This is a genomic window from Pseudomonas karstica, assembly GCF_009707515.1.
GTDB lineage: Bacteria > Pseudomonadota > Gammaproteobacteria > Pseudomonadales > Pseudomonadaceae > Aquipseudomonas > Aquipseudomonas karstica.
Genome location: NZ_WLYI01000021.1, coordinates 1 through 57,671 on the forward strand (window position 1 = coordinate 1; position 57,671 = coordinate 57,671).

52 protein-coding genes (1 of these 52 running past the window's edge) are annotated in these 57,671 nt (G+C 59.9%); 18 read left to right on the forward strand and 34 right to left on the reverse strand.

Annotated features, from left to right (window positions below; genetic code table 11):
* Window positions 1-146 precede the first annotated feature (146 nt).
* Window positions 147-773, reverse strand: coding sequence for a Pr6Pr family membrane protein (locus GIR22_RS15845; protein WP_154744251.1), 627 nt, complete (start codon window positions 771-773; stop codon window positions 147-149).
* 4 nt (window positions 774-777) lie between these two features.
* Window positions 778-1,023, reverse strand: coding sequence for a VF530 family protein (locus tag GIR22_RS15850; RefSeq protein WP_154744252.1), 246 nt, complete (start codon window positions 1,021-1,023; stop codon window positions 778-780).
* Between the two features lie 191 nt (window positions 1,024-1,214).
* Here GIR22_RS15850 and GIR22_RS15855 point away from each other — a divergent pair, with 191 nt between their 5' ends.
* Window positions 1,215-6,995 carry a membrane-targeted effector domain-containing toxin gene (locus tag GIR22_RS15855; RefSeq protein ID WP_154744253.1) on the forward strand — a complete coding sequence of 1,927 codons (5,781 nt, stop codon included), beginning with the start codon at window positions 1,215-1,217 and terminating at the stop codon, window positions 6,993-6,995.
* Window positions 6,996-7,420: 425 nt separating this feature from the next.
* Entirely contained in the window at window positions 7,421-9,832 is a 2,412-nt protein-coding gene (locus tag GIR22_RS15860; RefSeq protein ID WP_154744254.1) for a glucose/quinate/shikimate family membrane-bound PQQ-dependent dehydrogenase, read from the forward strand.
* Between the two features lie 72 nt (window positions 9,833-9,904).
* On the opposite strand, the gene GIR22_RS15865 is transcribed toward GIR22_RS15860, so the two are convergent.
* From GIR22_RS15865 to GIR22_RS15900, 8 genes are all read right to left on the reverse strand, one after another.
* Window positions 9,905-11,077, reverse strand: coding sequence for an ABC transporter substrate-binding protein (locus GIR22_RS15865; protein ID WP_154744255.1), 1,173 nt, complete (start codon window positions 11,075-11,077; stop codon window positions 9,905-9,907).
* Window positions 11,074-12,054, reverse strand: coding sequence for a CobW family GTP-binding protein (locus GIR22_RS15870; RefSeq protein WP_154744256.1), 981 nt, complete (start codon window positions 12,052-12,054; stop codon window positions 11,074-11,076). Before GIR22_RS15870 ends, GIR22_RS15865 begins: the two co-directional genes overlap by 4 nt.
* 117 nt (window positions 12,055-12,171) lie before the next feature.
* Entirely contained in the window at window positions 12,172-12,474 is a 303-nt protein-coding gene (locus tag GIR22_RS15875) for a hypothetical protein (RefSeq protein WP_154744257.1), read from the reverse strand.
* A 13-nt stretch (window positions 12,475-12,487) separates the two neighbouring features.
* A complete protein-coding gene (locus GIR22_RS15880) occupies window positions 12,488-13,237 on the reverse strand; it encodes an SDR family NAD(P)-dependent oxidoreductase (protein ID WP_154744258.1) in 750 nt (249 codons plus the stop codon).
* Window positions 13,238-13,290: 53 nt separating this feature from the next.
* The gene (locus tag GIR22_RS15885; protein ID WP_154744259.1) at window positions 13,291-14,052 is read right to left on the reverse strand and encodes an SDR family NAD(P)-dependent oxidoreductase; all 762 of its coding nucleotides are present in this window, start codon (window positions 14,050-14,052) and stop codon (window positions 13,291-13,293) included.
* 10 nt (window positions 14,053-14,062) lie between these two features.
* A complete protein-coding gene (locus GIR22_RS15890; protein ID WP_154744260.1) occupies window positions 14,063-15,403 on the reverse strand; it encodes an MFS transporter in 1,341 nt (446 codons plus the stop codon).
* A 151-nt stretch (window positions 15,404-15,554) separates the two neighbouring features.
* A complete protein-coding gene (locus GIR22_RS15895; RefSeq protein ID WP_003234086.1) occupies window positions 15,555-16,433 on the reverse strand; it encodes a polysaccharide deacetylase family protein in 879 nt (292 codons plus the stop codon).
* 11 nt (window positions 16,434-16,444) lie between these two features.
* The gene (locus GIR22_RS15900) at window positions 16,445-17,788 is read right to left on the reverse strand and encodes an amidase (protein ID WP_154744261.1); all 1,344 of its coding nucleotides are present in this window, start codon (window positions 17,786-17,788) and stop codon (window positions 16,445-16,447) included.
* Window positions 17,789-18,122: 334 nt separating this feature from the next.
* Here GIR22_RS15900 and GIR22_RS15905 point away from each other — a divergent pair, with 334 nt between their 5' ends.
* From GIR22_RS15905 to cmoB, 6 genes are all read left to right on the forward strand, one after another.
* Window positions 18,123-19,112, forward strand: a complete 990-nt coding sequence (locus GIR22_RS15905; protein WP_154744336.1) for a GntR family transcriptional regulator — start codon at window positions 18,123-18,125, stop codon at window positions 19,110-19,112.
* 139 nt (window positions 19,113-19,251) lie between these two features.
* Entirely contained in the window at window positions 19,252-21,672 is a 2,421-nt protein-coding gene (lon, locus tag GIR22_RS15910; RefSeq protein WP_154744262.1) for an endopeptidase La, read from the forward strand.
* 106 nt (window positions 21,673-21,778) lie between these two features.
* The gene (locus GIR22_RS15915) at window positions 21,779-22,171 is read left to right on the forward strand and encodes a protease inhibitor I42 family protein (protein WP_154744263.1); all 393 of its coding nucleotides are present in this window, start codon (window positions 21,779-21,781) and stop codon (window positions 22,169-22,171) included.
* A 1-nt stretch (window position 22,172) separates the two neighbouring features.
* Complete coding sequence (locus tag GIR22_RS15920) at window positions 22,173-22,808, forward strand: lysoplasmalogenase (RefSeq protein WP_154744264.1); 636 nt, start codon at window positions 22,173-22,175, stop codon at window positions 22,806-22,808.
* Window positions 22,809-22,881: 73 nt separating this feature from the next.
* Window positions 22,882-23,625, forward strand: a complete 744-nt coding sequence (gene cmoA, locus GIR22_RS15925) for a carboxy-S-adenosyl-L-methionine synthase CmoA (protein ID WP_178122289.1) — start codon at window positions 22,882-22,884, stop codon at window positions 23,623-23,625.
* Window positions 23,622-24,578, forward strand: a complete 957-nt coding sequence (gene cmoB, locus GIR22_RS15930; RefSeq protein WP_154744266.1) for a tRNA 5-methoxyuridine(34)/uridine 5-oxyacetic acid(34) synthase CmoB — start codon at window positions 23,622-23,624, stop codon at window positions 24,576-24,578. The genes cmoA and cmoB overlap by 4 nt, the downstream gene beginning before the upstream one ends.
* A 129-nt stretch (window positions 24,579-24,707) precedes the next feature.
* Here cmoB and tadA read toward each other — a convergent pair whose 3' ends face one another.
* The 10 genes from tadA to lptF all read right to left on the reverse strand — a co-directional run bounded on the left by tadA (window position 24,708) and on the right by lptF (window position 35,000).
* Window positions 24,708-25,196 (reverse strand): tRNA adenosine(34) deaminase TadA, encoded by a 489-nt coding sequence (gene tadA, locus GIR22_RS15935; RefSeq protein WP_154744267.1) that lies wholly within the window; start codon window positions 25,194-25,196, stop codon window positions 24,708-24,710.
* A complete protein-coding gene (locus GIR22_RS15940) occupies window positions 25,196-26,578 on the reverse strand; it encodes a multicopper oxidase domain-containing protein (protein WP_178122290.1) in 1,383 nt (460 codons plus the stop codon). The genes tadA and GIR22_RS15940 overlap by 1 nt, the downstream gene beginning before the upstream one ends.
* A 103-nt stretch (window positions 26,579-26,681) precedes the next feature.
* Window positions 26,682-27,425 carry a pyridoxine 5'-phosphate synthase gene (pdxJ, locus tag GIR22_RS15945; protein WP_178122291.1) on the reverse strand — a complete coding sequence of 248 codons (744 nt, stop codon included), beginning with the start codon at window positions 27,423-27,425 and terminating at the stop codon, window positions 26,682-26,684.
* A gap of 51 nt (window positions 27,426-27,476) precedes the next feature.
* Window positions 27,477-28,166, reverse strand: coding sequence for a DNA repair protein RecO (gene recO, locus GIR22_RS15950; protein ID WP_154744268.1), 690 nt, complete (start codon window positions 28,164-28,166; stop codon window positions 27,477-27,479).
* Between the two features lie 97 nt (window positions 28,167-28,263).
* Entirely contained in the window at window positions 28,264-29,166 is a 903-nt protein-coding gene (era, locus tag GIR22_RS15955; protein ID WP_154744269.1) for a GTPase Era, read from the reverse strand.
* A complete protein-coding gene (gene rnc / locus GIR22_RS15960; RefSeq protein ID WP_178122292.1) occupies window positions 29,159-29,848 on the reverse strand; it encodes a ribonuclease III in 690 nt (229 codons plus the stop codon). The genes era and rnc overlap by 8 nt, the downstream gene beginning before the upstream one ends.
* 149 nt (window positions 29,849-29,997) lie before the next feature.
* Window positions 29,998-30,852 carry a signal peptidase I gene (gene lepB / locus GIR22_RS15965; RefSeq protein ID WP_154744270.1) on the reverse strand — a complete coding sequence of 285 codons (855 nt, stop codon included), beginning with the start codon at window positions 30,850-30,852 and terminating at the stop codon, window positions 29,998-30,000.
* Between the two features lie 5 nt (window positions 30,853-30,857).
* Window positions 30,858-32,657, reverse strand: a complete 1,800-nt coding sequence (lepA, locus tag GIR22_RS15970) for a translation elongation factor 4 (RefSeq protein WP_178122293.1) — start codon at window positions 32,655-32,657, stop codon at window positions 30,858-30,860.
* A 152-nt stretch (window positions 32,658-32,809) separates the two neighbouring features.
* Window positions 32,810-33,889: an LPS export ABC transporter permease LptG gene (lptG, locus tag GIR22_RS15975; protein WP_178122294.1), complete on the reverse strand. Its 1,080-nt coding sequence runs from the start codon at window positions 33,887-33,889 to the stop codon at window positions 32,810-32,812.
* Window positions 33,882-35,000 (reverse strand): LPS export ABC transporter permease LptF, encoded by a 1,119-nt coding sequence (gene lptF / locus GIR22_RS15980; RefSeq protein ID WP_154744271.1) that lies wholly within the window; start codon window positions 34,998-35,000, stop codon window positions 33,882-33,884. The genes lptG and lptF overlap by 8 nt, the downstream gene beginning before the upstream one ends.
* 285 nt (window positions 35,001-35,285) lie before the next feature.
* Between lptF and GIR22_RS15985 the strand changes: the two genes are divergently transcribed.
* From GIR22_RS15985 to rlmF, 5 genes are all read left to right on the forward strand, one after another.
* Window positions 35,286-36,773 (forward strand): leucyl aminopeptidase, encoded by a 1,488-nt coding sequence (locus tag GIR22_RS15985; protein ID WP_154744272.1) that lies wholly within the window; start codon window positions 35,286-35,288, stop codon window positions 36,771-36,773.
* A 162-nt stretch (window positions 36,774-36,935) separates the two neighbouring features.
* Window positions 36,936-37,364 carry a DNA polymerase III subunit chi gene (locus GIR22_RS15990; RefSeq protein ID WP_154744273.1) on the forward strand — a complete coding sequence of 143 codons (429 nt, stop codon included), beginning with the start codon at window positions 36,936-36,938 and terminating at the stop codon, window positions 37,362-37,364.
* 7 nt (window positions 37,365-37,371) lie between these two features.
* The gene (locus GIR22_RS15995; RefSeq protein ID WP_154744274.1) at window positions 37,372-37,800 is read left to right on the forward strand and encodes a DNA polymerase III subunit chi; all 429 of its coding nucleotides are present in this window, start codon (window positions 37,372-37,374) and stop codon (window positions 37,798-37,800) included.
* A gap of 121 nt (window positions 37,801-37,921) precedes the next feature.
* On the forward strand, window positions 37,922-40,768 hold the full coding sequence (locus GIR22_RS16000) for a valine--tRNA ligase (RefSeq protein ID WP_154744275.1): 2,847 nt from the start codon (window positions 37,922-37,924) through the stop codon (window positions 40,766-40,768).
* A gap of 158 nt (window positions 40,769-40,926) precedes the next feature.
* Window positions 40,927-41,949: a 23S rRNA (adenine(1618)-N(6))-methyltransferase RlmF gene (rlmF, locus tag GIR22_RS16005; protein WP_154744276.1), complete on the forward strand. Its 1,023-nt coding sequence runs from the start codon at window positions 40,927-40,929 to the stop codon at window positions 41,947-41,949.
* A gap of 188 nt (window positions 41,950-42,137) precedes the next feature.
* Here the strand turns inward: rlmF and GIR22_RS16010 are convergent, their stop codons facing one another.
* Window positions 42,138-42,419: an HU family DNA-binding protein gene (locus GIR22_RS16010; RefSeq protein ID WP_154744277.1), complete on the reverse strand. Its 282-nt coding sequence runs from the start codon at window positions 42,417-42,419 to the stop codon at window positions 42,138-42,140.
* Between the two features lie 397 nt (window positions 42,420-42,816).
* On the opposite strand from GIR22_RS16010, the gene yejK reads away from it, so the two are divergent.
* Both yejK and GIR22_RS16020 read left to right on the forward strand, forming a co-directional pair.
* Window positions 42,817-43,821 carry a nucleoid-associated protein YejK gene (yejK, locus tag GIR22_RS16015; RefSeq protein ID WP_154744278.1) on the forward strand — a complete coding sequence of 335 codons (1,005 nt, stop codon included), beginning with the start codon at window positions 42,817-42,819 and terminating at the stop codon, window positions 43,819-43,821.
* On the forward strand, window positions 43,821-44,174 hold the full coding sequence (locus tag GIR22_RS16020; protein WP_154744279.1) for a glutaredoxin family protein: 354 nt from the start codon (window positions 43,821-43,823) through the stop codon (window positions 44,172-44,174). Before yejK ends, GIR22_RS16020 begins: the two co-directional genes overlap by 1 nt.
* Window positions 44,175-44,203: 29 nt before the next feature.
* Here GIR22_RS16020 and GIR22_RS16025 read toward each other — a convergent pair whose 3' ends face one another.
* From GIR22_RS16025 to GIR22_RS16065, 9 genes are all read right to left on the reverse strand, one after another.
* Window positions 44,204-45,133, reverse strand: coding sequence for a glutathione S-transferase family protein (locus GIR22_RS16025; RefSeq protein ID WP_154744280.1), 930 nt, complete (start codon window positions 45,131-45,133; stop codon window positions 44,204-44,206).
* Between the two features lie 81 nt (window positions 45,134-45,214).
* The gene (locus tag GIR22_RS16030) at window positions 45,215-45,517 is read right to left on the reverse strand and encodes a GIY-YIG nuclease family protein (protein WP_178122295.1); all 303 of its coding nucleotides are present in this window, start codon (window positions 45,515-45,517) and stop codon (window positions 45,215-45,217) included.
* Window positions 45,518-45,553: 36 nt separating this feature from the next.
* Window positions 45,554-46,024 carry a nuclear transport factor 2 family protein gene (locus GIR22_RS16035; RefSeq protein WP_154744282.1) on the reverse strand — a complete coding sequence of 157 codons (471 nt, stop codon included), beginning with the start codon at window positions 46,022-46,024 and terminating at the stop codon, window positions 45,554-45,556.
* Window positions 46,025-46,176: 152 nt separating this feature from the next.
* Window positions 46,177-47,472, reverse strand: coding sequence for a CynX/NimT family MFS transporter (locus tag GIR22_RS16040; RefSeq protein ID WP_154744283.1), 1,296 nt, complete (start codon window positions 47,470-47,472; stop codon window positions 46,177-46,179).
* Window positions 47,462-48,121, reverse strand: coding sequence for a FadR/GntR family transcriptional regulator (locus GIR22_RS16045; RefSeq protein ID WP_154744284.1), 660 nt, complete (start codon window positions 48,119-48,121; stop codon window positions 47,462-47,464). The genes GIR22_RS16040 and GIR22_RS16045 overlap by 11 nt, the downstream gene beginning before the upstream one ends.
* 232 nt (window positions 48,122-48,353) lie before the next feature.
* Window positions 48,354-49,118 carry an amino acid ABC transporter ATP-binding protein gene (locus tag GIR22_RS16050; RefSeq protein WP_048723765.1) on the reverse strand — a complete coding sequence of 255 codons (765 nt, stop codon included), beginning with the start codon at window positions 49,116-49,118 and terminating at the stop codon, window positions 48,354-48,356.
* 11 nt (window positions 49,119-49,129) lie between these two features.
* Window positions 49,130-50,227, reverse strand: coding sequence for an amino acid ABC transporter permease (locus tag GIR22_RS16055; protein ID WP_154744285.1), 1,098 nt, complete (start codon window positions 50,225-50,227; stop codon window positions 49,130-49,132).
* Between the two features lie 10 nt (window positions 50,228-50,237).
* Window positions 50,238-51,419 carry an amino acid ABC transporter permease gene (locus GIR22_RS16060; protein ID WP_154744286.1) on the reverse strand — a complete coding sequence of 394 codons (1,182 nt, stop codon included), beginning with the start codon at window positions 51,417-51,419 and terminating at the stop codon, window positions 50,238-50,240.
* Between the two features lie 65 nt (window positions 51,420-51,484).
* Window positions 51,485-52,516, reverse strand: a complete 1,032-nt coding sequence (locus GIR22_RS16065) for an amino acid ABC transporter substrate-binding protein (protein ID WP_154744287.1) — start codon at window positions 52,514-52,516, stop codon at window positions 51,485-51,487.
* Window positions 52,517-52,862: 346 nt separating this feature from the next.
* Here GIR22_RS16065 and GIR22_RS16070 point away from each other — a divergent pair, with 346 nt between their 5' ends.
* The 3 genes from GIR22_RS16070 (at window position 52,863) to GIR22_RS16080 (ending at window position 56,243) form a co-directional block, all read left to right on the forward strand.
* Window positions 52,863-53,519, forward strand: coding sequence for an alpha/beta hydrolase (locus GIR22_RS16070; protein WP_154744288.1), 657 nt, complete (start codon window positions 52,863-52,865; stop codon window positions 53,517-53,519).
* A gap of 96 nt (window positions 53,520-53,615) precedes the next feature.
* Window positions 53,616-55,055 (forward strand): ATP-dependent RNA helicase RhlB, encoded by a 1,440-nt coding sequence (gene rhlB / locus GIR22_RS16075; RefSeq protein WP_154744289.1) that lies wholly within the window; start codon window positions 53,616-53,618, stop codon window positions 55,053-55,055.
* A gap of 51 nt (window positions 55,056-55,106) precedes the next feature.
* A complete protein-coding gene (locus GIR22_RS16080; RefSeq protein WP_154744290.1) occupies window positions 55,107-56,243 on the forward strand; it encodes an NAD(P)/FAD-dependent oxidoreductase in 1,137 nt (378 codons plus the stop codon).
* Here GIR22_RS16080 and moaE read toward each other — a convergent pair.
* The 4 genes from moaE to GIR22_RS16100 form a co-directional block, all read right to left on the reverse strand.
* Entirely contained in the window at window positions 56,240-56,689 is a 450-nt protein-coding gene (moaE, locus tag GIR22_RS16085) for a molybdopterin synthase catalytic subunit MoaE (RefSeq protein ID WP_154744291.1), read from the reverse strand. The genes GIR22_RS16080 and moaE overlap by 4 nt on opposite strands.
* 2 nt (window positions 56,690-56,691) lie before the next feature.
* The gene (locus GIR22_RS16090) at window positions 56,692-56,934 is read right to left on the reverse strand and encodes a MoaD/ThiS family protein (RefSeq protein ID WP_154744292.1); all 243 of its coding nucleotides are present in this window, start codon (window positions 56,932-56,934) and stop codon (window positions 56,692-56,694) included.
* Window positions 56,931-57,404 (reverse strand): cyclic pyranopterin monophosphate synthase MoaC, encoded by a 474-nt coding sequence (gene moaC, locus GIR22_RS16095; RefSeq protein ID WP_178122296.1) that lies wholly within the window; start codon window positions 57,402-57,404, stop codon window positions 56,931-56,933. The genes GIR22_RS16090 and moaC overlap by 4 nt, the downstream gene beginning before the upstream one ends.
* Before the next feature lie 141 nt (window positions 57,405-57,545).
* A protein-coding gene (locus GIR22_RS16100; RefSeq protein ID WP_154744293.1) for a PhoH family protein crosses the window boundary here: on the reverse strand, window positions 57,546-57,671 show its 3' end. The gene runs 1,269 nt beyond the window's last position; only the last 126 of its 1,395 coding nucleotides appear in the window; its start codon lies off the right edge, out of view; the stop codon is at window positions 57,546-57,548.

A 57,671-nucleotide genomic window follows, 5' to 3' on the forward strand; every position in this document is an offset into this window, starting at 1 on the left:
CGACGGTTCTTTTTGTAGCCGCTGTAGAGGCACGAGGCTGCGATAAGGGCCGCAGGACCTTCAGCAATCTCAAGGCCCCAAGCGTCTGCTGCGCAGCCGATCGCAGGCTACGCCAGCGGCTACAGGTTTTTTGGCCTGTTCCTGCATTAGCCCTGCGGTGATTTGACGATTTTGTCCAACCCGACGATCACCAAGGCAATCACCACAAACCCCGCCAATATCCCCCCGGCATTCACAAGCACTTGTGGATAACCTAACGTATCAACATCAATGAACGGGTATTGATACTGCCCCAGCCAATCCCCACGCAGCAGCGCATAGGCGAAGTACACCGCTGGGTAAATCAACCACAGGCCGATGTGCTTGAGGCGCAAGGTGCCCTTGGGAACACACCGCCACCAGTAACCGAAAAACAGCAATGGCATCACGTCGTGAAGCAGTTCATCGGTGATGAATTGAAGCCCCTGAGGGCTCCACAAATGCCGCAGCAACAGGTTGTAGGCCAGGCCCACCACCAGGATACTCACAGCAATGCCGCTGCTAACCACAGGTTGCAGGAAAAACCGTCGTCCGGCTGAAGGACGCGTCACCCACGCATAGCTCAGCACCACCACCGCCAGGGTATTGGTGAGCACCGTGAAGAAACTGAAGAAACCCACCAGGCCGCCCAGCAGACTGGCGTCCACACTCCAGCGTGAATAGAAAATCAGGTATTGCTGAATCACCAGCCCCACCCACCCGGCCAGCGCTGCCCCCGCGACATACACCTTCATACCCTCAATCCCGAGGGCGTTTGGTACGCATCAGCTTGACGTACAGCCCTTCGACTTTCTCCCGCGCCCAAGGGGTCTTGCGCAAGAACGTCAGGCTGGACTTGATGCTCGGGTCGCTCTTGAAGCAGCGGATATCGATACGTTCGGCCAACCCTTCCCATTGGTAATGCGCCACCAGTGCGCTGAGCACTTGTTCAAGGGTGACGCCGTGCAGAGGATCCTGTGATCGAGGGGGATGTTGTGCGGTCATGCCAGGCCTTTTTTGCCAAGAGAGAAAGAACAAGCTGCGCACCTTAGCCGAGGGACCCAGCAGGTGGAAGCATTCACTTTAACTGTAGACGCACAAACCATGCAGTTGCTGTCGCTGGCATACACCTGTGTACCACCTGCCCACGGACCCGGCACACACAATCATTCCTTTCACCCAACAAGGAATGTGCCATGACCACTTCAAATAACGTGCCCCTCTCTTTCGACCAGCTCAAGAACAGCCTTAACCAAATAGCCCAATCGACTGGGCTTCTGGAAAACAACGGGCATGCCCTGGAAAGCCTGCCTGCGGAGTTCGGTCGATTGAAAAGGATCAACGAGGAACTGGAGAGAGATAACCGCTCGGTTTCCAGCGCGGCGAAATTGACCTACCAGCATTTGGCCAGCCTTGATTTGAAAGGGGCTGCCGGTAAGTTAAACCGCAGCAGCGCTCGCGATGCGCTGCAAGCCAGGCTGAGTATTCTGGAAGAACAGGTGGGTTCGTACAATAAGTCACGCAAAAACTACCTCATGGACCAAGCCCTTAACGCGCTGCTGGATGAGGTGAAGCTAAAAGTCAAAAACAACCTGCTGGCCCCCAGTGATCAGGACCTGGTCGAACGAGCCACAGGCTTTCTGCCGCCCGAGTCGAGGCCGGGCACCTATGCCCTGTCGTTCGAATACCGCGATGTGAATATCGAGTTCGCCGGGGCCTTCGTGCTGACCACCGGCACCGACACGGTCAGCTCGCTGGACAGCGACATCGATGTTGGGCCGGTCTTGCTGTTTACCCCGAACCGGGGCCTGGAATCATTCACTTCACTCAAACAACTGAACGAGGCACTGCTGCAATGCATGCAGGCCATCTGGTCGCGCAATGAAGTGCTCAATTGTCTGCCGCGCGAATATCAACACCTGGGCACCAGTGCGATCTGGCCGATCGGACTGTCGGCCATCGCGCCGGGCGACGTGATTAAACACACTTACAACGCCTTGAAAGCCAAGCGGACGCAGGACATCAAGCATGTCCTGGATGCTGAGAAGACGCCTGATTTGAGTCCCGCGCAGAGAGTCAATGAACTGAACCAGGCAATGGCCTCCGTCCAACTGGACCTGAAATTGCGCCTGGAGCTGTACACCAAAATGTTACAGGACCGGACCCTGCTCCTCGCAGCCCCGGACTGGTATCGCAGCGCCACGGCTGAACAACGCCAACAGTTGGCCCAGCACCTGAGCAAATACGAAGAGAGTCACCAGCAAACCCTGGGCCTGCTCGGCAAAGGCGCCTCGCAGCAAGCCTGTGCACGCCTTCAACTGATCGAACGCCTGGAGCAAGATCATGATTATGACGACCTGCACCCCGATCAACTGGTGGTCAGTACCCCTCGCCAAGTAGCAGGTGTCGGCACTTATCAGGATTCGCGCACGCTGGTTGAACTGGTGTTGCGAGGCCTGCATGTCGAAGACTACCGACTCGGCTCGAGTTTCCTGGACCGCAGTGTATTGACCTATCAGGGCCAGCCGCTGCCAGAAAAATATGCAGACCTGACACCTCGCTACCTGCTCAGCCTGACCCAATCGCTAAGCCCGCGCCTGGACTTTGCCCAGGAACAGCGCACGGCACACAGTCAACCGACGTTAAAACCGGCCCTGCAAACCGTGCTGGAGCAACGTACCGAGACACTGAACTATCTGGCGCTGTTGCAAGGCCATATCTCGGCGGATGAGCATCAATGGCTGACGGGCCGCCAGGGCGCCGGCCAATCCTTGAGCGCCAAACGGGTGAAAGTCCACGAGACGCAACTCAAGGACATCATGGTGCTCTGCCGCACCGACCAGAATGGCGACGTCAGTCGAGTAGTGCTCTACACACCAGGGGCGCCTCGTCATGAACAACTCAAAGGCTTCAACAGCGAGCAGGCATGTAAAGACCACATTTACGGCTGGTATGCGAACCCGGGGGCAAATGGAAAAGACACCATGAAGGGCTACCTGCTCGCCCAAGTGCTTTCCAGGCTGGCCCCTGCGCTGAAAAAGGCGATGGAGTACTACAGCCATCGACGTGCGCTGCCCGAGGACTTCGTCACATTCGAAACGACGCCAAGTTATGCCGATTGCCTGGAACAAATGGTCGACTTCATGCTGGTCACGCAAGAGGAAGAAGAAAGCCTGACAACCCCGAACTGGTTCCGCAACTGCCCGGAAATAGACCGACACTGGCGTCTGACACTGGCGGACGACGTGCTCGGTGCCGAACGCACCTACCAGGCCGATTTCAAGGAACATACCCAATTCCCCAGCTTTGACGACTTTTTGCAGGAACAGGCCAGTATTCATCTCAATACTTGGCTGGGCGATCCTAAAGGTACGGTCGACCCCCGGGATGTCCGGTTCTACCCCATGCGCAAACCCACTGATCTGTGGAGCCACATCAATAGCTTTTCCTATCTGGAACTGTTTCGAGACGGCCACAACCCATTCGGCCTGAAGGATCTGATTCCGGCTTATCACCTGCTTGCCGCTATCAGCAAAGACTGTGTGGTCAAAGGACCGGCGGATGTGGACCTCAAGGGCCTGACCCTCGCAGACGCAGTGAAGACAGCCGAAGGCATCTGGATCGGCGAACAGTATGTCGCCTCGATCAAGCATCTGTTGATCGACACCACCCAGCCTCGCTACAGCGAACGACGCACCGCGGTGCTGACCATTCATAAATTGCAGATGAAAAGTGCCGCCCTGGAGAGCCGTTTGCTCGGCCATATCGCCACGGCCGAACAGCAATGGTTGGTGCAAAGTATCGACAGCCTGGGAGACAACTCCGAGGCCACGCGTCAGCGCTTCAAAGTGTACCCACTGCAAATCGATAACCATGTGGTCGAAGGCAACTACGTATTCACCTACCCGAATGAACAGACGCTGCTCTACACCCCTAACGCACCGGATGGCATCGCTTTCCGGCAGGCTAGGTTGTTCAACTATGTGCTGAAAAATGTCAGCGACATGATCGATTACTACTGTGCACGTTGCCTGCTTCAGAATCAGTCGACACTGCGTACCTTCCTGGAGTCTTCCAGAGCCAAGCTTCCCGCTCAGGACCGCACCACCCCCGGTCGGCCCTTGTATGACGCGCCGGAACACGCCGGCCCGGCCTTGTCTGTGCTGAAAAACCCGATAAACGCGTTTTATGACGGCAAGCTGCAGTTCATCATCGATAATGTCAAAGCCACGACCACCAGCCGGATCGAAGCGGTGATGAATGTCGTCTGGACCTGTGTCGAAGTGCTGGAAATCGTGCTCGCCGTGGTGACCATGCCCTTCCCGCCACTGAGCCTGGCCGTTGGCGCGGCATTCATGTTCAAGGACGCCATGCTGGCGCTGATGGCCTACGCCGAAGGTGACAAGGAAGCAGCGTTTGGTCATTACCTGGCGGCGCTGGCGAACGCCGCGGGCGGGTTGCTGACCGACCTTACGCCCACCCTGAAGGCGCTGGGGCAGTTCAGCAAATCGCCGGTACGACCGATCTATCGAACCGCGCAAAACAGCCGCCTTATCGAATCCGCCCGGCAGCTTCGACCGCGCAATACCGAAAGCCCGATGCCTGCATTTGCCGTTGCCGACATGCAGCCCGTGGTGCACAACGGTGAGGCGTTCTGGGCCCCGCGCGCAGCCGATCCGCTCGGTCGTTTTCTGTTGTACCGCTACGATGCCACCACCCAGTCACTGCAGTCCACGGCACGCCTGGTGAACAAGAACGCCCAGGGCCAGTGGGTGCGCACCGGCGTCAGAGGCGGGGCCCCCACCCCGCCCGCAGCCGAAAGCACCCCGCTGGGTATTTATGAAATGGCCGAGCAGCACCGAAAAAAAATCACCGAGGTCTTGGATCCCAACCACAAGAGCAAGCTGGTCTCAAGTGCCAACGAATATGGCTTGAACCTCGATACGGTCATCGTCAGGGACGCCATCGAAGAGCTGCGCCCACTTCGTGAGCACTATCTGCTGAGGGTCGACACGCTCACCCGCGATAGCACCAAGTTCTTCAAAGAGCTGCAACCTACCGTGCCACGGGCGGACGTACTGACCCTCGAGCCTTCTGCCTCTCATGCCCACATCATCGAGCAGCTCTTTAAAGAGTCGGACGGCCTGGTGATCGGCGAAGCGCACCGTTCGATCGCCAGCAAGCAATTTTTGATCGACAACATGCAGACCCTAAGCCAACAGGGCGTCAAGACACTCTATCTGGAGCATCTGCCACGGGACGTCTTCCAGGGCAAGCTCACCCAACACCACACCACGGGCTCCTCCGCTAATGTCACCCACCAGCTCAAGCAGGTAGACGAGCGCCTGGGCTTGCACAACAACGCCAAATACAACTATCGCAAACTGGTCGCCGCCGCCCATGCCCAGAAAATCCAGGTCAAGGCCCTGGATGCGTCCACCAGTTATGAACTTGACGGTGCGCTGGAGCTGGTCGACACCCCATCGTTTGCCCATCGTGACAACACCCTCACCAACTACTACTCGCACAAGGTGATCAGCACCGACACCGCGCAAAAAACAGCCGGTGAACGCTGGGTAGCACTGGTGGAGCAACAACGTGCAAGCACTTACAACGGCGTTCCCGGTATCGCTGACCTGGAAAAAACGCCGAGCCTGCGCATCGTTGACGTCCCGGCTGGCCAACCCGTCGACATCAGTGCGGACGTCGCCGGCGATATTGCGGGAGACCCACTGGCCAAGGCCGACTTCCGCTTGAAGCTTGAGACCGACTACAGAGCCGCCGAAGAACCCGGCCCCTCGGCCGCAGCGGCACCGACCACGGCTAGAAGCTACAGCCAGTTTGATGTGCCGGAAAAATACGCGGCCACTTACCGGGAAAAGCTTACTGCACCCAGCGCCAAAAGAAGCTTCTTCGATACCCGGTATGTCTCACCCGATGAGAGCAAAACCCTGGCGCAGCAAGCATTCCGCACAAGCCAGACCAAGCTAGGGCAAGAGTGCGAAGCGTTCTTCAAGGCGTTCACCGCCAAACCACGTGTTGCCCTTCCAACAGCGACAGGCACCGTTACCCAGCCCAACTTCATGGATGCTGTCTTCAACAAAACGAGCGGCCTTATCGTCGGTGAAGCCCATGCAGCAACGTCCAGCAAACGCCTGCTGATGGACAACATGAAGCACCTGAGCAAGGTTTGCGGCGTCAAGACCCTGTATATGGAACACCTGACAACCGATCTCCACCAAGCCGCCCTGGACACGTTCCACCTCACGGGGAAAATGCCGAAGACCTTGAAACAGCGACTCAAGGAGATGGACGTGGGCCATCGCGTGCCAACAGGCAGCCAATACTCCTTCACGACACTGGTGGAGCGCGCCGGCAAGTATCACCTGCGCATCAGGGCGATTGATTGCGTGGCGAGCCTGCGGCTGGACGAGGGACGATTCTCGCGCACCCATATGATGAATTATTTCGCGATGCGCACCATAGAGGCCGATCAGGCGGCGCAAGGTACCCACCGTTGGATCGCCCTGATGGGTAATTCACATACCAACGTGTTTCAGAAAGTGCCAGGCATGGTCGATCTGGTAGACGCCGTCAGCCTGCATGTTGATGATGTCGCACCTGCGCAAGCCACAGCTATTTTACCGGGCGGCCGTATATTGCATCCCCAAGGCGTGGTACTTGATGCCGACTTCCGACTGAACCTGGCCACACCAGGGGTTACACCTGAACCGGCGTTCGTAGCGTTTGACAGAACACGTCTAAGCGCGGTTGGTAGTTACACGGTGGAGCAAGTTTCGCCCTCCAACGTGCGCATCGTGCATCACTCCAACTCCGGGGAAATACTGGAAACTCCTGTTCAGTTCGATGAGCAGGGTTTGTTGTTCATTGAGCGCTGGAATCTCAACGACATGCGTTTCCTCACCTTGGAACTGCTGCGGCACCATCTTCCTAAGGGGATGACGTACTACACCTGATCCTCGCTCACTGCAAAAGCCTCGCTCTGCCGTTGGGCGAGGCTTTGACCGGGAACCCGCTGTGAAGGTGCCGGTCGAACGCGTCAAGAAACACGCCGCATGAGCCATGCCGGCCCCACTGTTACCAAATCCGAAACGCTCCATATTGATAAACGCCCTTTCTCTGGCCGGAAAGTCGCTTTATCCTTGGCGGCAATAATCTGAAACGTTTCACCTTTCGGCCGACCCCATCTTGTTATTAAAAGTGCCCCTCTGCCCAGACAGCGCTGTCTTACACCCGACCGTGCCTGGGGATAAGTCGCTCGTCTCTGGATAACCAATCCGCTCCACGGAAAAACTCAAATAACGCTGAACCAAGCCCGCGTCAAATCGTCATCTACAGTGATAGGCGTGGGACTACATTAAACGTAACGGAGAACAACACTATGAGCACTGATGGCGCTTCAAGCCCAAGCCGCCTGCTCCCCAGGCTGCTAGGCATCTTGCTGCTAATCATGGGCCTGGCCTTGCTGGCCGGCGGTATCAAGCTGAGCTTGCTCGGCGGGTCGCTGTACTACCTGCTGGCCGGTATCGGCATCACCTTGACCGGTGTCCTGCTGCTGGCCACCCGCCGCGCGGCACTGGGCTTGTACGCACTGGTGCTGTTCGCCAGTACCGTGTGGGCACTGTGGGAAGTCGGCCTGGACTGGTGGCAGTTGGTGCCGCGCCTGGCATTGCTGTTCGCCCTGGGCATCGTCATGTTGCTGCCGTGGTTTCGCCGTCCGTTGCTGCGTGGCCAACCCGCGCCGCTGGGCACCGGTGCACTGAGCGTGGCCGTAGTGCTGGCCGGCGCCGCCGCTGTGGCCAGCCAGTTCACCAACCCTGGTGAAATCAAGGGCCAACTGGACCGCGACGCGGTACCCGGCATGACCAACGCAGCTCCAGCCCAGGCTGATGGCGACTGGAACTCCTATGGCCGTTCGGCTTTTGGTGATCGTTACTCGCCACTGGCACAGATCACCCCGGAAAACGCCCACAAGCTGGTGCCGGCGTGGACCTACCGTACCGGTGACATCCCTGGCCCGAACGACCCTGGCGAAACTACCGCGGAAAACACCCCGCTGAAAGTCAATGGCATGCTCTATGTGTGTACCCCGCACAGCCAGGTGATTGCGCTGGACCCGGACACCGGCAAGGAAATCTGGCGTTTCGATCCGAAGATCTCGACGCAAAAAGCCGAGAACTTCAAGGGCTGGGCGCACATGACTTGCCGTGGTGTGTCGTATCACGATGACGCCGCCTACGCCGCTACCGAGCAAAGCCCGGCGACTGACGCCGCAGCACCTGCAGCCAACGTCTGCCCACGCCGGATCTTCCTGCCGACCGCCGACACCCGCCTGATCGCCCTGAACGCCGACACCGGCAAGATGTGCGAAGACTTCGGTGACAAAGGCCAGGTCGACCTTGGCGCCAACATCGGCACCTTCGCCCCGGGTGGTTACTACTCCACCTCGCCGCCAGCCGTCACCAAGAACCTGGTGGTCATCGGCGGCCACGTGACCGATAACGTCTCCGTCGACGAGCCAAGCGGTGTAATCCGTGCGTTCGACGTGCACACCGGCAAGCTGGTGTGGAACTGGGACAGCGGCAATCCGGATGACACCACGCCGATTGCCGAAGGCAAAACCTATACCCGCAACTCGCCCAACATGTGGTCGATGTTCGCGGTAGATGAAAAACTCGGCATGCTTTACCTGCCGATGGGCAACCAGACCCCGGATCAGTTCGGTGGTTACCGTACCCCTGAGTCGGAACTGCACGCCGCCGGCCTGACAGCCCTGGACATCGACACCGGCAAAGTGCGCTGGCACTACCAGTTCACTCACCATGACCTGTGGGACATGGACGTGGGCGGCCAGCCAAGCCTGATCGACATCAAGACCGCCGACGGCGTGAAACAAGCGGTAATGACGTCGACCAAGCAAGGCAGCATCTACGTGCTGGACCGCGCTACCGGCGAACCTGTGGTGCCGATCAACGAAATTCCGGTACCCCAAGGCGCAGTGGCAGGCGATCACACTTCGCCAACCCAGCCAAAATCCGACCTGAACTTCATGCCACCGCCCCTCAAGGAACGTGACATGTGGGGCGTAACCCCATTCGACCAACTGCTGTGCCGGATCGACTTCAAGTCCCTGCGCTACGACGGCCCGTTCACCCCGCCATCGCTGCAAGGCTCGATTGTTTACCCGGGTAACTTCGGCGTGTTCGACTGGGGCGGCATTTCGGTGGACCCAGTGCGCCAGGTCGCCTTCGTCAACCCAAGCTACATGGCGTTCAAGTCGACCATGATCCCGGCGGAAAAAATCGCCGAGCAAGGTCCGCGCGTCAGCGAAACCGAAGGTGTACAGCCAAACAAAGGCACTCCGTACGGTGTTGTCCTGGAAGCGATGCTCTCGCCAATGGGCCTGCCCTGCCAGGCACCGGCCTGGGGTTACGTGGCTGCGGTCGACCTGACCAACCACAAGACCATCTGGATGCACAAAAACGGTACCGTGCGTGACAGCTCGCCGGTTCCAATCCCGCTGTCCATGGGTGTGCCAAGCCTGGGCGGGACCTTCACCACCGCCGGTGGCGTAGCGTTCCTCAGCGGTACCCTCGACCAGTACCTGCGTGCCTATGACGTGAAAAACGGCAAGCAGCTGTGGGAAGGCCGCCTGCCAGCAGGCGCGCAAACCACACCGATGACCTACACCGGCAAGGACGGCAAGCAATACGTGCTGGTCATGGCCGGCGGCCACGGTTCACTGGGCACCAAGCAGGGTGACTATGTGATGGCGTTCAAACTGCCGGATTAATCCACACCGGCGGTAAAACAAAGGCGGCTACCTTATGGGTAGCCGCCTTTTTTGTAGCGCAGTCCAGGCCCGCTAACCTCTTGCCCGCATGAAGTCGCCCCAGCGCCGTACCAGATAGTTGTGCTCATCCATCACCGAGTTCCATACCGCGATATGGCCCATGCGCTGCTCATAGGAGCCGCCGTCACGGACCTCGCCAACCTCGATCAGCGGCAAGCCATCGCTGCCCAGCAGTTCCTCGCGCGCAGGCTTGCCGGCGTACCAGTAGTCCCATTCGGCACTGCTCAAGTGATCGCGGGTACGGGCCGGGTTACCGATGTAGTAACCCTGACGGGCCATCACCGCTCCAGGCCAACCCGACAGCCACCAGTTGAGGTAGGCATAGGCCGCATCCAGCACCGGGCCCTTGGCGTGGCGTGACAAGGACAGCCCACCGAACCAGGCGCGATAACCTTCCCGGGGCACCGCCAGGCGATATTTGACCCCGGCTCGGTGCAGTCGCATCAGGGTCGGCGACCACAGGCTCTGGATGTCGATAGTGGGGCTGAGCATCAATTGCGCAGCTTCTTCGTCATCGGACCAGAACGCCGCGAAGTGCCCTTCTTTCTGTTTGCGCACCAGGATATCGGCCAGTCTATCGATCTCTTCGATGCTCATATTGCCAATATCCTTGAAGCTGGCCAGCCCGGCGCCCTGCACTGCCAGCGCCGCATCAAGCGCACCGATGGCCGCGTCGCTTTGCAGTGCGGTGCGGGCACTCCAGGCGGGATCCAGTAGCCAGCCCCAGCTTTCATTGGCCGGGCTGAACCCCTCTGGCAGGCGTTCGGGGCGATAGGCAAAGCTGTCGACATTGTGGGTCAGGGGCAACATGCTGATGCGGTGGGTGACGGTACTGCCCAGGCTCCCGTCGTGCTGCACAAACAAACGCTCACTGGGCACGCTGCCGCAGCCCAGGCGGTCGTCGGCAGTCAAACGGCCACGCTTGGGCAGATCGTTGATCTCGTGCCACAAGGCGATACGCCGGGTGTCGATAGGCTGGATCGCCCGCGCAGGCCAGACGAAGTCAACGTTGTGAAACCATTGGTCGTACAGGTCATAGCTGTCGGGCTGCATCACCGCGATGCGCTGGGCTTGTTCAACGTCATGTACCTGATATACCAGGCGAATGCCCAGTTCCTGCTCGGCCCGAACGCGCAAGGCTTCAAGCAAGGTCACCGAAGTGCCGAGGACACGCAAAGTGATCATGCGCAGAACCTTCGTGAAAACACTTCAAAGGAGCGGCGCAGCAACGCCGGGTCAAGGCCACGCAGAATAAACACCAGGCGCGATTGCCGATCGGTACCCGGCCAGGCAGGCAAGTGGACCGGGGCATGCAGGCAATGCTGCACGCCATGAATGACGATGGGGGCGTGGCTGGCGTTCACGTTGAGCAATCCTTTGACGCGAAGAATACGTTCGCCGTGGCATCTTAGCAGCATCGACAGCCAGACCCCGAAGCCGACCCAGTCCAGGGGCTGGTCGAAGGTCAGGCAGCAGACTTGCGCCGCACCATGGGTGGAGGGCGTCGAGACCGCCTGGTGCAGTTTCCACCGAGCGACTTCCACCGCGGGTGCGGTGCCACGCAGGCCTTCACCCAATAACAGTTGGTCACCGCTGTCGACCTCATGGGTGTTGAGAATCGGGATGCCTGCGTTCAACGCCCTCAGATGTTCACGCAACGGGTCGCAATCATCCACCAGGTCGGTCTTGCTCAACAGCAACCGATCCGCGGCCGCCACCTGGGCCAGCCATTCCGGGTGCAAGCGCTCCTGCAACGCCGCATGGCTGGCATCCACCAGCGTGACCACCAGGCCGATATGAAAGCGCCCGCGCAATTGCGCGTCATTGTTCAAGGTGGCGAGGATGGGGGCCGGGTCCGCCAGGCCGGTGGTCTCCAGGATGACCCGCTTGAAGGCAGGAACCTCACCTCGTTCACGACGCTGCAACAGGCCGAGCAAGGCGTCTTTCAACTCGCCGCGAATGGAACAGCAGACGCAGCCGCTGGGCAGCAACACCGTGTCCGGCGCCACCTCTTCCACCAACAAATGATCGATGCCGACGTCGCCGAACTCATTGATCAGCAGCGCCGTGTCGCCGAGGCTTTCGCCTTGCAGCAGACGCTGGAGCAAGGTGGTCTTGCCACTGCCAAGGAAACCGGTGATGACGTTAAGGGCAATGCTCATTTTTTCTACCTCCGCCCGTTTCTGTAGGAGCGAGCTTGCTCGCGAAAAACCTGAGAGCGCCACATTAATCCAGACAGCACGCGTTATCGTTGACGGTTTTCGCGGGCAAGCCCGCTCCTACAGTGGGCTGTATTCCAAGTGGTCGAGCAATTTGGGATCTAGGGGATCCAACGGTCGGCCGAGCATGCTTTCGGCCGCTTGCCAAAGTTGATCCAGCCCACTGGCCAATTCCTGCTTGCCGGTGGCGCCCAACAGCAAATAGGAAGCGCCCTGGAAGTCCTCGACCTTGAGCCGGAACACCGCCAACACCTGATTGATCGCGGCGATCCGCCGCAGGCGTTCGCGGCGACGGGGCAGCTCATCGTCCAGGGGGTCGCTCCAGTGCAGGTCTTCGCCCAACAGTCCGCAGAGTCCGCACATGCTCAGCCCTCGTTCATGGCATGACATCGCCGGAGTTGGGCCCTAAGGTCTGGCCGACAAACAGATTGCCACCCGGCTCGCTGGCCAATAGCACGGCCGTGGGCGCCACTTCGTCGGCCACACCGAAACGCCCCAGGGGCAGCTCCGCGGACTTGGCGCGCTTCCAGGTCTCGCTGATGCCACCCACCAAGGGTGTCTCAATCGGGCCTGGGGCGATGGCGTTAACCAACACGTTGTCCTTGGCCACTTCCAGGGCCAGGGACTTGGTGAAGCCGATTACCCCGGCCTTGGCGGCCGCGTAATGGGTCAGCTCAGCACCGCCCTTGATCCCCAGTTGCGAGGCAACGTTGATAATCCGTCCCCAGCGTTGCGCCAACATATGGGGCAAGGCGCGCTGGCTGGCGACGAAGACACTGGTGAGGTCGACGCGCAGCATGTCGTTCCACATCTCGATGCTCAGGTCGACACAGCGGGCCTGGGTCAGCATGCCGGCGTTGTTGACCAGGATGTCGATGCCGCCGTAATGCGCCACGCATGCATCAACGCTGGCTTGGGCGCCTTCGACGGTGCCGACGTCGGCGATGCACTCGAAGACTTCGGCACCGAGGTTACGGCAAGCGATGGCGGTTTCTGCCAAGCGCGTGGCATCACGGTCGGCCAGCAACAGGCGCGCGCCTTCGGCGGCATATGCCCGGGCAATGGCAGCACCGATGCCGCTGCCGGCACCGGTGATCACGGCGCGGCGGTTACTCAATACGTTCATCTTGCTCCCTCATTGATCGTTCCCACGCTCTGCGTGGGAACGAACGTTAGTGTTTAATCCGGCCAGCGCACGGTCAGCCCACCATCAATCACAATGCTTTGGCCCGTCAGGTAACTCGACTCCTCACTGGTCAAGAAACGCACCAGCGACGCCACTTCATCCGCTCGCCCTACCCGGCCCAACGGAATGGCTCGCGCCGCCTTTGCCAGGCCTTCAGGCCCCAGGGAGTTCTTCGCATCCAATGACTGCGGGGTCTCGATCAAGCCCGGAATCACCGCATTGCAACGAATACCCAAAGGCGCCAGCTCCACCGCCAGCGACCGACACAAGCCTGGTACTCCGGCCTTGGCTGCGGCGTAATGGGCATGCTCCTGCCAGCCATACACGCCACCGGCAATCGAGGAAATCGCCACCAGCGCCCCACCCTCGCTCATATGCCGGGTGGCGGCACGGAAGGTGCGCATCACCCCAGTCAGGTCGACATTGAGCATCTCGTTCCACAGCGCATCGGTCATTTCCAGCAGCGGCGCACGGCGCAACAGGCCGGCATTGGCCACGGCGTAATCGAGGCGACCAAAATGCTCAATGGCTTGCTCGGCCAACGCGTCCACCGAGGCGGTATCGCCTACATCCAGCGCCAGCATCAGGCACTCACCACCCGCTTCTTGCGCCAGGGATACGGTGGCTTGCGGGTCATGGGGGTCGGCGGGGTAATACCCGCCCACCACCGCCACGCCGCTGCGGGCATAAGCCACGGCAAGGGCTTGGCCGATGCCGCTGGCGGCACCGGTAATCAAGGCTACTTTACGGCTCATCTGAAACTCCTTACTGAACGGTTTCCGGACGCACATGGCGTGCAGCAAACATCAGGGCGCCGGACAAGAAACACGGCAGCGCACCGAACCACAGCGCGGCGGTCTGCCAGTCACTGCCGGCAGACAACACTTGAGTGGCACCAAACCCTGCGACCACCGCGCCAATCGGCCCCATGGCATGAATGATCGCGCCGCCGGTGGCGCGGATACTGGTGGGGAAACTTTCACTGATGAAAAACAGCGCCGCCGAGTACGGGCCGATCAGGAAGAACAGGCCCAGGCTGTACAAGCCGACGACCATGGGCATATTGCTCGGGCCGTAGAGCATCCCGGCAAACGCCAGGCCGCCGAGCATCCAGCCCAGGCCAATCACGTTACGACGTCCAATCTTGTCACCCATCCAACCGTGGCTCAGGTAACCGCAGTACCCCACCAGGTTCGACAGCACGAGGATGATCAGCGAGTTCTCGAACGAGATGTGATGCACGCTGACGATCACCGAAGTACCAAGCACGCTGAACACCTGTATCGCCGCCCAGTTGAGCAAAATCGCCGCACCGATCACCAGCGTCGCTCGCCGCGCCGGGCCACGGAATGCGGCTTTAAGGCCAGCCTTGCTGTGTTCGTCGTAGTCCACGCCGTAGGTCTGCGCGACGTTTTTCGCCTCGCTCACTGCGCCGCTTTTACGCAGCTGGGTGATACGTTGGTGAATCTGGAACTGCGGGCTTTCCTTGAGCTTGCGCGCCATGATCGCAATCACGACGGCCGGGATCGCCGCGAAAATGAAGCAGCCTTGCCAGCCAATGATCGGCAACAACAGCGCGGTCAAACCCGCTGCGATCAGCGCGCCCACTGGCCAACCGCCTTGCACCAGGCTGTAGATAAATCCACGACGCTTGGCCAGTTTCGGGTCGTCGGAGGCAGCGTACAGCTCGCTCAAGTAAGTGGCGTTGACCGTTTCCTCGGCATAGCCCAACCCGCCCAGGGAGCGGATGAAAATCAACGGTGACTTACCCCACGCTCCGCCAATAGCGGTCAACGCCGAGCACACGGCGGAGCCGGCGACGGTGAAGATAATCCCGGTGCGCCGCCCCAGTTTGTCCACCAGCGGACCAATGGCCAGCGCCACGACGGCGGTGCCCACAGCCACCCAGGTCGCGATCTCGGCTTGCTCCACTTCACCCCAGCCGAAGTGCCGGCCGATTTCCGGCAGCAGGGTGCCAAATAAAATGAAGTCATACACCGCAAACACCCAGGCGAAAAACGCGATCCAGGTGGCGAAGCGCACTTCCTTGGGCGTCAGTTGCCGGGGTTTCCAGCCAGTCAGGTCGATTTTGTTATAGATAGACATGGATCGCGCCTCGATGGGGGCAAAGGTCAGGTACGGGTTGCTCTCACCTGTAGGAGCGGGCTTGCCCGCGAAAAACCTGAGAACGCCGCGTTAAACCAGAAACGCTGCGTCATCGTTGGCGATTTTCGCGGGCAAGCCCGCTCCTGCAGGGTCAGGTACGGGGTTGCCGGCGGATAAAATCATCGGCGATTTCGTCAAAGGTGACGAAGCGCACGCCCGCGTGGCTTTGGATGTGTTCGATCAGCCGCTCAAGCATCAGCAGCACTTGCGGGCGACCGGAAACGTCGGGGTGGATGGTCATGGTGAACACCGCGTGTTCGTGTTCGCGGTAGACCCAGTCGAACTGGTCGCGCCACATTTCTTCCAGGTGGCGCGGGTTGACGAAGCCGTGGCTGTTGGGGGCCTTTTTGATAAACATCATTGGTGGCAAGTCGTCGAGGTACCAGTTGGCCGGGATCTCCACCAGGTCGGTTTCTTCACCGCGCACCAAGGGCTTCATCCAGGTGTCGGGGTGCTGGCTGTAATCGATCTTGGTCCAGCTGTCGCCCTTGCGCACGTAGTACGGGTGGAAGTCGTTGTGCATCAAGCTGTGGTCGTACTTGATGCCTTTTTTCAGCAGCAGTTCGTTGGTGACCTTGCTGAATTCCCACCACGGCGCGACGTAGCCGGTGGGCCGTTTGCCGGTGACCTGGGTGATCAGCTCGATGGACTTGTCGAGGACGATTTCTTCCTGTTCGGCGGTCATGGCGATAGGGTTTTCGTGGCTGTAACCGTGCACGCCGATTTCATGGCCGGCGTCGGCCACCGCCTTCATCTGCTCGGGGAAGGTTTCCATCGAGTGACCGGGAATAAACCAAGTGGTGCGCAGGCCGTAGCGTTCGAACAACTTCAACAGCCGTGGCGCGCCGATTTCACCGGCGAACAGGCCACGGGAAATATCGTCCGGGGAGTCTTCGCCGCCGTAGGAGCCGAGCCAGCCGGCGACGGCGTCAACGTCGACGCCAAATGCACAGAGGATGTCTTTAGCCATGATGTGTCTCCTTATCGAATAAGTACGGTTTCAACGGACAGGGCGGCCCTGAGCAGCCGTGCGTCTTCACCGCTGGGGGCGCTAAGCAATAGGCCAGTGGGCAGGCCCAGGGCGTCACGGCCGCAGGGCAAGCTGACGCCGGGCATGTCCAACAGGCTGCCGGGCATGGTCAGGCGCAAGGTGGCGAGGTTGGTTTTCACGAACAAATCGTCATCGGCCTCCAGCGGTGCCAGCGCGGGGGCAACATGGGCGACGGTCGGCGTGATCAAGATAGCGCCGTCGAGTTCTTCAGCGAGTTGCTGTTGCAGACCACGGCGGGCGTCGTACAGCCTGAGTAACTGACTGGCGGGCAATGTACGGGCGGCTTCGAGACGGCGGCGCACACGTGGATCCAGTTGCCCGGCGTCGGGGCTGTCGAGCAAGGTTTCATGGAGGGCGAAGGCCTCGAAAGAGCCGAGCCAGCCTTGGTGTTGGATCAGGTCGAGAGTGGCTTGGAAGGCGGGCGAAGGCCGCACCTCAATCAATGCACCGGCAGCCCTCATCTGTTCGACCGCACGCAGCACGTTGTCGCGCACGGCGGTTTCGACGCGGGTGTCTTCCAGTACCTGCTGCTCCACCACCAGGCGCTGCCCCTTGAGGCTGCCTGCAATACGTCGCTGGCGCAGGTCGCGACCATTGAGCAACGCGTCGATGGCCAAGGCATCGCGCACGCTACGGGTCAACGGGCCGAGGCTGTCGAGATTGTGGGCCAAGGGAAACACCCCGTCACGGTTGTAGCGCCGACAACTGCTGCGGTACCCCACCAGGCCGTTGAGAGCGGCCGGAATGCGGATCGAACCGGCGGTGTCGGTGCCCATCGCAATCGGCACAATGCCGGCGGCCACGGCCACCGCCGAGCCCGAAGACGAGCCACCGGGAATCCGTGGTTGATCACTGCCGTGGGGATTGTGCGGCGTGCCGAAGTGCGGGTTCAGGCCAAGGCCGGAATACGCCAGCTCACTGAGGTTGGTCTTGCCCAGGCTGACCATTCCAGCACGGCACAACAGGCCAACACTGGGTGCATCCAGCAAGGCGGCAGGCGCCTGGCGGCGGAACGCGGCACCGGCGGTGGTGACGCTGCCTGCAACGTCAAACAAATCTTTCCAGGCCAGCGGGATGCCATCAAACACGCTCAATGGCTGCCCGGCACGCCAGCGGGCGGCTGACGCTTCGGCTTCCCGACGGGCGCGCTCGGCGGTCAGGGAGATGAAAACACCGGGAACGTTACTCGCCTGATCGAGTGCCCGTTCGAGGGCTTGCACCGGATCGCTGCGACCGCTGGCGAAGTCTTCGACCAATGAAGTGGCATCTGACATGGGAACGACCTATAAAAATGTACATATTAATAAAATGTACATTTAATAAAGGCAGGTTTCGTGCCAGTCTTAATCGCAGCCTAACCCTGAAATTTTGGGTGATGCCTAAGATCTAAAGCCTAGAAGGGTTTGATGGATGAAAACAAAGCCCATGAATTTTTTAAGGTAAGCACCAAATGAAATAATGTATCTTTTATTAATAAATACATTTTGGTGCAAAAAGTAACATTCCTACCTTCAGGGCCCCAAATAAGTGCCATCGACGTGGCCCAAAGTGACAGGCGCATCTATGAGAGAATCCCCGGCCACCGACCCGTTTGCTCCAGAGAACCCGATGAAAGCAGTGTCCGCCTCGGCCTCCCGTTACGCGATGATTCACCAGGTATTACGCGACGCCATCGTCAACGGCACTGCCCGTCATGGCCTGGTGCTGCTGGAAGCGCCGCTGGCCGAGCTGTTCGGCACCAGCCGTGTTCCGGTGCGCAAGGCCTTGGACCTGCTGCATGACGCCGGGCTGATCTGTCGTTTCAAGGGTCGTGGCTATTTGATCAACCCCGATGGTCTCGACCTGCAACCGCTGCGCCTGCCCCTGAGTCATGCGCACCTGGGCCTTAACGGCGAGGCTGAACTGGTGGATACCCGCCCCCTGGGCGAGCGCATCGTCGAGGAAATCGGCGCAGCGCTGTCCACCTGTATCGCCTTTGGTCATTACCGTCTCGATGAACAGGCCGCCGCCGAGCACTACGGCGTCAGCCGCGCGGTGGTGCGTGAAGCGCTGATGCGCCTGCGAGATCGCGGCCTGGTGGAAAAGGAACCGTACTCGCAATGGCTGGCCGGGCCGCTGACTGCCCGGGAAGTCACCGAAGACTACGAACTGCGGGCCTGCCTGGAGCCGGAAGCCTTGCGCCAAAGCGCTCCGGACCTTTCGCGCGAAGTGCTGGAGACAATGTTGCAGCGGGTGATCGATGCGCAAAACAGCCCCCATTGCAGCCTTGAGGAAATCGAACAACTGGAAGAGGACCTGCACCAGCACTGCCTGGCCGGCCTGCAAAACCGCAAGATCGCCGCGCTGATCCGCCAGGGCCAGAGCCCGATGATCATCAGTCGGATCTTCTACCGACTGCTGGGCATCGGCGCCGACCCGGCCATGCTGGCTGAGCACCGGTTGATCCTGGAACTGTTGCTGCACGGAGCCTTTGATGCGGCGGCACTGAACCTGCGTGAGCACCTGCAACGGGCACGGCAGCGGATGTTGCAGCGCCTGAAGGTGCTTTCTGTATTACCGGAACAACCGTTGCCCGCCTACCTGCACAAAATCAGTTGATACGGATCGTTCTCACACAGAACGTGAAAACGAGCAATGGCAGCAAATACCATGCAATTTGTTGCTAACCACGCCTCACCATTGAAACCACCGCTGACCCGCCCCATCTAACCTCCATACTTCCTTATGCAGGTGCCCCATGAGCGACCAGCAAGAATTCCCTGATATCGACCTCAGCGACTACGCTGACCCGGAAAACGCCGAACACGCCTCATCCAACACCGGCCTGGCCCTGCCTGGGCAGAACCTGCCGGACAAGGTCTACATCATCCCGATCCACAACCGGCCTTTCTTCCCGGCTCAAGTGCTGCCAGTGATCGTCAATGAAGAGCCGTGGGCCGAAACCCTGGAACTGGTGAGCAACTCCGACCACCACTCCCTTGCCCTGTTTTTCATGGATACGCCGCCAGAAGACCCACGGCATTTCGACACCTCCGCCCTGCCGCTGTACGGCACCCTGGTAAAGGTCCATCACGCCAGCCGCGAGAACGGCAAGCTGCAATTCGTCGCCCAGGGCCTGACCCGCGTGAGGATTCGCACCTGGCTCAAGCACCATCGCCCGCCGTACCTGGTGGAAGTCGAATACCCGCACCAGCCCTCCGAGCCGACCGACGAGGTCAAGGCCTACGGCATGGCATTGATCAATGCCATCAAGGAACTGCTGCCGCTGAACCCGCTGTACAGCGAAGAGTTGAAGAACTACCTCAACCGCTTCAGCCCTAACGATCCCTCGCCACTGACCGACTTCGCCGCCGCGCTGACGTCGGCCACCGGTAACGAGTTGCAGGAAGTACTGGACTGCGTGCCCATGCTCAAGCGCATGGAGAAAGTGTTGCCGATGCTGCGCAAGGAAGTCGAAGTTGCGCGCCTGCAGAAAGAAATCTCCGCTGAGGTGAATCGCAAGATCGGCGAGCACCAGCGCGAATTCTTCCTCAAGGAGCAACTCAAGGTCATCCAGCAAGAACTGGGGCTGACCAAGGATGACCGCAGCGCCGATGTCGAACAGTTCGAACAGCGACTGGTGGGCAAGGTGCTGCCGGCCCAGGCGCAAAAACGCATCAGCGAAGAAATGAACAAGCTGTCGATCCTGGAGACCGGCTCACCGGAATACGCGGTGACCCGCAATTACCTGGACTGGGCGACTTCGGTGCCATGGGGCGTGTATGGCGAGGACAAACTCGACCTCAAGCACGCCCGTAAAGTGCTGGACAAACATCACGCCGGCCTGGATGACATCAAGACTCGCATCCTGGAGTTCCTTGCCGTGGGCGCATACAAAGGTGAGGTTGCCGGTTCCATCGTGCTGCTGGTGGGCCCGCCGGGCGTGGGCAAGACCAGCGTGGGCAAATCAATTGCCGAATCCCTGGGGCGGCCGTTCTACCGCTTCAGCGTCGGCGGCATGCGCGACGAGGCCGAGATCAAGGGCCATCGCCGCACCTACATCGGCGCCCTGCCGGGCAAGCTGGTGCAGGCGCTCAAGGATGTGGAAGTGATGAACCCGGTGATCATGCTCGACGAGATCGACAAGATGGGCCAGAGCTTCCAGGGCGACCCGGCCTCGGCCTTGCTGGAAACCCTGGACCCGGAGCAGAACGTCGAGTTCCTCGACCACTACCTGGACCTGCGCCTGGACCTGTCCAAAGTGTTGTTCGTGTGCACCGCCAACACCCTGGACTCGATCCCAGGCCCGTTGCTGGACCGGATGGAAGTGATTCGCCTGTCGGGTTATATCACCGAAGAAAAAGTCGCCATCGCCAAGCGCCACCTGTGGCCCAAGCAGTTGGAAAAAGCCGGCGTATCAAAAAGCAGCCTGAGCATCACCGACGGCGCCTTGCGCGCGTTGATCGACGGCTACGCCCGGGAAGCCGGGGTGCGCCAGCTGGAAAAACAGCTGGGCAAGCTGGTGCGCAAGGCGGTGGTCAAGCTGCTGGATGAGCCGGACTCGATCATCAAGATTGGCAACAAGGACCTGGAAAGCTCCCTGGGCATGCCGGTGTTTCGCAATGAGCAGGTCCTGTCCGGTACCGGCGTGATTACCGGCCTGGCCTGGACCAGCATGGGCGGCGCGACCTTGCCGATTGAGGCGACGCGCATCCATACCCTTAATCGCGGTTTCAAACTCACCGGGCAGTTGGGTGAGGTGATGAAAGAGTCCGCCGAGATTGCCTACAGCTACATCAGCTCCAACCTGAAGTCGTTTGGCGGTGATCCGAAATTCTTCGACGAGGCCTTCGTGCACTTGCATGTGCCCGAAGGCGCTACGCCCAAAGACGGCCCGAGTGCCGGGGTGACCATGGCCAGTGCGCTGCTGTCGCTGGCGCGTAGCCAGCCACCGAAAAAAGGCGTGGCAATGACTGGCGAGTTGACCCTGACCGGACATGTACTGCCCATTGGCGGCGTGCGCGAGAAAGTGATTGCGGCGCGACGCCAGAAAATCCACGAGTTGATCCTGCCGGAGCCGAACCGGGGCAGTTTCGAGGAACTGCCGGAGTACTTGAAGGAAGGCATGACCGTGCACTTTGCCAAGCGCTTTGCGGATGTGGCGAAGATATTGTTCTAAACCCTCCCGATCATTCCCACGCTCTGCGTGGGAATGCATCCCCTCTGTCACACCTTGTCTCATCTTCGGTTATGCTCGCCCTTCGTCGTGAATAAACGGAGCCCCCATGACTGCTGTCCGCCTGCTTCTCCCGTTGAGCCTCGCCTTGCTCGCCGCCTGCGCCAGTGCGCCAAAGCAAAACGTCACCGTGGAAAATCAGAACACCTGCCCGCTCCAGCTTAAAACCGGGCAAAACCTGATCCTCACCCTGCCCAGCAACCCCACCACTGGCTACCGCTGGGCCATCCAGGATTCAGCCGGCGGCGTTTTGCGCAGCCTGAGCCCCGAGGTCTACAGCAACCCTGAAAATACCGGCCTGGTGGGCAGTGGCGGTGAATCCACTTGGCGCTTCCAGGCTTTTGCCCCAGGCCAGGGCCGCTTGCGCCTGACCTACCAGCAACCTTGGGAGCCGGAAGTGAACCCTGCAGACACCTTCGACTGCGCCATCACGGTGAACTGATATGCCGTGGCTGATCCTGGCCTTGATGGGCGCCGCGACTTACCTTTATGGCCTGAGCACCCATGCCATGTTGCTGTGCCTGCTGGTCAAGCCCATGCCGGTGCTGGCACTGCTGGGCTGGCTGAATGATGCGCCACCCACCGACTATCGACGCTGGATCAGCCTGGGGCTGATATTTTCGCTGGTGGGTGATGTGCTGCTGGCGTGGCCGGGAGACTTGTTCATCTTTGGCCTGGGTGCGTTTTTGTTCGCCCATTTGGCGTACCTCAAAGCCTATTTGAGCGATTGTCGCCGCCCGGCGTTGCTGCCACTGGTAGTGGCGCTGTTAGTGGGGGCGATTTTGCTGGGCGTTCTGATTTCCCACGGCCTGGGCCCCTTGCTGGTACCCGTGGTGGTTTACGCCCTGGTGATCAGCGCCATGCTCTGGCGCGCCCTGGCCCGATTGGGCAGCGATGTGCCCAAGCGCTCGGCGCTGCTGGCAGCGTCAGGGGCTGTGGCGTTTGTGTTTTCCGATGCCCTGATTGGGATCAACCGATTTGTGGTGGCGTTCGAGGCAGCGCCGTACTTGCTGATCACCGCTTATTGGCTGGGCCAATGGGGGATCACAGCGTCAGCGTTCGGCCAGAAACACCGCTGAAGACCTTCGCTCTTATCGCAGCCTGCGGCAGCGGCTACAATGCCGGCTTTTCCCCTTCGTCACCGGAACAGCCGTGAGCAAAGAACCCGATCGCCTATTCGCCCAGCCCTTGCCCCAGGTGCCGGACTTCGCCTTCAACGAAGACGTGGTGCGGGTGTTCCCGGACATGATCAAGCGCTCGGTACCGGGCTACCCGACCATTGTCGAGAACCTCGGCGTGCTCGCGGCGCAGTTTGCCCAGCCCAATAGCGTGCTCTACGACTTGGGTTCGTCCCTCGGTGCAGTGACGCAGGCCTTGCGCCGTCATGTTCGCACCGACGGTTGCCGGGTGATTGCTGTGGATAACTCGGCGGCGATGGTCGAGCGGTGCCGGGAATATCTCAACGGCCAGGATTCGATGTTCCAGGAGTTGCTGCCGGTGGAGGTGGTCGAAGGCGATATCCTCGCGCTGCAATTTCAGCCGGCGTCGGTGGTGGCGCTGAACTTCACCCTGCAATTCATCGCTCCCGAAGAACGCCTGGCGTTGCTCGGGCGGATTTGCCAGTCGCTGTTGCCAGGCGGCGCACTGATCCTCTCGGAAAAGTTGCGTTTCAATGACCTTGAAGAGCATGCCCTGCTCACCGATCTGCACATCGCCTTCAAGCGCGCCAACGGCTACAGCGAACTGGAAATCGCCCAGAAGCGCAGCGCCATCGAAAACGTCATGAAGCCCGACAGCCTCGAAGAACACCGCGAACGCCTGCTGGCGGCCGGGTTCTCGAAAGTCGTGCCGTGGTTCCAGTGTCTTAACTTTGCCTCGTTGATTGCCCTGCCATGATTGATCTGTCTCCCCTCGCCCGCCATCTGGTGGGCACTCCCCTGGCCGTATGGGCCCAGGGCCTGCAAGCGCAACTCGATAGCAAGATGGAGAAGGGTCATGGCGACCTGGAGCGTTGGCAGAGCGCGTTGGATGCACTGCCGAAAATCATGCCCAGCGAAGTCGATTTGCTGAATGGCCTGACCCTGGACACCGATTGCGACGATGAAACCCGCGCGCAGATGCACACCGCACTGATGGGGCTGTGCCCATGGCGCAAGGGCCCCTTCGACCTGTTTGGCGTGCATGTGGACACCGAATGGCGCTCGGACTGGAAGTGGTCGCGCGTTGCCCCGCATTTGGATCTCAAAGGCAAGCGCATCCTCGATGTGGGTTGCGGCAACGGTTATTACATGTGGCGCATGCTCGGTGCCGGGGCCGACAGCGTGATTGGCGTGGACCCGAACTGGCTGTTTTTCTGCCAGTTCCAGGCGGTGCAGCGTTACCTGTCGGCACCGAAGGCCTGGCATTTACCGTTCCCGTTTGAAGATCTGCCGCCTAACATGGAAGGCTTCGATACCGTGTTTTCCATGGGCGTGTTCTACCATCGCCGCTCGCCGATCGAGCACCTGCTGGCACTGAAAGATTGCTTGGTCAAAGGTGGCGAACTGGTTCTGGAAACGTTGGTGGTGGAAGGCGATCAGCAGCAAGTGCTAGTGCCGGAAGATCGCTACGCACAGATGCGTAACGTGTGGTTCCTGCCGTCGGTGCCGGCGTTGATGCTATGGCTGCGCCGCGCCGGGTTCAGTGAGGTGCGCTGCGTGGATGTGAGCGTGACCACGCTCGAGGAGCAGCGCGGGACAGCGTGGATGAAGTATCAGTCCCTCAGCGACTTCCTCGACCCTGACGACCACAGCAAGACCATCGAAGGGCTGCCGGCACCGATGCGCGCCGTTATCGTCGCCCGCAAATAAAGGATCGTTCCCACGCTCCGCGTCACACCTTGCGCAAGGCTTGAGTCGTGCGCGTATGGCGCGACGCGGAGCGTCCCAGGAGGCATTCCCACGCGGAGCATGGGAACGAGCAGGGCCGCAAGACGATCATCAGCGTGCTCTTCGGGCCTTGAAGAACTCGCTCAACACCCTCCCGCACTCCTCGGCTAGCACGCCACCTTCAAACAGCACCCGATGATTGAGAAAGCCCTGGGTAAAAAATTGCCCCTGGCTTTGTACAATCCCGGCCTTGGGCTCCAGCGCGCCATACACCACCCGGGCGATACGCGAGTGAACAATCAGGCCTGCGCACATGCTGCAAGGTTCGAGCGTCACATAGAGGGTGCTGCCCGGCAGGCGATAGTTGCTGACCGCCTGGGCTGCAGCGCGGATGGCGACCATTTCGGCATGGGCGCTGGGGTCATTGCCGCTGATGGGGCAGTTGAATCCACGCCCGATGATTTCACCGTCCTGCACCAGCACTGCGCCCACCGGCACTTCACCCAGCGCAGCGCCTTGGGCGGCCAGGGCCAGGGCTTCGCGCATGAAGTCCTGGTCGCGGCTGCGGTCAATAATCACCAAAGGGCGAAACTGGCGCATCACGCTACCTCGATAGCGGCCATCAGGCCGGTTTCCATGTGGTCGATCACATGGCAGTGAAACATCCACACCCCTGGGTTATCCGCCACCAGGGCAACGCGGGCGCGCTCGTTCTTGCCCAACAGATAGGTATCGGTGAAATACGGGATCACCTTGTGCCGGTTCGAGGCAATGACCTTGAAACTCATGCCGTGCAGGTGGATCGGGTGCTGGTACTGGGTCATGTTCCTCAATTCGAAAATGTAGCTCTTGCCCTTCTCAAGCTTGGCAATCGGCCGGTCGGCGCAGGTCTTGTCGGTGATGTCCCAGGCCTTGCCGTTGATCTGCCACAAGCTCGGCGGCTTGCCATTGTCCACGTTCACCGAGACCGAGCCAACCCACTCGAAATTGAAGTTGAGTTTCTCGGCGCTGGCCAGGTCTGGCTCGGCAATCGGGTTGGCCGGCAGCGCGGGCGGCCATTCGGTAGGCGCGTCGGTGTTGGGCACTGAGCGGAACGTACCCAGGCGCACCGGGCCGTTGCGGATCGACAGCTCTTCACCCGCCGGAGGGGCCTTGATCGCCAGGCAGATGCGCATGCCGGGGCCCAGCCAGTAGTCCTTGCCCATCGGTCGTGGCTCGATGGGGTTGCCATCCAATGCGTAGATCTGCGCCTCGACGCCGGGAATATTGAGTCGATAAGTCAGGGTGTTATCGAGGTTAAGCAGGCGCACACGGGTAATTTGCCCGGCCGGTAAATCAACCACCGCCTGGGACACACCATTGATGGTCGACAGGCGCCCGGCGGTACCGCCCCGAGCCGCTTCACGGGGAATGCTGAAGGCCACGAACGCCCCCTCTTCGTCCACATGCCAGCTTTTCAGGCTCAGGGTGCGTTCGTACTTGAACCCGGTGGGTTCGCGCTCCTCGATGATGAGGGGACCCACCAGGCCACGGCCCAGCTCTTCGCTGCTGTTCACATGGGGGTGATACCAGTAGCTGCCGGCATCGGGCACGCGAAATTTGTAGTCGAAATACTCGCCAGGCAACACCGGCAGTTGCGAGACGTAGGGCACGCCGTCCATTTCCAGCGGCAGGCGAATGCCGTGCCAGTGGATGGTGGTGGCGACCGGCAGGTGGTTGATAAAACGCACCCGCAACCACTCACCTTGGCGTACCCGTAACTCGGTGCCCGGCGCCGAGGGGCCGAACGCCCAGGCTTGGGTCTGATGCCCCGGTACCAGCTCCACGTCCAGGGGCGCGGCAATCAGTTCGTAATCATGCCCCGCCTCGGCATCGGCCATCTTCCCCAGCCAGTAGCGGTAAGCGCCACCGGCACCGACGCCCACCACTGCAAGACTGGCAAGACCACCGAGGATTTGTCGACGGGAAAAGGATCGGGACACAACAACCTCACGTATCTGCCGCGGGTCCGAGACCCGCAAAGGGCAAATACGATACACCCGCAAATGCGAAACAGTAAGGGTTCGCGTTGCCGCAGTGCTGATTTCAGGCTTTGGCAGCGGCCAGGATCAGCGCTTTCATCTCGGCAACAGCACCTTTGAAACCGACGAACAGTGCATGCGCCACCAGGGCATGGCCGATGTTCAGCTCGTTGATGCCCTTGATGGCGGCCACGGCTTCGACGTTGTGGTAGTGCAGGCCGTGACCGGCGTTGACGATCACGCCTTGGGCCAGGCCACAGGCGACGCCATCGACGATGCGCTGCAACTCGTCGGCAACCTCAGTAGGTGTGGTCGCGTCAGCGTAGCGACCGGTGTGCAACTCGATGGCGGGTGCTCCGACACGTTTCGATGCTTCGATCTGCCGTTCATCCGCATCGATGAACAACGAGACTTCACAGCCAATCTTCGACAGGCGCTCTACCGCAGCCTTGATCCGCGCTTCCTGGCCGGCCACATCGAGGCCGCCTTCGGTGGTCAATTCCTGGCGGGTTTCCGGAACCAGGCAAATGTGCGCCGGGCGAATACGCTCGGCGAAGGCCATCATCTCTTCGGTGACGCCCATTTCGAAGTTCATGCGGGTTTGCAGCACGTCCTTGAGCAGCAGCACATCGCGCTCCTGGATGTGCCGACGGTCTTCACGCAGGTGCACGGTGATGCCATCGGCGCCTGCTTCTTCGGCGTCCAGCGCGGCCTTGACCGGATCAGGGTAACGGGTGCCCCGGGCCTGGCGCAGGGTGGCAACGTGGTCGATGTTCACGCCAAGAAGAATGCGATTGCTGGTGGTCACGGAAGCGCTCCTGAAAAGGGAAGGAATCGGTGCACAGCATACACGGGGATCTCAGGGCTTTCGAAACAACTCGCGACTGACCAGCGGCCGGCCGCCCAAGTGCACGGCCAGGGCCTGGCGCATCAGGCGCTTGGCAGCAGACAAGGCGCCAGGTGCCGTCCAGTCGGCTTCGCTCATGGCCAGCAGCTCAGTGCCCTGGAACAGGCCGGGTTGCAGCAGGTAGACCCGCTCCAGCCCCGCGTCGACTTGCAGACGGTACATGCCGTCGGCGGCGATAGGGTCGCCGTGCAGGTCCTGGCTCAGTTCAAAACCGTAGCCGAGGTCGTCCAGCAAGCGCCATTCGAAAGCACGCAGCAGAGGCTCCAGGGGACGGCCTTCGGCCAGGGCCAGCAAGGTCGCGGCGTAGTGATCGAAGACGCCAGGGTGCGGATCTTCGGCGGGCAGCAAGCGGATCAGCAACTCATTGAGGTAGAGCCCGCTGAACAGCGCCTCGCCGTTGAGCCAACTGGAAGTGCCGATGCTTTCCAGGCGGCCGACGTTTTTCAGCTCGCCCTTGCCACGAAACTCCACGTCCAGGGCCACGAACGGCCGGGCCAAGGTCCCCGCCTTGCCTCGCGCACTGCGCAATACCGCTCGCAGGCGGCCTTGGGGCGTGAGGAAGTCCACCAGGGCGCTGGTCTCGCGGTAGGCGCGGCTGTGCAAGACGTAGGCAGGTTGGCTGGTGGGCGGGGTTTGGGACATGGGGGGCTCGCTAAGGGAACACGGTCTTCAAAGCGATAAGTAACACTGTAGGAGCAAAAGGGACGCCTAGTTCCTACAGTGTGGAGGTCGCAGTGGTTTACAGGTCGCCGTAACCCAACGAACGCAACGCACGCTCATCATCGGACCAACCACCCTTAACCTTCACCCACAGGTTGAGCATGATCTTGGAATCGAACAGCACTTCCATGTCCTTGCGCGCTTCGGTACCGATGCGCTTGATGCGCTCGCCTTTGTCGCCAATGATGATTTTCTTCTGACCATCACGTTCGACGAGGATCAGCGCGTGGATATGCAGGGTCTTGCCCTGCTGCTTGAACTCTTCGATTTCGACGGTGATCTGGTACGGCAGTTCGGCGCCCATCTGGCGCATGATTTTCTCACGCACCAGTTCGGCGGCAAGGAAGCGGCTGCTACGGTCGGTGATCTGGTCTTCCGGGAAGAAGTGCTCGTTCTCCGGCAGGTGCTGGGCGATCACCCGCTCCAGAGCTTCGAGGTTGTGACCGTGCTGGGCCGAGATCGGCATGATCTGGGCGTTCGGCAGTTGCTCCTGCAGCCAGCTCAGGTGCGGCATCAGCTCGGCCTTGTCTTCGATACGGTCGGTTTTGTTCAACGCGACGATCAGCGGGCCGGTGACGTACTGAACACGCTCAAGGACCATTTGGTCTTCGTCGGTCCACTTGGTGCGGTCCACGACGAAGATCACCACGTCGACGTCTTTCAACGCCGCCGAAGCGGTCTTGTTCATGTAGCGGTTAAGGGCTTTTTCGCCGCCTTTGTGCATGCCGGGAGTGTCAACGTAGACCGCTTGCACGTTGCCTTCGGTCTTGATGCCCAGCATATTGTGACGGGTGGTCTGAGGCTTGCGCGAGGTGATCGCCAGCTTCTGTCCCAGGATATGGTTCAACAGCGTGGACTTGCCCACGTTGGGACGGCCGACGATGGCAACATAGCCACAGCGTGTTGCGGTTGAATCAGTCATGGCCATTCTCCACGCCCAGGGCAATCAGTGCTGCGGCGGCCGCTACCTGTTCGGCAATACGACGACTCACACCCTGACCTCGGCTTTTTTCATTCAATAAGGTGATTTCACATTCGACGAAGAACACTCGGCAGTGAGGCTCACCCTGGATATCCACCACTTCGTAGCGTGGCAGGTCACACCCGCGGGACTGCAGGAATTCCTGCAGGCGGGTCTTGGGATCTTTGTTGGTGTCGACCAGCGTCAGGCTTTCAATTTCCGACGTCAGCCAGGCCAGTACCCGCTCCTTGGCCACTTCCATGCCCGCGTCGAGGTAGATGGCCCCGATCAGCGCCTCAAGGGCGTCGGCCAGGATCGACTCGCGGCGAAAACCACCGCTCTTCAACTCGCCGGAACCCAGGCGCAGGTACTCGCCCAGGTCGAAGCCACGGGCCAATACGGCCAGGGTCTCGCCTTTCACCAGGCGGGCCCGCAAACGCGACAACTGGCCTTCACGGGCTAGGGGGAAGCGATCGAACAGGGCTTCACCGGCGGCAAAGTTGAGGATGGCATCACCGAGGAATTCCAGGCGTTCGTTGTTACGCCCGGCAAAACTGCGGTGTGTCAGGGCAAGGATCATCAACTCCTGATCCTTGAAGGTGTAACCGAGCTGACGCTCGAGACGGCTTAAAGAAACGCTCACGGTTTACCCACATTCAATTCGTGGCACCGGCGGCCATCGACGATTAACGCTGTGTTCAAATTTACATCCTGGTGCGTATTGCACGGGAGCGGACGATTTGTCCAAGCCCCAGAAAAGCATGCGGCGCTGTGTACACAGCGCCGCATGGATTACTTGATCAGCCCGACCCGCGAGAAGTTCGGCAGGTGGCTGAGCTTGGGTTCCGGCCAGCTCATCCAGACCGCGAAGGCCTTGCCGACGATATTCTGGTCGGGAACCATGCCCAGCAGTTCTTTGGGAATGTTGGGATCATCCCAGTAACGGCTGTCATTGGAGTTGTCGCGGTTGTCGCCCATCATGAAGTAATGCCCGGCAGGCACTGTCCACTGGTTATCGGGCGGCGAGCGGTAGCGGCTCATTTCCTTGCGGATTTCATGCTCTGCCGCCCCGAGTTTCTCCTGGTACAGCTCGGCGCTGCCCAGGGTATTGGGTTCGGAACCGATCAGTTTTTCCGCCACCGATTCGCCGTTGACGAACAGGCGTTTGTCGCTGGTGTAGCGAATCACGTCGCCCGGCAAGCCGACCACACGCTTGATGTAGTTGACGTTCGGGTCGCTTGGGTAGCGGAACACCATCACATCGCCGCGCTGCGGATCACCGATCTCGATGATTTTCTTATCGAGCACCGGCAAGCGGATCCCGTAGGAAAACTTGTTCACCAGGATGAAGTCGCCCACATCCAGGGTCGGTTTCATCGACCCCGAAGGAATCTGGAACGGCTCCACCAGGAACGAACGCAGCACCAGCACGATAAACAGAACCGGGAAGAACGACTTGCCGTATTCAACCAGCAGCGGTTCCTTGTTCAGCTTCTCGATCACGACCACATCAGGCTGGCTGACGCTACCTTGATAAGACGCGATAGCCGTGCGCCGACGCGGGGCGAAGAACACCAGATCAAGCAACGCCAGGAAACCACAAACGGCAACGGCGATGACCAGCAACAGCGGAAAATTTAGTGACATAGGACCTAACTATCCAACCTGAGCACCGCAAGGAAGGCTTCTTGTGGAATTTCCACATTGCCTACTTGCTTCATGCGTTTTTTACCGGCCTTTTGCTTCTCAAGCAGCTTGCGCTTACGGCTGACGTCGCCGCCATAGCATTTGGCCAGTACGTTCTTTCTGAGTGCCTTGACGGAGGTCCGCGCAATGATCTGCCCGCCAATGGCGGCCTGGATCGCAACGTCGAACATCTGGCGCGGAATCAGTTCCTTCATCTTCTCGGTCAACTGTCGACCTTTGTAGTGCGCGTTATCCTTGTGCACGATCAGCGCCAGGGCGTCGACCTTGTCACCATTGATCAGCACATCCAGTTTCACCAGGTTAGCCGACTGATAACGATCAAAATGGTAATCCAGCGAAGCATAGCCGCGACTGGTGGATTTGAGACGGTCAAAGAAGTCCAGGACCACTTCGTTCATCGGCAAATCGTAGGTTACTTGCACCTGGGTACCGAGGAACAACATGTCGTGCTGCACGCCACGCTTTTCGATACACAGGGTAATGACGTTACCCAAGTGTTCTTGCGGCACAAGAATATTGGCCCGCACGATCGGTTCGCGCATGTCTTCGATAGACGACAGATCCGGAAGCTTGGATGGGTTGTCGACGTAAATCGTTTCACCGGTTTTGAGCACCAACTCAAAAATAACCGTGGGCGCTGTCGTAATCAGGTCCAGGTCGTACTCGCGCTCGAGTCGCTCCTGGATGATTTCCATGTGCAACATGCCAAGGAAGCCGCAACGGAAGCCGAAACCCAGGGCGTCGGAGCTTTCCGGGGTGTACTGCAACGACGAGTCGTTGAGGGTCAGCTTTTGCAGGGCTTCGCGGAAGTCTTCGAAGTCGTCGGAACTGACCGGGAACAGGCCCGCGTAGACCTGCGGCTGGATGCGCTTGAAGCCTGGCAGCACGTCGACGTCAGGGGTGGTGCTCAAGGTCAGGGTGTCACCCACCGGCGCGCCGTGGATGTCCTTGATACCCGCGATGATGAAGCCTACTTCGCCGGCTTTCAGATCAACGGTCGCGGTGTGCTTGGGGTTGAATACACCGACGCTGTCCACCAGGTGGATCTTGCCGGTGGATTTGACCAGGATCTTGTCGCCTTTCTTCACGCGGCCGTGGCGCACGCGTACCAGGGAGACAACCCCCAGGTAGTTGTCGAACCAGGAGTCGATGATCAACGCTTGCAGCGGATCTTCGTAGTTGCCGGTAGGCGCGGGAATGGTCTTGACCAGGCGCTCGAGGACTTCATCGACGCCCAGGCCGGTCTTGGCGCTGCACTCGACGGCGTCGGTGGCGTCAATCCCGATGATTTTTTCGATTTCTTCTTTCACGCGGTCCGGATCGGCCTGTGGCAGGTCGATCTTGTTCAGCACCGGCATGACTTCCAGGCCTTGCTCAATGGCGGTGTAGCAGTTGGCCACGGATTGAGCTTCGACCCCCTGCCCCGCATCCACCACCAGCAACGCGCCTTCACAGGCCGCCAGGGAACGGCTGACTTCATAGGTGAAGTCAACGTGGCCTGGGGTGTCGATGAAGTTCAACTGGTACTTGATACCGTCTTTGGCGGTGTAGTACAGGGTAACGCTGTGGGCCTTGATGGTGATCCCGCGCTCACGCTCGAGGTCCATGGAGTCCAGGACCTGGGCTTCCATTTCACGCTCGGCAAGGCCGCCGCACATTTGGATGAATCGATCGGCCAGCGTCGACTTGCCATGGTCAATGTGGGCGATGATGGAGAAATTGCGGATATGACTCAAATCACTCACGGATCAACACTCAAAAAGGCTGCAGGCAGACTGCCCGCTGAAAAATAGCCGGGAATTGTACCTGATGCTCGGGCCAGACGTCATCTTTGCTGACCATGAACAAAAATGCCCCAATCTTTCGAACGAGGCATTTTTTGTTCATACGGCCTGGATCAGCCGGCTCGACGCAGCAGCCAGAACCCGGCCAGGGCGCAGATAGCGGTCGGCACCAACACCGCAAACAGCGGTGAGAAGCCAAATACCAGGCTTGAAGGACCCAGCAGGTCCTGGGCGATACGGAAGGTGAAGCCCACCAGCACGCCGGTAAACACCCTCTGGCCCAGGGTCACCGAGCGCAGCGGGCCAAAGATGAACGAGATGGCCATCAGCACCAGCGCAGCCGTCACCACCGGTTGCAGGACCTTGACCCAGAACGCCAGCCAGTAACGGCCGTTGTTCAGCCCCTGTTCCTTGAGGTAGTGGATATAGCTCCACAAACCGGAGATCGGCAGGCTTTCCGGGATCATCACCACGGTATTGAGCAATTCAGGCTTCAACGAGATGTCCCATTGTTCTGTCGGTGAATTGATCACCTCGGTACTCGCCTGGGTGCCTTGTCCCGGATTACGGAAATGAGTAGTGGTAACTTCGCTCAATTGCCATTGATTGTCGCCGTATTGCGCGCGCCTGGCGAAGCTGGACGACAATATGTGCCGCTCTTTATCAAACTGGTAGCGGGTGACACCAATCAACAAGCCACCAGGCTGCACGGCGTTGATATGGATGAACTCATCGCCCTGGCGATGCCACAAGCCGTGCCGGGCGCTCTGAGCGTCACCGGAGCCCTGGGCCAGGGCACGATTGGCCTGGGCCGTGGACTCGGCTGGTGGCGCCACGTACTCACCAATCAACACACTGACCGCCATCAGCAGCAGCATGGGCTTCATCACCGCCCAGACGATACGAGCGATGGAAACACCCGCCGCGCGCATAATGGTCAGCTCGCTATTGCTGGCCAGGCTGCCCAGGCCGATCAGGCAGCCGATCAGCGCGGCCATCGGCATCATGTCGTAGAGCCGACGAGGCGCCGTCAGCGCTACGTAGCTCAATACGTCCATCACCGTATAGGTATCGCTGACGCTACCCACCTCATCAATAAAGGCGAACAGCGAAGCCAGGCCCAGGATGATGCCCAGTACCGCCAGGATCGCGACCAATACGCTGCTGCCAATGTAGCGATCGAGCTTAACCACGAGCCATCTCCTTCAGGCCACGACGGCTCTTCATTTTCAGACGTATGGGCTCCCAATAGAGTAACCCCAGGCCGATCACCAGGAAGATCCCGTGCACCCACCACAACCCCAGGGTTGGCGACAGCTTGCCCTTCTCCAGGGATCCGCGGGCGGAAATCAGGATAGTCAGGTAGGCCATGTACAGCAGGATCGCCGGCAACAATTTGAGGAAACGGCCCTGGCGCGGGTTCACACGGGACAGCGGCACGGCCATCAGGGTCACGATAAACACCAGCAACGGCAGCGAGATCCGCCATTGCAACTCGGCAATGGAGCGCAACTCCTTGCTGCCGAACAGGTCCTGCGTGGGGATGGCGTCGCGGTCGGTGACTTCGTTGCTGACATCCGGCCGGGCCAGCATCACGCCGTAGGTGTCGTACTTGATTGCGCGGTAATCGGCCATGCCTGGGCTGCCATCGTAGCGGTAGCCATTTTCCAGGATCAGGTAGCGGCTGCCGTCAGGACGCACTTCCTGGCGGCCCGAGTCGGCCACCAGCACGGAAATGCCACGGTCTTTCTTGTCCTGGCCCAGACGCTTCTCGGAAATGAACACCCCACCCAGATTGGCGCGATCTTCGGACAGTCGCTCGGTGTAGGTCACCCGCGTACCGTCGTTAAGCGCCTGGAAGCGCCCCGGCTCCAGAGTATCGAACTCGGTCATGGCGTCCTGTTTGTTGAGCACCAACTGGAACTGCATGGCCCCCTGGGGCGCCAGGCTCAGGCTCAACCAGGCCACGATCAACGCGACACCTGTGGCCGGGATCATGGTCATCGCGAGCAAGCGCTGCTGGCTCATGCCGGTAGCCGAAAGCACTGTCATTTCGCTTTCAAGGTAGAGCCGGCCATAGGCCAACAAAATCCCGAGAAACAGGCCCAGCGGCAAGATCAACTGCAAAAAGCCCGGCAGGCGAAAGCCCATGATCAGGAACAGCGAACCTGGGTCCAGGGCGCCCGAGGCAGCCTGGGCCAGGTACTTGACGAAACGACCACTCATGATGATGACCAGCAATACCGCACTCACGGCACTCAGGGTCAACAGGACTTCGCGGGATAGATAACGGAAGACGATCAAACCAGACACTCCAGGGTTGTCAGGCTAAGGCGGCCAAACAAGCAAGCATACCGAGTCGACCCGTTTGGACAGGCCGGCTAATAAAGATGGCGCATTATCCTGTGATTGACCACGCCTGTCACTGCGCATGCGAAAGCACGCGCACAAAGCTGCCCGCAAGGGTTGTCAGGCTGCGCTTGCGAGGTTCAAACTGCGGCCTTTGTCGCAGGCCACCTATAGGCGGCCAGGCTTATAAAGCCGGCGGTACAGACGCCTGGCTCTCAGACCTCATCAAGGGACCCGAACATGGAACTGGTTGTAAAAAGCGTTAGCCCGCAAACGTTGAAAACCGCCACCCTCGTGGTTGCCGTCGGCGAAGGCCGCAAGCTGGGTGTTGCTGCCAAGCAGTTGGACGAACTGAGCGGCGGCGCCATCAGCGCAGTCCTCAAGCGCGGCGACCTGGCCGGCAAAGTCGGCCAGAGCCTGCTGCTGCAAAACCTGCCGAACCTCAAGGCTGATCGCGTATTGCTGGTAGGCGTAGGCAAGGACGCCGAACTGGGCGACCGCCCATTCCTCAAGATCATCAGCGCCATTCTCACAACCCTCAAAGGCCTGGGCGGCAGTGATGCGACGCTGGCCCTGGACGAAATCGTAGTCAAGGGCCGCGACAGCTACGGCAAGACCCGCCTGCTGGCGCAAACCCTGGCCGATGGCGAATACACCTTCGACCAATTCAAGAGCCAGAAAGCCGAACCCCGCGCCCTGAAAAAAATCACCCTGCTGACCATCAAGGCGGCCCAGGCTGAAGTCGAGCGCGCCGTGAACCACGCCCAGGCCATTGCCAGCGGCATGGCGTTCACCCGTGACCTGGGCAACCTGCCACCGAATATCTGCCACCCGACCTACCTCGGCGAGCAGGCCAAGGCGCTGGGCAAGGAGTTCAAGGGCCTGAAAGTCGAAGTGCTGGACGAGAAGAAGATCAAGGAACTGGGCATGGGCTCGTTCTACGCCGTGGGCCAGGGTAGCGACCAGCCGCCACGCCTGATCGTCATGCAATACAACGGCGGCAAGAAGTCCGAGAAACCGTTTGCCCTGGTCGGCAAAGGCATCACCTTCGACACCGGCGGCATCAGCCTCAAGCCGGGCGCCGGCATGGATGAGATGAAATACGACATGGGCGGCGCCGCCAGTGTCTTCGGCACCCTGCGCGCCGTGCTGGAGCTCAAGCTGCCGATCAACCTGGTGTGCATCCTCGCCTGTGCCGAGAACATGCCGAGCGGCGGTGCCGCCCGTCCAGGCGATATCGTTACCACGATGAGCGGCCAGACCGTGGAAATCCTCAATACCGACGCCGAAGGTCGCCTGGTGCTGTGCGATGCGCTGACCTACGCCGAGCGTTTCAAGCCGCAGGCAGTGATCGACATCGCCACCCTGACCGGCGCCTGCATCGTTGCCCTGGGCTCTCACACCTCGGGCCTGCTGGGTAACAACGACGAGCTGATCGAGCAACTGCTCAGCGCCGGCAAGCAAGCCGACGACCGCGCCTGGCAACTGCCGCTGTTCGACGAGTACCAGGAACAACTGGACAGCCCATTTGCCGACATCGCCAACATCGGCGGCCCGAAAGCCGGCACCATCACGGCTGCCTGCTTCCTGTCGCGCTTTACCAAGAACCTCAACTGGGCTCACTTGGACATCGCCGGCACCGCCTGGACCAGCGGCAAGGACAAGGGCGCCACTGGCCGTCCAGTGCCACTGTTGACCCAGTACCTGCTGGATCGAGCCAAGGTGTAAACACTCCGCGCACCCTTCACTGTAGGAGCAAGCTTGCTCGCGAAAAGCCTGGGAACGACGTGCTCATCCGGCATGAGCGCGTCATCGTTGACGGCCTTCGCGAGCAAGCTCGCTCCTACAGTGGGCACGTGAACAGCTCTCCAGGCCGTTCCAGGAACCGCAATGACCCAAGTCGACTTCTATATATTGCCCAGCACCGACCCTTCGGCACGCCTGGACTTTGCCTGCAAACTCACCGAGAAAGCCTGGCGCATGGGCCATCGCATCTACCTGCATTGCAGCGATGCTGCCCAGCGTGACGAGCTCGACGCTCGCCTATGGCGCTTCAAGGGCGAAAGCTTCGTGCCCCACGGCCCCGCCGAATCGGAGCCCGACGGCCTGGTGGTGCTGGGTTTGGGTGACAGCTGTGGCGATCACCATGACCTGCTGGTCAACCTGGACCTGAAAGTGCCGGTCTTCGCCAAGGGTTTCGCCCGTGTGGCCGAAGTGGTGGTAGAAGACCCCGCTATTCGTCAGGCTGCGCGGGAGAGTTTCCGTTTCTACCGCGAACAGGGCTATTCTCTGCAAGACCACCGATTACAGCGACTCTGAGCACACGATGGACACTCCAAATCAGCTAAAACCGTCTGACCATCTGCTGGATGACCTTGAGTCGATCCGCCAGTTGTTGGGTGATGACAACCTGCAGCCACCGTTGCTGAACGACGTGGCCAGTGACGTACAAATTCCATTATTGTTCGATATGGTCGGTGCCAAGCCTGCGCTGGTATCAGTCGAAACGCCTGATGCAGAGGCTGTTCCGGTTCCGGTTCCGGCTCCACCACCTGCGCAGGCTTCAGCTGTCGAACCCGAGGCCGAAAAAGCTCCGGACGCCCTGCTGCTGCACCTGGACAACGAGCTGCGCGCCGCCGCTCAACTGATCATGCAAGACGTGATTGACGACTTCGCCCCGCATATCGAAACAGAAATCAAGCGCCGGCTGGATGCTCGGTTGGAGCGGCTGATCGCCGCGGCTACAAGCAACTAACTACAAACGGCAAGAAAAGCCCCCGCTCGGTATGCAGCTCATAGCCTGTAGCTTGCAGCTGCTCCCCCCCGCTATACTTGTCGGCTTTCCTGAACAAATGCCAACTAGGGTCCCGCCGCGCATGGATAAGACCTACCAGCCGCACGCCATTGAAACTTCCTGGTACCAGACCTGGGAGTCCGAGAACTATTTCGCCCCGCAAGGCGCCGGCGATTCATACACCATCATGATTCCGCCACCGAACGTCACTGGCAGCCTGCACATGGGCCATGGCTTCAACAACGCGATCATGGATGCCCTGATCCGTTTCCGTCGCATGCAGGGCCGCAACACCCTGTGGCAGCCAGGTACCGACCACGCCGGTATCGCCACCCAGATGTTGGTGGAACGCCAACTGGAAGCTGCCGGCCAGAGCCGCCACGACCTGGGCCGCGAGAAATTCCTGGAGAAAATCTGGGAATGGAAGGATCAATCCGGAGGCAACATCAGCCGCCAGATCCGTCGCCTGGGTTCGTCCGTCGACTGGAGCCGCGAGCGCTTTACCATGGACGACGGCCTGTCGGAAGCGGTGAAAGAAGCCTTCGTACGCCTGCACGAAGACGGCCTGATCTACCGCGGCAAGCGCCTGGTCAACTGGGACACCAAGCTGCACACAGCGATTTCCGACCTCGAAGTGGAAAACCATGACGAGAAAGGTTTCCTCTGGAACCTGAAATACCCGCTGGCCGACGGCGCCAAGACCGCCGAAGGCAACGATTACCTGATCGTCGCCACCACCCGCCCGGAAACCATGCTCGGCGACGCCGCCGTAGCCGTTAACCCGAACGACGAACGTTACCAGGCCCTGATCGGTAAGTTTGTTGAATTGCCATTGGTTGGCCGTCGCATCCCGATCATCGCTGACGACTACTGCGACCCTGAATTCGGCACCGGCTGCGTGAAAATCACCCCGGCCCACGATTTCAATGACTACGAAGTCGGTAAGCGTCACAACCTGCCGTTGCTGAACATCTTCGACAAAAACGCTGCCGTACTGCCAGCCTGCCAGGTGTTCAACCTCGACGGCACCCTGAACGACAGCGTCGACGGCAAGCTCCCGGCTGAATATGCCGGTCTCGACCGTTTTGAAGCACGCAAGCAGATCGTGACCGCCTTCGACGCCGCCGGTTTGTTGGTAAGCGTCGACGATCACGCCCTGAAAGTGCCGAAGGGCGACCGTTCCGGCACCGTGATCGAGCCTTGGCTGACTGACCAATGGTACGTATCCACCCAAGCGCTGGCAGAGCCTGCCATTGCTGCCGTGGAAGACGGCCGTATCCAGTTCGTGCCGAAACAGTACGAGAACATGTACTTCTCGTGGATGCGCGACATCCAGGATTGGTGCATCAGCCGTCAGCTGTGGTGGGGTCACCGCATCCCGGCCTGGTACGACGAGTCGGGCAAAGTCTATGTGGGCCGCGACGAAGCCGAAGTTCGTGCCAAGCACAACTTGGGTGCGGACATCGCGTTGCAACAGGACAATGACGTACTGGACACCTGGTTCAGCTCGGGCCTGTGGACGTTCTCGACCTTGGGTTGGCCGGAAAAAACCGAGGCCCTCAAAACCTTCCACCCGACCGATGTGTTGGTGTCCGGTTTTGACATCATTTTCTTCTGGGTTGCCCGGATGATCATGCTGACCATGCACCTGGTGAAGAACGAGGACGGCACGCCGCAGGTCCCGTTCAAAACTGTCTATATGCATGGCCTGGTGCGTGATGGCCAAGGCCAGAAGATGTCCAAGTCCAAGGGCAATGTCCTGGACCCGCTGGACATCATCGACGGCATCGACCTGGAAACCCTGGTGCACAAACGCACCTCGGGCCTGATGCAACCGAAACTGGCGAAGAAAATCGAGAAGCAGACCCGCGACGAGTTCGCCGACGGCATTGCCAGCTATGGCACTGACGCCCTGCGTTTCACCTTCTGCTCCCTGGCGTCCACCGGTCGTGACATCAAGTTCGACATGGGCCGCGTGGAAGGCTATCGCAACTTCTGCAACAAGATCTGGAATGCCGCGCGCTACGTGCTGGATAAAGGTGAAGACTGCGGGCAGAACGGCGAAGCCTTCGAACTGTCCCTGGCAGATCGCTGGATCATCTCCCAGTTGCAGCGCACCGAAGCCGAAGTGACCCGCCAACTCGACCAGTTCCGTTTCGACCTGGCGGCACAGGCCTTGTACGAGTTCATCTGGAACCAGTACTGCGACTGGTACCTGGAGCTGTCCAAGCCAGTGCTGTGGGACGAAAACGCGCCGGTCGAACGTCAGCGCGGCACCCGTCGTACCCTGGTTCGCGTACTGGAAGTGGCGCTGCGCCTGGCACATCCGTTCATGCCGTTCATCACCGAGGAAATCTGGCAGCGCCTGGCGCCGCTGGCCGGTATCGAAGGCAAGACCATCATGCTGCAACCTTGGCCGGTGGCCAATGAAGCGCGCATTGATGAGGCCGCCGAAAGCGATATCGAATGGCTCAAGACCCTGATGCTCGGCACGCGCAACATCCGCGCCGAGATGAACATCGGTCCTGGCAAGCCGCTGGCAGTGTTCGTGAAGAACGCCAGCGCCGAAGATCAGCGTCGTCTCAGCGAGAACGATGCACTGCTCAAGAAGCTGGCAAAGCTGGAGTCGATCACCGTGTTGGCCGCTGGCGCTGAAGCACCGCTGTCCGCGACCGCCCTGGTCGGTGAGATGGAAGTGCTGGTGCCGATGGCAGGCCTGATCGACAAAGGCGCTGAACTGGCGCGCCTGGACAAGGAAATCCTGCGCCTGCAAGGTGAAGTGCAACGCGTCGGCGGCAAGCTGTCCAATGCTGCGTTCGTTGACAAGGCGCCGGCTGAAGTCATCGAAAAGGAACGCGCCAAACTGGCTGAGGCTGAACAGGCCCTGGGCAAGTTGGCGGAGCAACATGCACGGATTTCCAGCCTGTAAGGTGCGAGCCGTGTAAGAAAGAGGCCTTAGGGCCTCTTTTTTTTGCGCAACGATCGACGATCGCTCCCATGCTCTGCGTGGGAACGATCACCGGGCTTGGTCAGGAATGTGGGACAATGCCCGCCACTTTTGAAACAACCCCAGAATCGACGCAGCCCATGACCGCTCCCAGCACACCCAAACCGCCACGCAAGAAGCCTAAACCCGTGACCCCGGCCAAGGCCGTCGTTCCACGCAAAGAGGCTTCCCTGCACCCGCGTAACCGCCACCAGGGCCGTTACGACTTCCCGGCGCTGATCAAGACCACGCCGGAACTGGCGAAATTCGTGATCATCAACCCCTACGGCAAGGAAAGTATCGACTTCGCCAGCCCCGACGCAGTGCGGGTATTCAATCGGGCGTTGCTGAAAGCCTTCTACGGCATCCAGCATTGGGATATCCCGGCTGATTACCTGTGCCCTCCCGTTCCGGGGCGTGCCGACTATGTGCACTTCCTGGCTGACCTGCTGGCCAGCGTCAACGAGGGCCAGATTCCCCGTGGCGCGCCGGTCAAGGTGCTGGACATCGGCATGGGTGCCAACTGCGTCTACCCGTTGATCGGCTACAGCGATTACCGCTGGCACTTCCTCGGTTCCGAGGTCGACCCGACGGCCGTGGCTGCAGCCAAGGCCATCGTGCAGTCCAACGGGCTGAACAAAGCCATCCAGCTGCGCCTGCAAAGCAACCCCAAACACATCTTGCTGGGCCTGCTGGAGCCGGGTGAGCGTTTTGACCTGACCATGTGCAACCCGCCGTTCCATGCCTCCATGGAAGAAGCGACCAAAGGCAGCGAGCGCAAATGGCGTGCCTTGGGCAAGGCCGACCCCAAACGCAAGCTGCCGGTACTGAACTTTGGTGGCCAGTCGGCTGAATTGTGGTGCGAAGGTGGAGAGGCGCGGTTTGTGACGCAGCTTATTGCCGAGAGTGCGCACTTCCAACATAAAGTGCTGTGGTTCAGCACCCTGGTGTCAAAAGCATCGAATCTGCCGACGATCCAGACTGCCTTGAAGAAGGCTGGCGTGCTGGAGAGCCAGGTGGTGGAAATGTCTCAGGGGCAAAAGCAGAGCCGCTTTGTCGCCTGGACCTTCCAGACTCCAAGCGAGCAGCAGGTGTGGCGCCAGCGCTGGGTCCGTAAGGACTAATCCACTCCTGATGGGCAGATCACACTGTAGGAGCGAGCTTGCTCGCGAAAAACCCAAGGGCACCGCGTTTATCCAGAATACCCACGTTATCGTTGACGTTTTTCGCGAACAAGCTCGCTCCTACAAAATCACAGGCAACAAAAAACCGTGCCCGGATCGCTCCGGAGCACGGTTTTTTTTGCTGCGTCTTACTTGTTGACCGAATCGGTCAGGCCTTTAGCCACAACCAGCTTGATCACTTTCTTGGCAGCGATTTCGATGGCAGCGCCAGTCGAAGGGTTACGGCCAGTACGGGCAGGACGCTCGGTCACTTTCAGCTTGCCAACGCCTGGCAGAGTGATTTCGCCGCCGTTTTCCAGCTGGTCAGCAACGATCTGGCTCAGTTGGTCGAGCAGTGCGCGCACGGTGGTTTTTGGTGCGTCTACAGCTTCAGCCAGATCAGCGATCAGTTGGTCTTTAGTAATAGCCATTGTGGTGTTCCTTCCCTATCAAATTCATTTGGATTGCAGAGTGCAGTGTCAGCCATCGAGCCCGACCATCAAGGCCTGGCCCCCTTCGCCTATAACCACGACAGGTCGGGGTTATAGATACTTGAAACAGGGTTTGGTTCGACCTGACAAATGCTGAATGCACGCTTAACGCCAAGACTGCGCGTAAGACGGGGCAAAACTAGCACAGAGACGGGGAAATATCCGCCTCTACCTACCCATTTGGTCAGCTTTATCGCTCTAAACCGCGAAAAAAAGGCCTATAGGCCGTCGGACGATGCCCAAAACGCCCTTCACACCCTCTGCAACCAACGGGTGCGGTACACTGGCGACTTTTTCCGGGAGCGCACCCTCTCCCATTCAATCAGCCGAGAAGCCCATGCCGATCCGTCATTGCATCGTCCACCTGATCGACAAAAAACCCGACGGCACACCCGCAGTTCTCCACGCCCGCGACTCCGAACTTGCCGAGTCGGCAGCCATCGAGAACATGCTTGCCGACCTCAACGAGAGCTATAACGCCAAACAAGGCAAGGCCTGGGGCTTTTTCCATGCCGAGTCCGGCGCGCACCCGTTCAGTGGCTGGTTGAAGGAGTATTTCGACGGCGGCCAGGATTTCACTACGTTCAGCCGGGTGGCGGTAGAGCATCTGCAAAAACTGATGGAAGAATCCAATCTCTCCACGGGCGGCCATGTGCTGTTTGCTCACTATCAACAGGGCATGACCGACTACTTGGCGATCGCACTGCTGCATCACAGTGAAGGCGTGGCGGTGACTGACCAGTTGGACGTGACCCCATCGCGCCATCTGGACCTGGGCCAACTGCACCTGGCGGCGCGGATCAACGTCTCCGAGTGGCAGAACAACAAACAATCGAAACAGTACATCTCGTTTATCAAGGGCAAGAACGGCAAGAAAGTCTCGGAGTACTTTCGTGACTTTATCGGCTGCCAGGAAGGCGTCGACGGCCCGGGAGAAACCCGCACCTTGCTCAAGGCCTTCAGCGACTTCGTTGAAAGCGAAGACCTGCCGGACGAGTCCGCCCGCGAAAAAACCAAGACCCTGGTGGATTACGCCAGCAGCCAGGCCAAGCTGGGCGAACCCATGGGCCTGGAAGAGCTGTCAGGACTGATCGACGAAGCTCGGCCGAAAGCCTTCTACGATCACATCCGCAACAAGGACTACGGCCTGTCACCAGAGATTCCGGCGGATAAGCGCACTCTCAACCAGTTCCGCCGCTTCACCGGGCGCGCCGAAGGCCTGTCCATCAGCTTCGAAGCGCACCTGCTGGGTGACAAGATCGAATACGACGAAGCGGCCGGCACATTGATTATCAAGGGGCTGCCAACCCAACTGACTGATCAGCTCAAGCGCCGTAACTGATGCTGGGCGGTGTGCTGAAGAAAGTCTTGCTGGTGTTGCTGGTGGTGGTGATTTTTGAGAACTGGGGCAAGATCGAGCGGTTGTTCAACCCCTCGCAAGTGGTGGCCGAACAGGTCCGGGCCAATGCCCGGGTGACGCTGTACACCACCCCATGGTGTGGTTACTGCAAGCAGACCCAGCGTTTTCTTGATCAGAAAGGCATTCCCTACAAGACGGTCGACCTCGAGAAGGATGCCGAGGGACGCAAGGCCTACCAAGCACTGGGTGGTGGCGGGATTCCGTTTGTGGACGTTAACGGGACGCTGGTTCGCGACTACAACCCGGATGCGATCATGGAGGCTTTAAAACTGTAGGAGCGAACTCGCTCCTACAGGGGATGGCGTTAGCTGATGCGAAATCCGAGGCGCGGGAAATGCACATGCACCGTGCCAACCCGCTCATCGGTACGCCGCAGGATCAACTCCTCGCGACCGGCAAACAGCAACTCACCCGCTACCGGGTCGACGCCATAGTCGGTCGCCGCGATGACTACCTGCTGGCCGGTCTTGAAGCCGTTCGGCTCTTCGAACACTTCATCCGGCAAGGCTGCGGGCGTTGCCGCACGCGCCACTTCCAATGCTTGCTCGGCGCTCATCTCGCTGGCGGTACCATGCCCGAAGCCCAGCACTCGCCCAAGCCAAGCCGAAACAGCGGGATAAGCCTCCACCTGGGGAGAAGTCACCGCCGACCCTGTGAGGAACCACAACGGATGGGCCATGGAAAAGTCGGCGATCGACGGCTCACCGAACAGGAAGTCCCCCTCTTGACGCTGCAACTGCTGCTCAAGGCGCGAGATAATCGCTGGCCACTGATGTTTGGCCACGTCCAGTTGCAGGCGGGAAGCCGTACCACCGCTGAACAGGGCTGCACGGTCGGTGACCAGCATCTGAAGCGCTTGCGGCGGGACGTTGGCAAACTTTTCAGCCAGGGATTCAGGCTGGAATACCAGGCTTACCGCATGGGAAAACACCACCGAGTCGGCCCAGGCGGCAAATGCCTGGACGATCATTTCCTGACCTTCGGGAAACAGTGCCGGCGAGGATTTTTCCTGCTCCAGGCGCCGGGCAATCAGCGCGCTATCGCAATAAATATCGGCACCGACCTGCAACACGGGCGTCTTGCGGTAGCCGCCAGTCAGCGCAGTCAGGTCGGGTTTGGGCATCACCGGCGAGATACGCACCGAGTTCCAGGACAGCCCCTTGAAGCCCAGCAACAGCCGGGCTTTTTCGGCAAAAGGCGATTGCGGATAGTGATGGAGGATTAACTCAGACATGCCGGGCTCCACTAAATGAGTGAATGCCCAGCTTAACGTGCAAACCCTACCCGGCCTACCTGTCGGCCTGATGGGAACCGATCAGTCAGATTGATAAGCCCCTGCGCCGCTGGCTGCGAGGCACTCCTTGGCGCTTTTTTTCAACTTCTTGATCAGCCGCTCCTGGCGCAAGGCTTCGCTTTTGCTGGAACAGGCTTCGGTGTAGACCAGCGCCACGGCCGGGCTTGAAAGGAAAAACCGTGCGCCCTTGCCACTCTGGTGAGAGGCGAAACGACGCACCGGGTCATTGCTGACTCCGCAATACAAAGAGCCATTGGCGGCGCGAACCAGGTAGACAAACCATGGCTTGGGCTCAGCGTCAACGCAGGTTGAGGGACTATTCACGGAATGTTCTGGCAAACCAAAAGAGCGCCAATCTTATCAACGACTGGCCTGGAACGCCCTCAACCCTTTCACAGCCTGGGCACGCACCGCCTTGCGCACCAGCGGCGTCCAACCCAGCAACAAGCCCTTGGTGCCCAGCGCCTGACGCGACCAGCGCCACAAGTCAAAGTGATCATGATGCTCGCAGATCTTGCCGTCGCGGAACACAAAGCGCGCCTGGATATCATTGACCACTGTGTTACCCGTGGCGCTGAACAGATAGGTCGCCACCCAGTGAGCGCCGCCGGCGTTGTCATCGCTGTACACGCCGTCAAAAACCAGGGAGAAACTCTTCGCCCGGGTAGTCAGCATGCGCCACATGTCTTTCGCGTCACGCCCACGCAATACACCGAAAGCCGGATCACTGAACACCACATCCTCGGTGTAGCAGGCGCTCATGGCCTCGGCGTCCAACCGCTGGAAAGCGCGGTAGAACTCGTTGATCAGGGCGTTATGAGCGTCACTCATGGGCAACTTCCGCAAAAAAGGCAGGCGGCCTACAATAATCCCCACGGCAGGGGAACACCATCGACATTTGTGCCGGGAATGCTGCTGTATGCACACAGAACCTGGCCCTGAATACCAACACTTCGCTCGCGGGAAGCGGCTTGCCTGGAACCTCAGAGTTTCTCGCTGCTGACCTGAACATACAGCGCCCGACCAGCCCCCAATCCGGCGATGATCGCGCCCAGGCCAATCACTGCGAAAATCCAGCCAATGGCAGCCCATCCGCCCGTCCAGTCATGCACCAGGCCGACCGCGAACGGACCGAGGGAGGCCAGCGTATAGCCGATGCCTTGGGCCATGCTTGATAGATTGGCGGCTATATGGGAGTCGCGCGAACGCAGCACAATCAAGGTCAGCGCCAGGCTGAAAGTGCCGCCCTGCCCCAGGCCCAGCAAAATCGCCCAGCCCCACAATCCGTCCAGCGGTGCATACAGGCAGCCGAACAAGCCACCAAGGGTCAGCAACATCACCACGACGATGGCCAGACGTTGATCTTTGCCGCGCGTGGCCAACCATGGCGCCGCCAGGGAACTGGCCAGTTGCACGATCACCGAGCCGGAAAGCACCAGGCCGGCCTGGGTCGCCGTCAAGCCGCGGTCAATCAGGATCGACGGCAGCCAACCAAACACGATATAGGCCAGGGACGATTGCAGGCCCATGTACAACGTCACCTGCCAGGCCAGCGGATCACGCAGTAAGCCGCGTACGCGATAAGCCACCTTGTGTGCGCCGTGTTTCTGGCCAACCTGGGGTAGCCAAAACAGCGCCGCCGCCAGGGCCGGAAGGACCCAGAAGCCCAGGCCGATAGTCCAACTGCCACCGAAGTAATGACTCAACGGGACTGTGGAGCCTGCCGCCAGCGCCGCCCCCAGACACAGGGCCATGGTGTAGACACCGGTCATGGCTGCGGCCTGTTTGGCGAAGTCGCGCTTGACGATACCGGGCAACAGCACCCCGATAATGCCGATACTGGCACCGGCCAGCAGGCTGCCGGCAAACAGTCCCGCTTCACCGAACGAACTGCGCAGGATGATCCCACCAGCCAGGGTCGACAAGATTCCCAGTACTACCCGCTCAGCCCCAAAGCGCCGAGCCAGGATCGGTGCCATCGGCGCAAACAGGCCCAGGCACAATACCGGCAAGGTGGTCAGCAAGCCGGCCTTGGTCGCCGAAAGACCGAGGCTGCTGGACACTTCGCTGAGCAACGGCGCCATGCTCGACAGCGCCGGACGCAAGTTCAGCGCGACCAGAATCAGGCCCAGCAGCAACAACCATGGGCGGCTCACCACGGGCTGGCTGTGCTGGACCTCATCGTCATCGGCCTCGGCGTCGATCAGCAGCTCTTCAAGGGTATTTTCTGGAGGGTGTGGTTCTTTACGCGGCATGGTGTGCTCGGGGTCAAGGTTCATTGATCAACTGCCGGGAAAGAGCCTTGGCTCGTTCCGGGTCCTGTTGCTCCACGGCATCGAGTAGTTCTGCGTGCCGGTCGAATACCGCCTGGCGCCTGGGCTGGGCATTCAAGGTCTGGCGCAACTGAGCACCGACAATGCTGGAAAAGTACTGGTACAGCTCGCTCAAGGCCGGATTGTGGGCGGCATCCACCAGGCGCTGGTGAAATATCAGATCGCAACTGATGTAGGTCTCAAGATCACCGTGGTAGTGCGCGCCACTGTCGTTCAACGCCAAGCGCAGGGCCTGCAAATCCTCGTCGGTACGACGCAAGGCCGCCAGGCCAACGGCCTCGACTTCGAGAATTTGCCGCGTTTCCTGGGCCTGGCCCAGGGAGCAATGGGACAAGGCTTTCATGGCGCCCAGCGGATCGGTCATCGAGCGCAGGTAACTTCCATCGCCCTGGCGGATCTCGATCAACCCGGAAAATGCCAATACGCGCATGGCCTCGCGCACAGTGTTGCGGCTGATGCCCAGCTCGGCGGACAGCTCGGGTTCGGTGGGTAGGCGCTCGCCCACGGCCCATTTGCCTTGGGTGATGCGCTGGCGCAGTTGCTCAAGGGCCTGATCCACCAGAGAGCGTTTGATCAAGGGGGCGATGTCTGTCATCAGTTATGCGCTTTCGTCCAATCATAGGATGAATTTTCCTACAGCTTATTCGGACTTGCCTACGAGGGCAACGCACTAGGGTTTTCAGGCAGCAGAAGGAACTGAATTTTCGATTAGTAAAATCACCCTCACCTACACCGTGAACACGGGGGCTGAAGCGCTCAAGGCTTCCGAGTCCACAAACAATAAACCCGGCAGCAAGCCGGGTTTATTGTTAAGCATCACCTGTCGATCAATGCAGAATCTGGCTCAAGAACAACTTGGTCCGATCATTCTGCGGGTTGTCGAAGAAGTCATTCGGCGCAGCCTGTTCAACAATCTCGCCCTTGTCCATGAAGATCACACGGTTGGCCACGGTGCGTGCAAAGCCCATTTCATGGGTCACACAAAGCATGGTCATGCCGTCTTCGGCCAAACCGATCATGGTATCGAGTACTTCCTTCACCATCTCCGGATCAAGCGCCGAGGTCGGTTCATCGAACAGCATGATTTTCGGTTTCATGCACAACGCACGGGCAATCGCCACGCGCTGTTGCTGGCCGCCGGACAACTGCCCCGGAAATTTGTGGGCCTGCTCCGGAATGCGCACACGCTCCAGGTAGTGCATGGCGATTTCCTCGGCCTTGCGCTTGGGCATCTTGCGTACCCACATCGGCGCCAGGGTGCAGTTTTGCAGGATGGTCAGGTGCGGGAACAGGTTGAAGTGCTGGAACACCATGCCGACTTCACGGCGGACCGTTTCAATCTGCTTGAGGTCGTTGGTCAGTTCCACGCCATCGACCACGATGCGGCCTTGCTGGTGCTCTTCCAGACGGTTGAGGCAGCGGATGGTGGTGGACTTGCCGGAACCCGACGGGCCACACAGCACGATACGCTCGCCCTGCTTGACGTCTAGGTTGATGTCTTTCAACACGTGGAACTGGCCGTACCACTTGTTGACGCCCTGCATCTGGATAATGCCTTCAGGGCTCACAGGCTGTTTGATTGCTTCGCTCATCGATAGAACTCCTAACGCTTGTGGCCTGTGTCGAGCTTGCGTTCCAGATGCATGGAATAGCGCGACATACCAAAACAGAAAATCCAGAACACCAGGGCGGCGAAGACGTAGCCTTCGGTGGCCATGCCCAGCCATTTGGGGTCGGCGGCGGCTTGCTTGACGCTGTTGAGCAGGTCGAACAGGCCGATGATGATCACAAGGCTGGTGTCCTTGAACAGGGCAATGAAGGTGTTGACGATGCCAGGAATCACCATCTTCAAGGCTTGCGGCAAAATCACCAGGCCCATGCTGCGCCAGTAACCCAGGCCCATCGCCGCAGCGGCTTCGTACTGCCCCTTGGGGATCGCTTGCAGGCCGCCGCGCACCACTTCGGCCACGTAGGCCGACTGGAACAGGATCACCCCGATCAGCGCCCGCAGCAGTTTGTCGAAGTTCATGCCTTCGGGCAGGAACAACGGCAACATCACCGAGGACATGAACAACACGGTGATCAACGGCACACCGCGCCAGAACTCGATGAAGGTCACGCAGACCACACGAATCGCCGGCATGTTCGAGCGTCGCCCCAACGCCAGCACGATCCCCAACGGCAAGGCGCCAGCGATACCAACGGTGGCAATCACCAGGGTCAGCATCAAGCCGCCCCATTGGCTGGTAGCGACGTTGGTCATGCCGAAAATCCCGCCGTGCAGCAGGAAGTAGGCAATGATCGGGTACAGCACCAGGAAGCTCAGGCCGTAGATCCCCTTGCGCGAAAAACGCGAGATGAACAACGGCGCCACGCCGACAATGGCCAACCACACGGTCAAGTCCACGCGCCAGCGCAGGCCCACCGGGTAGTAGCCATACATGAACTGGCCGAAGCGCTGCTGGATGAACACCCAGCAGGCGCCCTCCTTGGTGCAATCGGCCTGGGTGGTGCCAACCCAATTGGCGTCGATGATCGCCCAACTAAGGATTGGAGGAATCACGAGGTAAATCAGGTAGAACGCGAACAACGTCAGCAAGGTGTTGAGCCAGCTGGAGAACATGTTCGCGCGCATCCATGCCACCACGCCGATGCTGCTGCTCGGTGGGGGCATATCGGGTTTAAAAGTATGGGATGTCATGCGCGTTTCCTCACCGCTCGATCAGCGCAATGCGCTTGTTGTACCAGTTCATCAGCAAGGAGATGCTGATACTGATCGCCAGGTACACGCTCATGGTGATCGCAATCACCTCGATGGCCTGGCCGGTCTGGTTCAACACTGTTCCGGCAAACAACGAAACCATTTCCGGGTAGCCGATACCGGCCGCCAGGGACGAATTTTTCGCCAGGTTCAAGTATTGGCTGGTCAGCGGCGGAATAATCACGCGCAGGGCTTGCGGGATGATCACCTTGCGCAGGGTCGGGCCGTTGCGCATGCCCAGCGAGTGCGCCGCTTCGGTTTGGCCGTGGCTGACCGACTTGATGCCCGAGCGTACGATCTCGGCGATAAACGCCGCGGTGTACACCGTCAGTGCCAGGGTCAATGCCAGCAGTTCCGGAATCAGTACCCAGCCACCGACGAAATTGAAGCCCTTGAGCTCCGGCATTTCCCAGTGCACAGGGGCGCCGAAGACCAGGGCGCACAGCGCCGGGATCACTAGAAGCAACCCCAGGCCGACCCAGAACTTGTGGAACGGCGCGCCGGTTGCTTCAAAGCGCTTGTTGGCCCAGCGAGTCATCACCACGATGGCAACAATCGCCAGCACGATGCTGGTCATGAACGGCCAGAACCCATCCGCCGCCAGTGCGGCCGGCATGTTCAGGCCACGGCTGCTGACAAAGAAGGTGTCGCCGAAGTTATGGCTGGCGCGCGGCCCCGGCATGGTCAGGAACACCGCGAAGTACCAGAACAGGATTTGCAGCAGTGGCGGAATATTGCGGAAAACCTCCACGTACACGGTTGCCAGCTTGGCGATGATCCAGTTCTTCGACAGCCGCGCCACGCCGACAATGAAACCGAGAATCGTCGCCAGGATCACACCGATGAAGGTCACCAGCAGGGTGTTGAGCAACCCGATGACAAAAACCCGGGCATAGCTGTCCGCTTCGGTGTAGTCAATCAGGGTTTGAGCGATGCCGAAACCGGCACTACGCTCCAGAAAGCTGAAACCGGAGGTAATACCCCGGTGCTCAAGGTTGGTTTGCGTGTTATCGAACAGAAACCAACCCAGTGAAACCACCGCCACAATAGTGACGATCTGAAATACCCAGGCACGCACTCGTGGATCGCTGAGGCTGAACCTCTGCTTCGGTGCGCCGATTGAATTTTGCATGAAGTGCCCCGCAAAGAATGGAACAGAACATCACCCGGCGGTTGGCCCGCCGGGTGATAGAACCATCAGCGCACTGGTGGTGCGTATTGAATGCCGCCGTTGGTCCACAGCGCGTTCAGGCCACGGTCGATTTCCAGAGGGGTGCCCTTGCCCAGGTTGCGCTCGAACACTTCACCGTAGTTACCGACTTGCTTGACGATCTGCACGACCCAGTCTTTCGGCAGTTTCAGGTCTTTACCGTATTCACCGTCAGCACCGAGCATCCGGGCAACGTCCGGGTTCTTGGTGCCCTTGGCTTCAGCTTCGACGTTCTTCGAGGTGATGCCGGCTTCTTCAGCGTTGAGCATGGCGTAGCCAGTCCAGCGCACAACTGCCAGCCACTCGTCATCGCCATTACGCACGACCGGACCCAGTGGCTCCTTGGAAATGGTTTCCGGCAGAACCACGTAGTCTTTTGGCGCAGCCAGTTTGCTGCGCTGGGCGAACAGCTGGGATTTATCGGAGGTCAGCACGTCGCAACGACCGGATTCCAGCGACTTGGCGCTTTCATCGGAGGTGTCGAAGGTGATCGGGGTGTATTTCAGGCCGTTGCCGCGAAAGTAATCGGAAACGTTCAGCTCGGTGGTGGTACCGGCCTGGATGCAGATGGTTGCACCGTCCAGTTCCTTGGCGCTCTTGACGCCCAGCTTGTTGTTTACCAGAAAACCGATGCCGTCGTAGTAGGTGATGAAGCCAGGGAATTTCAGGCCCATGCCCGCGTCACGGGAACTGGTCATGGTGGTGTTACGCGACAGGATGTCAATTTCGCCAGACTGCAGCGCGGTGAAACGCTCCTTGGCATTCAACTGACTGAATTTAACTTTGGTCGCGTCGCCGAACACGGCGGCGGCTACAGCGCGGCAGAAGTCAGCATCGATGCCGAGGATCTTGCCGGTGGCATCCGGCACCGAGAAACCCGGCAAACCATCACTCACGCCACATTGTACAAAGCCTTTCTTCTGCACGGCATCCAGGGTAGCGCCGGCTTGGGCGAAACCGCTGACACCCAGTGCTGCGGCCGCGCAAACGATGGCCAGGGTGGATTTCAATACCTTCATTCAAACCTCCAGTTGCTCTTGTTGTGTCGGAGCTTGAGCCCTGCCGCACCCTTATGAGGCGAAATTGACCTGTGTTGGCTTTTTTTGAGGTCAAACGGCACAAAGCTGTCGCTGTAAGTCCAATTGCTATCCCACAAGCGGTAGTCACTGCTAGTGTTACCGCCCGGGTTCAGCGATGACATCAGGTTTCTTAGTAGCAAGCGCCGTACCAGACTGCAGGCTGAGTCGATTCAGCCGTTGGTCAATAGCAAAAGATTCAACCTTGCGACATCTTCTTAACAGATAACCCCATCGCGCACCGTCCCGACGCACGTCAACGGAGCGCACGCACATTTATGGAGCAGACATGACCCAGACCTTGATTCTTCAGCCCAACAAGCCCGCAGACGCCTGCGTTATCTGGTTGCATGGCCTGGGTGCCGATCGCTACGACTTCCTGCCGGTCGCCGAAGCGCTGCAGGAAACGCTACTTTCCACCCGCTTTGTTTTGCCCCAGGCGCCGACCCGGCCCGTGACTATCAATGGCGGCTACGAAATGCCCAGTTGGTACGACATCAAGGCCATGAGCCCGGCCCGATCCATCAGCCTTGAAGAACTGGACGGCTCGGCAAAAGTACTCACGGATTTGATCGACGCACAAAAAAGCAGCGGAATAGACGCCTCGAGAATTTTTATCGCCGGCTTTTCCCAGGGCGGCGCCGTGGTCTTGCACACCGCCTTTGTGAAATGGCAGGGCACATTGGGTGGCGTGATCGCCCTCTCCACTTACGCGCCAACGTTCAGCGACGAGCTTGAGTTATCCGCCAGCCAGCAACGGATTCCCACCCTGTGCCTGCACGGCCAATACGACGACGTGGTGCAGAACGCCATGGGTCGTAGCGCCTATGAGCATTTGAAAACCCGCGGTGTCACCGTCACATGGCAGGAATACCCAATGGGCCATGAAGTGTTACCCGAGGAGATACGCGATATCGGTGCCTGGCTGACTGCTCGCCTGAGCTGAAAACCAAGCATTATGTAGCCGTATGACCAACGCACTACGCCGCGCTCGATTCTTGCATTACACTGCCCGGCGTATATTCCTTAACCAATTGATGAGATGACCGTGCTCAAAGCACTCAAGAAGATGTTCGGTAAAAGCGAGGCCGAGCCGCTCGCCCCTGTTCCCAGCGCTCCTGTCCACGCCCCCGGCAACCGCAATGACGGTAAACAGCCTGGCCGGAGCGCACCAGCCCCGGTTCCGGCCACACAAGTATCGCCCGCAGAACCTGCGCGCCAGGAAAAGCCTCGCCGCGAGCGTGCACCGAAACCGCCTGTCATCCCTTGGAAACTGCAAGACTTCGTTGTCGAACCCCAGGAAGGCAAGACCCGCTTTCACGACTTCAAGCTCGCCCCGGAACTGATGCATGCCATCCAGGACCTGGGGTTCCCGTACTGCACGCCAATCCAGGCACAAGTCCTGGGTTTCACCCTGGCGGGCAAGGACGCCATCGGCCGGGCCCAGACCGGTACCGGTAAAACGGCAGCGTTCCTGATCTCGATCATCACCCAGTTGCTGCAGACCCCGCCGCCGAAAGAGCGCTACATGGGCGAACCGCGCGCCCTGATCATCGCTCCGACCCGGGAGCTGGTGGTGCAGATTGCCAAGGACGCCGCCGACCTGACCAAGTACACCGGCCTCAACGTCATGACGTTCGTCGGTGGCATGGACTTCGACAAACAGCTCAAGCACCTGGAAGCACGACATTGCGACATCCTGGTGGCGACACCGGGCCGCTTGCTGGACTTCAACCAGCGTGGCGACGTGCACCTGGACATGGTTGAAGTGATGGTGCTGGACGAAGCCGACCGCATGCTTGATATGGGTTTCATCCCGCAAGTACGCCAGATCATTCGCCAGACCCCGCCGAAGAACGAACGCCAGACCCTGCTGTTCTCCGCGACCTTCACCGAAGACGTGATGAACCTCGCCAAACAATGGACCACTGACCCGTCCATCGTCGAGATCGAAGCGCAAAGCCCTGCCAGCGAAAACGTCGAACAGCACATCTATGCCGTGGCCGGAGCCGACAAGTACAAGTTGCTCTACAATCTGGTCAACGACAACGGCTGGGAACGGGTGATGGTCTTTGCCAACCGCAAGGATGAAGTGCGGCGCATCGAAGAGCGTCTGGTACGCGACGGCGTCAACGCCGCGCAATTGTCCGGCGACGTGCCACAACACAAGCGGATCAAGACCCTGGAAGGTTTCCGCGAAGGCAAGATTCGCGTGCTGGTGGCCACCGATGTGGCCGGGCGCGGGATTCATATTGACGGCATCAGCCACGTGATCAACTTCACCCTGCCGGAAGTGCCGGACGACTATGTACACCGCATTGGCCGTACCGGTCGCGCGGGTGCTGCCGGGGTGTCCATCAGCTTTGCTGGTGAAGACGACTCGTATCAGTTGCCGTCGATCGAAACCCTGCTGGGACGCAAGATCAGTTGCGAAACCCCGCCGACGCATCTGTTGCGTCCGGTCGAGCGCAAGCGCCCATAAGGATCGCCGCCATACTGTAGGGGCGAGGGGGAGATGTTCAAGGAGGAAAGGATGAACCAGGCCGACTTCATCATCATCGGTGGCGGTATTGCCGGGGCATCCGCCGGGTACTGGTTGTCCCGACACGCTCGCGTCATCGTGCTGGAACGCGAGTCGGTGCCGGGCTATCACTCCACCGGCCGCTCCGCCGCGCTGTACATTGCCGCCTACGGTACGCCGCAAGTCCGTGCCCTGACCCTGGGCAGCCGTGCTTTTTTCGATTATCCGCCCGCAGACTTCACCGAACATCCGCTGCTCACACCCCGCGGCGAAATCATTGTCGATTTCACCGGTGACCCCGATGAGTTGCAGCGCCAGTACCTGAGCGCCAAGGCGCTGGTTGCGCAGACCCGCTTGCTCGACATCGGCGAAGCAATGGCCATGATGCCGATTCTGCGCCGTGAGAGAGTCCATGGCGCCATCTACGACCCGACGGTTTGCGATATCGACACCGATGCGCTGTATCAGGGCTATTTGCGCGGCATCCGGCGCAACGGTGGCGTCATCCACACCGACAACGACGTGCAGAAGTTGAACCGTGACGATCAGGGCCAATGGCAGGTGCGCACCTCGCAGCAACGCTTTTGTGCCCCCGTCATTATCAACGCGGCAGGCGCCTGGGCCGACCAGATCGGCGAGCTGGCCGGCGCGCAAAAAATCGGCCTGCAGCCCAAGCGACGTAGCGCCTTTGTCTTCGCCCCGCCTGCCGGGCTGGACATCCATGGCTGGCCGGAACTGGCGGCCCTCGATGGCTCGTTCTATATGAAGCCCGACGCCGGCATGTTCCTTGGCTCGCCGGCCAATGCAGACCCGGTAGAGCCCCACGACGTGCAGCCCGAAGAACTGGACATCGCCATGGGCATCTACCAGATCACCGAGGCCACCACCCTGACCATTCGCCGCCCAACGCGGACGTGGGCGGGGCTGCGCAGTTTTGTCAGCGATGGCGACCTGGTGTGCGGGTTTGATCCGCAAGTGGAAGGCTTATTCTGGATTGCCGCCCAGGGTGGCTACGGGATTCAAACGTCACCGGCCATGGGCCAGGCGAGTGCGGCGCTGGTGCGTGGAGAACCATTGCCGAAAGCGTTGGCCGAATGTGGGCTGACTGAAGCGATGTTATCCCCTTGCAGGAGCGAGGGGGACGCCTAGTTCCAGCGATCCGCCGCCGCATGATCACTGTCGCGCCCTTCCACCCAGCGCGGCCCTTGGGCGGTGTTCTCTTTCTTCCAGAACGGCGCACGCGTTTTCAGATAGTCCATGACAAACGCACAAGCATCAAACGCCGCCTGGCGGTGGGCACTGGCAGCAGCGACAAAGACAATCGGCTCACCCGGCTCCAGGGCGCCAATACGGTGCAGCACTTCCAGTTTGAGCAGCGGCCAGCGTTGCTCGGCCTCCACGGAAATTTTGGCAAGGGCCTTTTCGGTCATGCCGGGGTAGTGCTCCAGGAACATCCCCGCTACGTCGAGGCCGTCGTTGAAGTCGCGGACATAACCGACAAAGCTCACCACCGCGCCCACGCCGACGTTGGCCGCGTGCATGGCATTGACTTCGGCTCCGGGGTCGAAGGGTTGGGCTTGCACACGGATGGTCATGATCAGCCTCCGGTCACAGGAGGGAAGAAGGCCACCTCGTCGCCGTCAACCAGCGGTTCGTCGAGGGAACACAGCTCTTCGTTGCGAGCACACATCAAGCCGGTTTCGTTGAGCACTTCAAACGCGGGGTCTTTGAGCAAGTCCTTGCGCAAGGCGTCGATTGTGGCGAATTCGCCCTCAACCTCCAGCGAGTCCAAATCCACTGCTTCCCGGTAACGGGCAAAAAACAACACCGTCATACTCATTGCGCATCCGCCTTGAAATGCCCGCTCTTGCCACCGAGTTTTTCCAGCAGGCGAATGTTTTCGATGGTCATGCCCCGATCCACTGCCTTGCACATGTCGTAGAGGGTCAATGCAGCAACGCTGGCGGCGGTCAACGCTTCCATCTCCACGCCGGTCTGGCCGCTGAGCTTGCAGCGAGCAACGATATGCACTGCATCATTGCCTTCGGCGCTGAGTTCGACCTTGACGCCGGTGAGCATCAGCGGATGGCACAGGGGAATCAGGTCGCTGGTCTTTTTCGCCGCCTGGATCCCGGCGATCCGCGCCACGGCGAACACGTCGCCCTTGGGATGGGCGCCATCGACAATCATTTTCAGGGTCTCGGGCAACATGCGCACCCGTGCTTCGGCCACCGCTTCACGGAACGTCACGGACTTGTCGGTGACGTCGACCATATGGGCGCGACCTTGGGAATCGAGATGAGTCAGCACGGGGATACTCCTGATCAGAAGCCCCGATTGTAAACCTTGTAGGAGCGAGCTTGCTCGCGAAAAACCAAAGAACAACGCGAGGCTCCAGATGCCCCCGCGTTGTCGTTGAAGTCCTTCGCGAGCAAGCCCGCGCCTACATGTTTACAAATGCGACTCTGCGTATTCGGCCAGAATCGAACGAGGGACTCCCTGCAGGGCGATGTGCACGCCGTTGGGGAAATCCTTGAAGCGCTCCGTCAAGTAAGTCAGCCCGGAACTGGTCGCGGA

Bases quoted from the DNA above. Each gene is read 5' to 3' on its own strand.
- GIR22_RS15845 (WP_154744251.1), bottom strand. From the start codon at position 773: ATGAAGGTGTATGTCGCGGGGGCAGCGCTGGCCGGGTGGGTGGGGCTG.
- GIR22_RS15850 (WP_154744252.1), bottom strand. From the start codon at position 1,023: ATGACCGCACAACATCCCCCTCGATCACAGGATCCTCTGCACGGCGTC.
- GIR22_RS15855 (WP_154744253.1), top strand. From the start codon at position 1,215: ATGACCACTTCAAATAACGTGCCCCTCTCTTTCGACCAGCTCAAGAAC.
- GIR22_RS15860 (WP_154744254.1), top strand. From the start codon at position 7,421: ATGAGCACTGATGGCGCTTCAAGCCCAAGCCGCCTGCTCCCCAGGCTG.
- GIR22_RS15865 (WP_154744255.1), bottom strand. From the start codon at position 11,077: ATGATCACTTTGCGTGTCCTCGGCACTTCGGTGACCTTGCTTGAAGCC.
- GIR22_RS15870 (WP_154744256.1), bottom strand. From the start codon at position 12,054: ATGAGCATTGCCCTTAACGTCATCACCGGTTTCCTTGGCAGTGGCAAG.
- GIR22_RS15875 (WP_154744257.1), bottom strand. From the start codon at position 12,474: ATGTGCGGACTCTGCGGACTGTTGGGCGAAGACCTGCACTGGAGCGAC.
- GIR22_RS15880 (WP_154744258.1), bottom strand. From the start codon at position 13,237: ATGAACGTATTGAGTAACCGCCGCGCCGTGATCACCGGTGCCGGCAGC.
- GIR22_RS15885 (WP_154744259.1), bottom strand. From the start codon at position 14,052: ATGAGCCGTAAAGTAGCCTTGATTACCGGTGCCGCCAGCGGCATCGGC.
- GIR22_RS15890 (WP_154744260.1), bottom strand. From the start codon at position 15,403: ATGTCTATCTATAACAAAATCGACCTGACTGGCTGGAAACCCCGGCAA.
- GIR22_RS15895 (WP_003234086.1), bottom strand. From the start codon at position 16,433: ATGGCTAAAGACATCCTCTGTGCATTTGGCGTCGACGTTGACGCCGTC.
- GIR22_RS15900 (WP_154744261.1), bottom strand. From the start codon at position 17,788: ATGTCAGATGCCACTTCATTGGTCGAAGACTTCGCCAGCGGTCGCAGC.
- GIR22_RS15905 (WP_154744336.1), top strand. From the start codon at position 18,123: ATGAAAGCAGTGTCCGCCTCGGCCTCCCGTTACGCGATGATTCACCAG.
- lon (WP_154744262.1), top strand. From the start codon at position 19,252: ATGAGCGACCAGCAAGAATTCCCTGATATCGACCTCAGCGACTACGCT.
- GIR22_RS15915 (WP_154744263.1), top strand. From the start codon at position 21,779: ATGACTGCTGTCCGCCTGCTTCTCCCGTTGAGCCTCGCCTTGCTCGCC.
- GIR22_RS15920 (WP_154744264.1), top strand. From the start codon at position 22,173: ATGCCGTGGCTGATCCTGGCCTTGATGGGCGCCGCGACTTACCTTTAT.
- cmoB (WP_154744266.1), top strand. From the start codon at position 23,622: ATGATTGATCTGTCTCCCCTCGCCCGCCATCTGGTGGGCACTCCCCTG.
- tadA (WP_154744267.1), bottom strand. From the start codon at position 25,196: ATGCGCCAGTTTCGCCCTTTGGTGATTATTGACCGCAGCCGCGACCAG.
- recO (WP_154744268.1), bottom strand. From the start codon at position 28,166: ATGTCCCAAACCCCGCCCACCAGCCAACCTGCCTACGTCTTGCACAGC.
- era (WP_154744269.1), bottom strand. From the start codon at position 29,166: ATGACTGATTCAACCGCAACACGCTGTGGCTATGTTGCCATCGTCGGC.
- lepB (WP_154744270.1), bottom strand. From the start codon at position 30,852: ATGTCACTAAATTTTCCGCTGTTGCTGGTCATCGCCGTTGCCGTTTGT.
- GIR22_RS15985 (WP_154744272.1), top strand. From the start codon at position 35,286: ATGGAACTGGTTGTAAAAAGCGTTAGCCCGCAAACGTTGAAAACCGCC.
- GIR22_RS15990 (WP_154744273.1), top strand. From the start codon at position 36,936: ATGACCCAAGTCGACTTCTATATATTGCCCAGCACCGACCCTTCGGCA.
- GIR22_RS15995 (WP_154744274.1), top strand. From the start codon at position 37,372: ATGGACACTCCAAATCAGCTAAAACCGTCTGACCATCTGCTGGATGAC.
- GIR22_RS16000 (WP_154744275.1), top strand. From the start codon at position 37,922: ATGGATAAGACCTACCAGCCGCACGCCATTGAAACTTCCTGGTACCAG.
- rlmF (WP_154744276.1), top strand. From the start codon at position 40,927: ATGACCGCTCCCAGCACACCCAAACCGCCACGCAAGAAGCCTAAACCC.
- GIR22_RS16010 (WP_154744277.1), bottom strand. From the start codon at position 42,419: ATGGCTATTACTAAAGACCAACTGATCGCTGATCTGGCTGAAGCTGTA.
- yejK (WP_154744278.1), top strand. From the start codon at position 42,817: ATGCCGATCCGTCATTGCATCGTCCACCTGATCGACAAAAAACCCGAC.
- GIR22_RS16020 (WP_154744279.1), top strand. From the start codon at position 43,821: ATGCTGGGCGGTGTGCTGAAGAAAGTCTTGCTGGTGTTGCTGGTGGTG.
- GIR22_RS16025 (WP_154744280.1), bottom strand. From the start codon at position 45,133: ATGTCTGAGTTAATCCTCCATCACTATCCGCAATCGCCTTTTGCCGAA.
- GIR22_RS16035 (WP_154744282.1), bottom strand. From the start codon at position 46,024: ATGAGTGACGCTCATAACGCCCTGATCAACGAGTTCTACCGCGCTTTC.
- GIR22_RS16040 (WP_154744283.1), bottom strand. From the start codon at position 47,472: ATGAACCTTGACCCCGAGCACACCATGCCGCGTAAAGAACCACACCCT.
- GIR22_RS16045 (WP_154744284.1), bottom strand. From the start codon at position 48,121: ATGACAGACATCGCCCCCTTGATCAAACGCTCTCTGGTGGATCAGGCC.
- GIR22_RS16050 (WP_048723765.1), bottom strand. From the start codon at position 49,118: ATGAGCGAAGCAATCAAACAGCCTGTGAGCCCTGAAGGCATTATCCAG.
- GIR22_RS16055 (WP_154744285.1), bottom strand. From the start codon at position 50,227: ATGACATCCCATACTTTTAAACCCGATATGCCCCCACCGAGCAGCAGC.
- GIR22_RS16060 (WP_154744286.1), bottom strand. From the start codon at position 51,419: ATGCAAAATTCAATCGGCGCACCGAAGCAGAGGTTCAGCCTCAGCGAT.
- GIR22_RS16065 (WP_154744287.1), bottom strand. From the start codon at position 52,516: ATGAAGGTATTGAAATCCACCCTGGCCATCGTTTGCGCGGCCGCAGCA.
- GIR22_RS16070 (WP_154744288.1), top strand. From the start codon at position 52,863: ATGACCCAGACCTTGATTCTTCAGCCCAACAAGCCCGCAGACGCCTGC.
- rhlB (WP_154744289.1), top strand. From the start codon at position 53,616: ATGACCGTGCTCAAAGCACTCAAGAAGATGTTCGGTAAAAGCGAGGCC.
- GIR22_RS16080 (WP_154744290.1), top strand. From the start codon at position 55,107: ATGAACCAGGCCGACTTCATCATCATCGGTGGCGGTATTGCCGGGGCA.
- moaE (WP_154744291.1), bottom strand. From the start codon at position 56,689: ATGACCATCCGTGTGCAAGCCCAACCCTTCGACCCCGGAGCCGAAGTC.
- GIR22_RS16090 (WP_154744292.1), bottom strand. From the start codon at position 56,934: ATGAGTATGACGGTGTTGTTTTTTGCCCGTTACCGGGAAGCAGTGGAT.